Genomic DNA, 54,984 nt, shown 5'->3' with positions numbered 1-54,984 from the left:
TATAGCCCAGCTTCGCCGCCTGTCGACGGCCGCCGGAAAAAAATCAACATCCACCGGATCACCAGTGGCTTATGCCCCATCACCGTGCAAGGTGGCGAGGACTTTACGAGCACCGCCATGATCACGGTGCTCGCCCAGATAAACACCTTGCCAGGTCCCCATCGCCAAGCGGCCGGCCCTTACCGGCAAACTCAGCTGACAGCCCAGCAGACTGGCCTTGAAGTGCGCCGGGAGATCATCCGGACCTTCGTCGTTGTGTTCATATCCCGCCATGCCTTGCGGCACCAGCGCATTGAAAAAACGCTCGAAGTCACGGCGAACCGCCGGGTCGGCATTCTCGTTGACCGTCAACGAGGCCGAGGTGTGCTGCAGCCACAAATGCAACAGGCCCACCCGACAGGCCTTCAATTCAGGCAAGCCGGCGAGCAACTCGTCCGTCACCAGATGAAAGCCCCGGGGCTTGGCCCGCAGGGTTATCAGGGTCTGTTGCCACATACAGTTCTCCGCCTATCGGCGCGCATTCTAGCGCGCTCAGGGAAAAAACAAAGTGCCGAATACGCCTACATGCCTGTAAGACATTCGCACGCTGAAAAGTGCGGTGTGGATCCCATCACAAAGTCGCCAAAAAACCCATACACCTTTAGCCACAGACAAACCCCAGGCAAAAAAATGCCCGGCAAGCCGGGCATCTTTTTTTCGCGTACTTACAAGTTGTAGCCGCGCTCGTTGTGTTGCGCCAGGTCGAGGCCGACAGCCTCTTCTTCTTCGGTCACCCGCAGGCCCATCACAGCGTCCAGCACCTTGAGGATGATGAATGTCACGATGGCGGTGTAGATGACGGTGAAGCCGACGCCTTTGCACTGGATCCAGACTTGAGCCGCGATATCAGTGGTGGTGGCGTTGAAGCCGCCCATCGCTGGTGCCGCGAACACACCGGTCAGGATCGCGCCGAGGATACCGCCGATACCGTGTACGCCGAAGGCGTCCAGGGAGTCGTCGTAGCCCAGTTTGCGTTTCAGGGTAGTGGCGCAGAAGAAGCACACTACACCGGCCGCCAGGCCGATCACCAGGGCGCCCATCGGGCCCACGGTGCCCGCAGCTGGAGTGATTGCCACCAGGCCAGCAACCACACCCGAGGCAATGCCCAGCGCGCTTGGCTTACCGTGGGTGACCCACTCGGCGAACATCCAGCCCAGCGCCGCCGCAGCGGTAGCGATCTGGGTGACCAGCATCGCCATACCGGCAGTGCCGTTGGCCGCAGCAGCGGAGCCGGCGTTGAAGCCGAACCAGCCGACCCACAGCATGGCCGCGCCCACCAGGGTGTAACCGAGGTTGTGCGGTGCCATTGGGGTGGTTGGGAAGCCTTTGCGCTTGCCGAGTACCAGGCACGCTACCAGGCCGGCAACACCGGCGTTGATGTGCACCACGGTGCCGCCTGCGAAGTCCAGTACGCCCCAGTCGCCCAGCAACGAACCCGGACCGCCCCATACCATGTGGGCAATCGGTGCGTAGACCAGGGTGAACCAGACGCCCATGAAGATCAGCATCGCGGAGAACTTCATACGCTCGGCGAACGCACCGACGATCAGCGCCGGGGTGATGATCGCGAAGGTCATCTGGAAGGTCACAAACACGGCTTCAGGGAACAACGCCGCCGGGCCGGTGATACTGGCCGGGGTCACACCCGAAAGGAACAGTTTGGACAAGCCACCCACAAACGAGTTGAGGTTGACGACGCCTGCTTCCATACCGGTGGTATCGAACGCCATGCTGTAGCCGTAGACGAACCACAGGATGGTGATCAGGCCGGTGATGGCGAAGCACTGCATCATCACGGAAAGAATGTTTTTGGAGCGAACCATGCCGCCGTAGAACAGCGCGAGGCCTGGAATGGTCATGAACAGTACCAGCGCGGTGGACGTAAGCATCCACGCAGTGTCGCCGGAATTGAGGACTGGAGCTGGTACTGGGTCCGCCGCCATGGCCAGGGCCGGCATTACGAGGGACAACAGGGCTCCTAGCCCTGCGAATTTACGCAGAGTCATATTGTTTTCTCCTGGGGCGTTGGGGTTTGGCGGCTTAGATTGCGTCGGTATCGGTTTCGCCGGTACGGATGCGAATAGCCTGTTCCAGATTGACCACGAAGATCTTGCCGTCACCGATCTTGCCGGTGTTGGCGGCCTTGGTTATCGCCTCGATAACCCGGTCAAGATCCTTGTCGTCAATGGCGACATCAATCTTCACCTTTGGCAGGAAATCGACCACGTATTCCGCGCCGCGATACAGCTCGGTGTGACCCTTCTGCCGACCGAAGCCTTTGACCTCAGTAACGGTAATGCCCTGCACGCCGATCTCGGACAGTGACTCGCGTACATCGTCCAACTTGAACGGCTTGATGATGGCAGTGACTAGCTTCATGAAAACTCTCTCCCGAATTGGTGGACTTGCCCCAGGAAAACAAACCCGTCTCAAGTCTAAGCGCAGTGCCTGGCTTTGTAACGCTTCGTCGCCTTGGCATTTGCCATTGCGACGCTCGCTAACCACTGGTGACGAAACACCTACCCCGCTCCGTCGGCGCACTGCATCGTCACAGCGACTGCATCAGTGCATGGGTCATGATCGTCTAAGCAGAAAGCTTGCCAGCTCCGTAAAAATCACTGAAATCAGTCCTTTGTTCGCTCGCGCCCACCTACCGGGCGCCACGACGGCGAAGATACGCACGAAAACGGTGCGCGACCGCCCGTCCCCATGCGCGAAAAGCGTGCGCCACCGCTGCTGGAAATGACTATAGACGCTGCGTGATACACTGCCGGCCAACAGATTTTCCGGACGATTTCCCATGCTCGCGCCCAAAGACCTCCTCGACGCCCTGAGCGGCCACGCCTCCCGCCTGTTCAGCAGCGACACGCCGCTGCCACGCAATGAAATTGAAAGCCAGTTCAAGGCGCTGCTGCAAAGCGGTTTCAGCAAGCTGGATCTGGTAAGCCGGGAAGAGTTTGATAGCCAGATGGTGGTGTTGGCGCGCACTCGGGCGCGGTTGGAAAGCCTTGAGGCCAAGGTGGCGGAGCTGGAAGCGCGATTGACGCCGGCCGCCGAATAAACCGGCCCAACCGGGGCAGGTTTCGCCTGTCCCCGTTAAACCGCTGTAACCCTCAGCTCACCCGCTGATACCCCCCGACAACGCCCTTCTTCGACAATACCCACTGCCACAACTGGATATCCCGCGCGCGAAACGCCCCTGCACACGACAGCAGGTAATAGCGCCACATCCGGTAGAAACGCCGCCCGAAGGTTTCGGCGAAGTCCGGCCAAGCCAGTTCGAAGTTTTCGCACCAGGCCATCAGTGTCTTGTCGTAATCGGCGCCAAAGTTGTGCAAATCCTCGGCAACAAACAGCCCGTCCATGGCGTCGCCGATCTGCCCGATCGAGGGCAAATCACCGTTGGGAAAGATGTATTTGTCGATCCACGGGTCCGGCGTGCTGTTGCGTTGGTTCTTGCCGATGGTGTGCAACAGGAACAGGCCGTCGTCCTTCAGGCAGCGGTTGGCCACCTCCATATACGCCCGATGGTTCTTGCGCCCCACATGCTCAAACATGCCGACGCTGGCGATATGGTCGAATTGCTCGTCGATGTCCCGATAGTCCTGCAAACGAAACTCGATCGGCAGATGTGCATACTTGGCGCGGCCCCACTCCGCCTGCTCCTTGGAGATGGTCACACCCACGCACTCCACGCCATAGTGCTCGGCCGCATGGCTCATGAAACTGCCCCAGCCACAGCCGATATCCAGCACGCGCATGCCCGGCTTGAGACCGAGCTTTTTACAGATCAGGTCCAGCTTGGCGAACTGCGCCTGCTCCAGGGTGGTGGCATCTTTCCAGTAGCCACAGGTGTACGTCATGCGCGAGTCGAGCATGCGCGCGTAGAAGTCATTGCCAAGGTCGTAGTGCGCCTCGCCGACTTGCCAGGCGCGCTTCTTGTTTTGCAGATTCAGCCAGCGGGAGCTGAACGCGTGAAACAACAAGGTGGCCGGGTTGGCCTGGTCGATCACCCCAGAGCGCATGAGGCGGTAGAAAAACTCATCCAGCGCCTCGGCGTCCCAACCGCCATCCATGTAGTCCTCGCCAAGGCCAAGGTTGCCTTTGGCCAGGGCCAGGTCGAACGTAGCACTGTGGTGCAGTTGCATATCCGCAGCCGACGGCCCGTTTACCTCAATCTGCGCCTGCGCCAGCAACTCCTTAACGAAGCGCGCTCCCTGAGACATCTCATCAGAACCGGAAAAAGAATGACGCGTTTTGTTAAGCACAATTGCTCTCCAGAAATAGCGTTGCCTTTGATTCATACACTGCGAGAAATCTGGCCATGGAAGCGTCTGGCAAGGCCCTCAAGGCATCACCGGGAACGCTGGCTGGGAACAGATGTAACAAATCTTATCCAGCCATTTTTTAAAGATATAATGAATTAATCTTATGAAAACCATGCGAAATTGGAATGCAAAATGGACATCAGGGCGCTTCGTTATTTCGTAGAAGTCGTGGACCAGCAGAGCTTTACCAAAGCCGCTGTGAAGCTGCACCTGACCCAGCCAACGGTCAGCAAAATGGTGCAGCAACTTGAAACGAGCCTCGGCTTGAGGCTGCTGGACCGCATGGGAAAACGCTTCACCCTGACGGACGCCGGTGAAATTGTGCTCAAGCGCGCCAAGGAAATGATCGCACTGCACGATGAAATGACCGTGGAGCTGCAAGACTTGCAGCAAGTCGAACGCGGCGCCCTGCGCATGGGACTGTCGCCCTCTACCCACCTCGCACTGGCACCGATCTTTGCGGAATATCACGCCCGCTACCCGAAGATCGAACTGAAACTGTTCGAAAGCGGCGGCAACGTCACCATTCAGGACCTGCGCCAAGGCACCCTGGAGTTCGGCACCATCCTGGACTCGCCGCGCGTGGCGGATATCTGGTCCGAATTCGAATCCATGCCCTTGTTCGAATCGCCGCTGTGCCTGCTCGCGCCCCATGATTCGCCCTGGCAGGGACGCAGCTCGGTGGAGCTGAGCGAACTGCAAGCCTGCGAATTCATCTTTTACGATGACACCTTCACCCTGAACCAATTCGTACTCGACGCCTGCGCCCTGGCCGGTTTTGAGCCGCGTATCAGCGGGCGCAGTAGCCAATGGGACTTTATCGCCTCCCTGGTACGCCTGGGTGTGGGCATCACCCTGCTGCCCCGGGCGTTCTGCGACACCCTTGATGCCAACCAATTCAGCATCGCGGAAATACAGTCGCCGGCCCTGAACTGGAGATTGATGCTGGCGTGGCGTCGGCAGTGCAAGCTGTCGTTTGCGGCGCAGGCGTGGTTGACGTTGGCGAAGGAGTTTTTGTGTGTGCCACCGCCCAGCCAGTAGCCCGATACGTTCTGTAAAACCTCGCCGCTGCGTTGCGCCAGCGCTGGACTACCCTTGAAAAACCGCAGGAAGCGGCCACTCATTTCAAGGAACGAGCATGTCCCTCGCCATCGTCCACAGCCGCGCCCAGATTGGCGTTGAAGCCCCTGCCGTCACCGTCGAGGTGCACATGGCCAACGGCTTGCCGTCGCTGACGCTGGTGGGTCTGCCGGAGACCGCCGTCAAGGAAAGCAAAGACCGCGTGCGCAGCGCGATTCTCAACTCCGCGCTGCAATATCCATCCCGCCGCATCACCCTCAACCTCGCGCCCGCCGACCTGCCCAAGGACGGTGGGCGTTTTGATTTGGCGATTGCGTTGGGGATTCTCGCCGCCAGTGTGCAGGTGCCGACGTTGACCCTCGATAACGTGGAATGCCTCGGTGAGCTGGCGCTGTCCGGTGAGGTGCGTGGGGTGAAAGGTGTGTTGCCGGCAGCGCTGGCGGCGCGCAAGGCCGGGCGCACCTTGATCGTGCCTCGGGCCAATGCCGAAGAGGCGTGCCTGGCCTCGGGATTGAAGGTGATAGCGGTGGATCATCTGCTGCAAGTGGTGGCGCACCTGAACGGTCACGTCCCGATCGAGCCCTTCGTTTCCAGTGGCCTGATGTACTTGAACAAGCCCTACCCGGATTTGAGTGAAGTGCAGGGCCAGCTCGCAGCCAAACGCGCGTTGCTGATTGCCGCCGCGGGCGCCCATAACCTGTTGCTCAGCGGGCCACCGGGCACGGGCAAAACCTTGCTCGCCAGCCGTCTGCCGGGGCTGTTGCCGCCCTTGAGTGAACAGGAAGCGCTGGAGGTGGCGGCGATTCAATCAGTGGTCAGCCTGGCGCCGCTGAGCCATTGGCCGCACCGGCCGTTTCGCCAGCCGCACCATTCGGCATCAGGCCCGGCGCTGGTGGGCGGCGGCTCGAAACCGCAGCCGGGGGAAATCACCCTCGCCCATCATGGTGTGTTGTTTCTCGACGAACTGCCGGAGTTTGATCGCAAGGTCTTGGAAGTGCTGCGTGAGCCGCTGGAGTCCGGGCATATCGTGATTGCCCGCGCCCGCGACCGGGTGAGTTTCCCGGCGCGCTTTCAGTTGGTGGCGGCGATGAACCCCTGCCCTTGCGGCTATGTGGGCGAGCCCAGCGGGCGCTGTCGCTGCACGCCGGAGCAGATCCAGCGCTATCGCAACAAGCTCTCGGGTCCGCTGTTGGACCGGATTGACCTGCACGTAACCGTCGCCCGGGAAAGCACCGCGCTGAATCCCGGCAAACAGTCAGGCGACGATACCGCCAGCGCGTCCGTTCTTGTGGCCGAGGCCCGGGAGCGCCAACAACGGCGCCAAGGCTGCGCCAATGCCTTTCTCGACCTGCCGGGACTACGCCAGCACTGCAAGCTGGCGAAGGCCGATGAAGGCTGGCTGGAGAGCGCGTGTGAACGGCTGACGCTGTCGCTGCGGGCGGCGCATCGTTTGCTCAAGGTCGCGCGCACCCTGGCCGACCTGGAACAGGTGGAAGCCATCGCCCGCCATCATCTGGCGGAAGCTTTGCAGTACCGGCCCGCTAGCGCTTCTTAGGCAACGCCAGGAGCAGCCCCGCCACTTCCATCACCTCATCCATTACCGCCTCAGCGGATTCAACGGAGGGTTTGAGCATCAAGTCATCGGCATAGCCCATGGCGACGGCGAAGAGCTGCCGCGCGGCGCGTTTGGGCGACTCACAGTGGAAAACTTTGGCCGACACACCTTGCTCGATGATCTCGGCGAGCATCGCTTGCCATTGGGCGTTGATCACCAGGTAAGCCTGGGCCAAAGGCTCGTCATGCATGGCTTCATCCCAGGCATCCAGCCACAGCGCCCAACCGGCATCTGCCGTGGAGGGCAAGCAGTCACGCAGGAAACCTTCGAGCGCTCTCAGTGGAGACAGACCTTCCAGCGGCACCCGCACCTCGTCCAGTTGCTCGTTGGCAAACCGCACAAACGCTTCGCGGCGCAGATCTTTCCAGTCGCTGAAGTAATGATAGACGTGGCTGCGGGACAGCCCGGCGTGCTCCGCCAAGTCGCGGGTGGAGACATCGGCGAAGCCTTTGCTGCGAAACAGCTCCAGGGCGGCGGCGATGATCTGGTCTTTACGGTCGATACGCGACATGAGGCTTTTCCTTCAGGCACCGGCAGATCGACGGCGCTTGCTTTTTGAGCGGTCGCTCAAGGATACTTGAGCAGTCGCTCAATACTAGCGCTTATCTCATCCTTGGTGCACCCCATGTCATCCGTAACACCGCAAATCCTGATCGAAGAAAGCAAAAAGATCGGGCAACAATCCGCCAGCCAAACCCTCAAAGCGATCGCCAGGGCCTATCCCGGCAAGCTGTTCTGCACCTTGTCGCTGGTGGCCTTGGAAAACGCATTGCTGCTGGCCTACCCGCTGTTTGCCGGATTCGCGGTGGACTCAATTATCCGCGGCGATGCCGGCAGCGCGCTGTTCTACGCCGCCGTGGTACTGGCGTTCTGGGTAGTCGGGGCGGCGCGACGGGCGTTGGATACGCGCACCTTCACCCGTATCTACGCGGACCTGGCGGTGCCGGTGATTCTCAACCAGCGCCTGCAAAACCACAGCACCTCACGGGCGGCGGCGCGGGTGGTGTTGGCGCGGGACTTTGTGGATTTCTTCGAAAAACACGTGCCGATCATCGCGACGGCGCTGGTGTCGATCGTCGGTGCGGCCGTGATGTTGCTGGTGATCGAACCGTGGATCGGCCTGGCCTGCCTGACGGCGCTGGTGCTGTGCACAACCTTGTTGCCACGTTTCGCCCGGCGCAATCAGGAGCTGCACGAGCGCTTGAATGACCGCCTGGAAAAGGAAATCGGCCTGGTGGAAAAGGTCGGCGCGCAGACCTTGCAGCGCCACTACCAGGTGCTGTCACGCCTGCGGATCTGGCTGTCGGACCGCGAGGCTGCAGCGTTCCTGTTTATCGGTACGCTGGCCGCGCTGTTGTTTGTGGTCGCCATCAGCCAGTTGGCGCTGTCGCCGGCGGTCAAGGCCGGCCACGTGTATGCGGTGATGACTTACCTGTGGACCTTTGTCAGCAGCCTGGATGAAGCGCCAGGGATGGTTGATCAACTGGCGCGACTCAAGGACATTGGCAAGCGTGTGGACCCAGGGCTGGGCGACCGATCCGACGTTTGAGGCGTCGAATCGTCCGTCATCGCGGGCAAGCCCGTCTCCCACATTGAGCCGGTTTCTTCAATTGAACACGGTCAACTGTGGGAGCGGGCTTGCCCGCGATGAGGCCCGAACAGTCAATCAACGAAACCGGTCAACCTCATGCCGCAAGCCCGCCGCCAGGGTCTCCAGTTCCTTGGCGGTGATCGCAAGGTTGGACACCACTTCACGCTGCTCGCTGTTGGCCAGGGCGATGCTCTGCAAGTTGCTGCTTAGCAGGGTCGCCGTGCTGCTCTGCTCCTGGGTCGCCGTGGTAATCGCCGCAAACTGCTGGCCCGCCGAGCGGCTTTGCTCATCGATCCGCGCCAGCGCAGAAGCCACGTCAGCATTGCGCGCAAGGCCCTCCTGCATCAGCACGTTGCCTTGTTCCATGGTGCTGATGGCGTTGCCGGTTTCCTGCTGGATGCTCTGGATCATCCCGGAAATTTCGTCCGTGGCCTGACGAGTACGCGACGCGAGGTTGCGTACTTCATCCGCCACCACCGCAAACCCGCGCCCTTGCTCACCGGCCCGCGCCGCTTCGATGGCGGCGTTGAGCGCCAGCAGGTTGGTCTGTTCGGCAATCGCGGTGATCACACCGACGATCCCGCCGATTTCCTGGGAGCGCTGGCCCAAGGTATTGATCACCGTGGCCGTGCTGTTCAGCGCGGTGGCGATGTGTTCCAGGGACGACGACGCTTCTTGCATCGAGGTGCGGCCGATCTTGGTTTGCTGGGCGTTGTCCTGGGCCAGGCGCTCGGTGTTGCCCATGTTGTCGGCAATGTTCAGCGAGGTGGCGCTGAACTCTTCTACCGCGCCGGCCATGCTGGTGATTTCGCCGGACTGTTGCTCCATGCCTTCGTACGCACCGCCGGACAAACCCGACAGCGCCTGGGCACGGCTGTTAACGTCTTCAGCCGCCTTGCGAATGTGCGACACCATGGTCGACAGCGCTTCGCCCATCTGGTTGAAACTGCGGGCCAACTGGCCGATTTCGTCATGGCTGGAAACATTCAGGCGCGCGCTCAAATCACCGGCGCCCAGGGCTTCTGCCTGACGTACCAGGTCGCCCAAAGGCTGCAACTTGCTGCGCAGCAGCCAGACCGCCGCGCCCACCGCCAGCAGCATCGCGAGCAAACTGCCGATCGCCAGGCGAATCCCCACCGACCAGGTCACCGCGCGAATTTCGGCTTTCGGCATGCTCGCCACCACCGACCACGGGCCGCCTTCAAACGGCACCGCGACGCTGTAGAAATCTTCGTTCTTGTCGCTCCAGAAACGGCCTTTTCCAGGTTTGGCGGCCAGGTCGAGCATGACCGGAATCGACTGATCCAGCGCCTGCACCCCAGCTGGCGGGACCAACCAGTGTTTCTGTTCGTCCAGCAGCGCCAGGGAACCGGTCTGGCCGATGCGGAAGCGCTTGAGGTTGTCGAACTGGGCGTTCTGCGCGTCGGTGTAGTCGAAGCCGACAAACAGCACCGCAATCACTTTGCCGCTGGCATCGCGCACCGGGCTGTACTGGGTCATGTAGGAGCGATCAAACAACACCGCGCGGCCGACGTAGCCCTGCCCGCCGAGCAAGCGTTGATAGGCCGGGTGCTGATGATCCAGCGCCGTGCCAATGGCGCGGCTGCCGTCCTGCTTGGTCAGGGATGTGCTGACGCGGATAAAGTCCTCGCCGCTGCGTACGAATACGGTCGCCACGCCGCCGGACATCTGCTTGAACTCATCAACTTCAGCGAAATTGTTGTTGAGCACTTCCTCGCCCAGGTACAGGCCCGGCGTCTGCACGCCCGCCACCGCCACCGGTTGCTCAGGGCGCGTACTCAAACCGGCGCTGAAGCGCTTTTCAAACAGCCCGCTCAAACGCTGGGTACTTTCGCGCAAGGTGCTGTGGAAGGTATTGAGTTGGTCAGCCAGCAAGCGAGCCTCGCTGGCCAGATGCTCCTCGCGGGTGTCGAGGTTGGCGGAGTCCAGCGAACGCAAGGCGAACACTGTGCTGCCGCTGATGACGACAGCCAGTATCACGGCGAGGGCGAGCCCCAGTTGAGAGGCGATCCGGGCGCGAGGTTGAGACATGAAGGCTCCTGGCCGAGGCCAGGATCATCCTGATCTCATAGCGCTGCTCGGCAAAATTCTAATAGGGGAAACGTTGTAGAACGGTAGTTCCAACAACCCTACTTCGGCGGGCAGGCTCAATACTTGAGCGAATCACAGGGGTATCACGCAAACGATTGCTGCCCGGTGCGCAATCCGCTCAGGCGAGGCGCTCTACCTGGGGCAATTCCATGGCCTGCACCTCGCTCTGGAGAAAGTCACCCAGCCGTCGCAAACGCTCACCGCCGGGCCGGGTCTTTGGCCACACCAGATAGTAATTTTCCCCACTGGCCACCGCGGTGGGCCATGGCAGGCTCAGGCGGCCCTGGGCCACGTCTTCAGCCACCATCAGCAAGTCACCCATGGACACGCCGTACCCCCGCGCGGCGGCAATCATGCCCAGCTCCAATGTGTCGAACACCTGCCCGCCCTTGAGCGATACCTGGGATGACAGCCCCATGCGCTCCAGCCAATAGCGCCAGTCACGCCGGTCCGGCGTCGGGTGCAGCAATTCGGCAGAGGCCAGCCGCGTGACGTCCCAGGGCCCGTCGCTCAACAGGTTCGGCGCACCCACTGGAATCAGCAGTTCAGGAAACAGGTAGCAGGCTTCCCAGTCCGGCGGGAAGTGACCGTTACTCAGCAATACCGCGCAATCGAACGGCTCCTGGTTGAAGTCCACCTCATCGACACTCATCCAGGCGCTGGTCAGTTGCACTTCATTGCCCGGCTGCAAATGCCGGAAGCGACTGAGCCGTGCCAGCAGCCAACGCATGGTCAGGGTGGACGGCGCCTTCATGCGCAGGATGTCGTCCTCCGCATTCAATGTATGGCAGGCGCGCTCCAGGGCCGCAAAGCCTTCGCGCACGCCCGGCAGCAACAGGCGCGCCGCCTCGGTGAGTTGCAAGGTGCGGCCGCTGCGTTGGAACAGGCGGCAGGCGAAGTGCTCTTCCAGGGTGCGAATGTGCCGGCTTACCGCACTTTGGGTAATCGACAACTCTTCCGCCGCCCGGGTGAACGAGTTGTAACGGGAAGCCGCTTCAAACGCCCGCAAGGCGTAAAGAGGAGGAAGACGACGAGACATGGCGAAAGCTCCGACGGCGCAATCTCGAAACCCTACCAGAATCACTCAGGCATGAGTTTTAATCATGCGCGCCATCGGATTTATCCCTTTGTGCAATGCGCTGTGGGCGCCGAGAATCAACCCTTCCACCCTTCCCTGACTTTTTGAGCGTGATGATCATGCAGCATCCGGCACGTACCGAACTCTGGGCCATTCTGCGGCTGTCAGGGCCGTTGATTGCCTCACAGTTGGCCCACATGCTGATGGTGCTGACCGACACCCTGATGATGGCGCGGCTGAGCCCCGAGGCCCTGGCCGGCGGCGGCCTGGGTGCGGCGAGCTATTCGTTCGTGTCGATTTTCTGCATCGGCGTGATTGCCGCCGTGGGCACACTGGTCGCGATCCGCCAGGGCGCCGGCGATATTGAAGGCGCCACCCGCCTGACCCAGGCCGGGTTGTGGCTGGCCTGGTTGATGGCGCTGGTGGCCGGCTTGTTGCTGTGGAACCTCAAGCCGGTGTTGCTGATGTTCGGCCAGACCGAAACCAACGTCGCGTCCGCCGGCCAGTTCCTGACCATCCTGCCGTTCGCCCTGCCCGGCTACCTGACGTTCATGGCCTTGCGCGGCTTCACCAGTGCCATCGGCAAGGCCACACCGGTGATGGTTATCAGCCTTTGCGGCACAGTGATCAACTACCTGCTCAACCACGCGTTGATCGAAGGCATGTTCGGCCTGCCGAAACTCGGCCTGGTAGGCATTGGCCTGGTCACGGCCATCGTCGCCAACTGCATGGCACTGGCGCTGATCTGGTACATCAAATACAACCGTGCTTACGACGCCTACCCGCTGCGCAAGGGCCTGCTGCGGCCGAACCTGCATTACCTGCGGGAACTGTGGCGCCTGGGCCTGCCGATTGGGGGCACCTACGCGGTGGAAGTCGGGCTGTTTGCGTTCGCCGCTTTGTGCATGGGCACCATGGGCAGTACGCAATTGGCTGCGCACCAGATTGCCCTGCAGATTGTGTCAGTGGCGTTCATGGTCCCGGCGGGCATGTCCTACGCAATCACTATGCGCATCGGCCAGCATTACGGGGCCGGGAACCTGCTGGAAGCACGGCTGGCCGGGCGGGTGGGCATCGGCTTTGGCGCATTGGTGATGCTGGGCTTTGCAGCAGTGCTGTGGTTGTTCTCGCATCAGTTGATCAGCTTGTTCCTCGACCAGCATGACCCGGCGTTTCGCGACGTGATCAACCTCGCCGTGAGCTTGCTGGCGGTGGCCGCGTGGTTTGAGCTGTTCGACGGTGTGCAGACCATCGCCATGGGCTGCATTCGCGGGCTCAAGGACGCCAAGACCACCTTCCTGGTCGGGTTGGGATGCTACTGGCTGATCGGCGCACCGGCTGCGTGGTTGATGGCGTTCAACCTCGGCTGGGGGCCGACTGGCGTGTGGTGGGGCCTGGCGCTGGGCCTGGCGTGCGCGGCAATCAGCCTGACCTGGGCGTTTGAACGGAAGATGAAGCGGATGATTCGCCAGGAGCCTGAAACCCACCAAGGATTTCAAGCCGCGCAGCCGGAGTAACGACTCTACTCGGTCAGTGTAGGAGTTGGCTTATGTGGGAGCCGGGCTTGCCCGCGATGCAGGCACCTCGGTAGGTCAGACACATCGCAGTGATGCTATCGCAGGCAAGCCAGCTCCCACAAAAGCTGGCTCCCACATTTTGATCGGGTTTACACGGTCAGATCACGCCGCCCACCAGTTCCTGGCTGTCACCAAACGTCAGGTAGTCCACCAGCTCCGCCAGCGGCAACGGCTTGCTGATCAGGTAACCCTGAGCCTGATCGCAGCCGAACAACCGCAGCAACGCCAGTTGCTCTGCGGTTTCCACGCCCTCGGCTACTACTTCCAGGTTCAGGTTGTGGGCCAGGTTGATCATCGCGTGGACCAACTTGCGATTCTCTTCGCGCTCTTCCATGCCGCCGACGAAGCTTTTGTCGATCTTCAGCAAGGCAATCGGCAGGCTGTTGAGGTGCACGAACGACGAGAAGCCGGTGCCAAAGTCATCCAGGGAAAAGCGCACGCCCAGGCGGCCAAGGGCGTCCATGGTCTGCTTGACCAGGTCGCTGCGGCGCATCACGGCGGTTTCCGTCAGTTCAAATTCCAGCCACTGAGCTTCCACGCCACGCTCGGCAATCAGCCGGCTGAGGGTGCTGAGCAATTGGCTGTCCTGGAACTGGCGGAACGACAGGTTGACCGCCATGTGCAACGGCGCAATCCCGCGTTCGCGCAGGTCCTGCATGTCGCGCAGCGCCCGGGAAATCACCCAGTAGCCCAGCGGCACGATCAAGCCGCTCTGCTCGGCCAGGGGCACGAACTCGCTCGGTGGCAATAAACCGCGCTCGCCGTGGCGCCAGCGCACCAGCGCTTCGAGGCCGACGATATGCCCGTCGTCGAGGTCCAGGCGGGGTTGGTAATGCAGTTCCAGCTCGTCACGGCGCAACGCCCGGCGCAGTTCGCTTTCAAGGTCGGCGAGGCTGCGGGCATTGCGGTTGATGCGTTCGTTGAAGATATGAAAAGTACAGCCCTGGGTGCTCTTGGCTTGCTGCATGGCGATATGGGCGTGCCACATCAGCGGGTCGGCGCCGGCCCTGGCGCGGGCATGTGCCACGCCGAGACTGCAGCCGATCAGCAGGCTTTCGCCATCGACCCAATACGGTTCGGCCATAGCTTCGATGATGCGTTCGGCCATCCATTCGGCGCGCTGGGGCGCACGGCGGGTGTCGATCAGAAGGGCGAATTCATCGCTGCCCAGGCGTGCCAGTTGATCGCCGGCCTCCAATTGGCTCTTGAGCCGCGAGACCACTTGCAGGATCAGCCGGTCACCGGCCTGGTGACCGAGGGCATCGTTGGCGTGACGGAAGTTGTCCAGGTCGAGGTGACCGAGGGCGACGCCACGGCCTTCGTTTTCCGCCAGGCGGGCGGTCAACAGGGTCTGGAAGCCCTGGCGGTTGGCGATGCCGGTCAGCGGGTCCTGCTCGGCCAGGCGTTGCAGGGTGTTTTCCAGCACACCGCGCTCGCGCACATGCCGCAGGCACCGGCGCAATGTATCGACATCCAATGCATTCAGAATCAGCCAGTCGCTGACGCCAAGGGGCGAAACCAGAGGTTCCTCTTCCAACAGCAATACCGTTGGCAAGCTGCAACGACCGGGGCCGGGCTGAAGACTGGCCGTGGTCAACAACACCGCACTGTGATCGTCGTCGAACAGATTGCTCACAGACTCCCAGTTTGGCGCGCTGATCAGCACAGCTCCGTCGCCCATCGGCGCCAGGCACTCGCGCAATAACGCTGCCCACGCTGGCTCATCGGCCAGTAGCAGCAAACGCAAGGGTTCGACAGGCGTAGACAAGCTAGCTCCCTAGACTCTGCAAAATTTCGTTGGCGGCGGGCATTATGACGTGCGACCTGATAATGACCAATGATATGGGTTATCAAATACACACTGTGCGGCGCTAGACCGAACAATAGTCCTAAATGCCCTGCACATCCTGCGGCAAAGTAACAAAACCGGCAAATTTAGATCGAGTGGTACGTCACACTGTCGTTCAGAGGCAGCAGAATCTTGCCAGCCTGTTAAAATGCCCGCCCTTTTGATCAATGACTCCCTGAATTCTGTATGTCCCGACTCAATCCCCGGCAGCAAGAAGCCGTGAACTACGTCGGCGGCCCTCTATTGGTGCTCGCCGGTGCCGGTTCCGGCAAGACCAGCGTGATCACCCGCAAGATCGCGCACCTGATCCAGAGCTGCGGCATCCGCGCCCAGTACATCGTCGCCATGACCTTTACCAACAAGGCGGCGCGGGAAATGAAAGAGCGCGTCGGCACCCTGCTCAAGGGTGGCGAAGGCCGTGGCCTCACCGTGTGTACCTTCCACAACCTGGGGCTGAACATCATCCGCAAGGAGCATGTGCGGTTGGGCTACAAGCCGGGCTTCTCGATCTTTGACGAGACTGACGTCAAGGCGCTGATGACCGACATCATGCAAAAGGAATACGCGGGCGACGACGGCGTCGACGAGATCAAGAACATGATCGGCTCGTGGAAAAACGACCTGATCCTGCCCGCCGAAGCCCTGGAAAACGCGCGCAACCCCAAGGAACAGACCGCCGCCATCGTCTACACCCACTACCAGCGCACGCTCAAGGCGTTCAACGCGGTGGACTTCGACGACCTGATCCTGCTGCCGGTGAAGCTGTTCCAGGAACACGCCGACATCCTCGAAAAGTGGCAGAACAAAGTCCGCTACCTGCTGGTGGACGAATACCAGGACACCAACGCCAGCCAATACCTGCTGGTGAAGCTGCTGATCGGCAAGCGCAACCAGTTCACCGTGGTGGGCGACGACGACCAGTCGATCTACGCCTGGCGCGGCGCCCGCCCGGAAAACCTGATGCTGCTCAAGGACGACTACCCGTCCCTGAAAGTGGTGATGCTGGAGCAGAACTACCGCTCCACCAGCCGCATCCTGCGTTGCGCCAACGTACTGATCTCCAACAACCCCCACGAGTTTGAAAAACAACTCTGGAGCGAGATGGGCCACGGCGACGAGATCCGCGTGATCCGCTGCCGCAACGAAGACGCCGAAGCCGAGCGCGTGGCCGTCGAACTGCTCACCCTGCACCTGCGTACCGACCGGCCCTACAGCGACTTTGCGATCCTGTACCGCGGCAACTACCAGGCCAAGCTGATCGAGCTGAAGCTGCAGCACCACCAGATTCCTTATCGTCTGTCGGGCGGCAACAGCTTTTTCGGACGCCAGGAAGTGAAAGACCTGATGGCCTACTTCCGGCTGATCGTGAACCCGGACGACGACAACGCGTTCCTGCGGGTAATCAACGTCCCGCGCCGGGAAATCGGTTCGACCACCCTGGAAAAGCTCGGCAACTACGCCACCGAACGCAAGATCTCGATGTACGCCGCCACCGACGAAATCGGCCTGGGCGAGCACCTGGACACCCGCTTCACCGATCGCCTGGCGCGCTTCAAGCGCTTCATGGACAAAGTGCGCGAGCAGTGCGCCGGCGAAGACCCGATCAGCGCCCTGCGCAGCATGGTCATGGACATCGACTACGAGAACTGGCTGCGCACCAACAGCTCCAGCGACAAGGCCGCCGATTACCGCATGGGCAACGTGTGGTTCCTGATCGAGGCGTTGAAAAACACCCTCGAGAAGGACGAAGAAGGTGAGATGACCGTCGAGGACGCCATCGGCAAGCTGGTCCTGCGGGACATGCTTGAACGCCAGCAGGAAGAGGAAGACGGCGCCGAAGGCGTGCAGATGATGACCTTGCATGCGTCCAAGGGCCTGGAATTCCCCTACGTGTTCATCATGGGCATGGAAGAGGAAATCCTCCCGCACCGCTCCAGCATCGAAGCCGACACCATCGAAGAAGAACGGCGCCTGGCCTACGTGGGCATTACCCGCGCGCGTCAGACCCTGGCCTTCACCTTTGCCGCCAAGCGCAAGCAGTACGGCGAGATCATTGATTGTGCCCCCAGCCGGTTCCTTGACGAACTGCCGCCGGATGACCTGGCATGGGAAGGCAACGACGACACACCAACCGAAGTCAAAGCCGTTCGCGGCAATACCGCCCTGGCGGATATACGCGCGATGTTAAAGCGCTAGAATCGACTACTTTTTAATCTACTTTCGGCGCGTGTTGCGCCAACAGAGGAAGCTTTCGTGGAAGCACTGCACAAGAAAATTCGCGAAGAAGGCATCGTGCTTTCCGATCAGGTACTCAAGGTCGACGCCTTTCTGAACCACCAGATCGACCCGGCGCTGATGAAACTGATCGGTGACGAATTCGCTGCGTTGTTCAAGGATTCGGGCATCACCAAGATCGTCACCATCGAAGCCTCGGGCATTGCACCGGCGATCATGACCGGCCTGAACCTCGGCGTACCGGTGATTTTCGCGCGCAAGCAACAGTCCCTGACCCTGACTGAAAACCTGCTGTCGGCGACGGTGTATTCCTTCACCAAGAAAACCGAAAGCACCGTGGCGATTTCCCCGCGCCACCTGACCAGCAGCGACCGCGTGCTGATCATCGATGACTTTCTGGCCAACGGTAAGGCGTCCCAGGCGCTGATTTCGATCATCAAACAGGCCGGCGCGACCGTTGCAGGTTTGGGGATCGTGATCGAGAAGTCGTTCCAGGGTGGCCGTGCGGAGCTGGATGCACAGGGTTATCGGGTTGAGTCGCTGGCGCGGGTGCAGTCGTTGGCGGGTGGGGTTGTGACCTTTATCGAGTAATTTGCAGCACTGCAAATCCCGAGTGAACACAATTCAAAATGTGGGAGCTGGCTTGCCTGCGATAGCGGAGTGTCAGTCGACAGAGATGTCGACTGTCAGGCCCTCATCGCAGGCAAGCCAGCTCCCACATTTGATTTGTGGTGTTTGTTAGTGCGCGGTGGCTTGTAGGCCCGCTAGCAGCAGCCGCTGGTACAGGTCCTCTTTCAACCCCTCCGGCTTATCCAACCCCATCCGCACCAAATGCTCGGGAAACGCCTCCGGCTCCGGTGCATCCAGCGCCGCCTTGCCCAGTTCCAGAATTTCCGTCAGCTTGAATTTGCTCTTGAGCCAGTTCAACGCCCGCAGCAAATCCCGCTCTTCATCGGTGAAATCACAGCCCAACGGATACTCCGGGAACAACCTCGGATGCCGAGCTTGAATCGCCTGCAGACGCTCCGGCGTGTTGTCGGTAAACCGCGGATCCAGCTGGAAATCCTTCGGCAACTTCCCGGCCTTCTGCGCCTGTTCGATCAAGTCTTCCTGGAACCGCGAGTCGGTGATATTCAGCAGCGCCTCGATTACCTTGGCATCGGTCTGCCCACGTAAATCCGCGATCCCGTATTCGGTGATGACGATGTCCCGCAGGTGCCGGGGAATGGTGCAGTGGCCGTATTCCCAGACGATATTGGAACTGACCTCGCCTCCCGATTCGCGCCAGCTGCGCAGGATCAGGATCGAGCGCGCGCCTTCCAGCGCATGGCCCTGGGCGACAAAGTTGTATTGCCCGCCGACGCCGCTGAGCACCCGGCCGTCTTCCAACTGGTCGGCCACGCCCGCGCCCAGCAGGGTCACGGTAAACGCGCTGTTGATAAACCGCGCATCCAGGCGCTGCAAACGCTTGAGTTCTTCCTGCCCGTAAAGCTCGTTGATGTAGCTGATGCGGGTCATGTTGAATTCCAGGCGCTTGCTCTGGGGCAAATCCCGCAGGCGCTCGTAGAAACTTTGCGGGCCGAGGAAGAAGCCGCCGTGCACCGAAATGCCGTCGGTCTGCGCGGCTTCGTCCATGGTGCCGGCGTTAGCCCGCTCCTGAGTCGCCACGTCCGGGTACACCTTGCGCCGCACAATCCCGGCGTCGGCCAGCACCAGCAGGCCGTTGACGAACATTTCGCTGCAACCGTACAGGCCACGGGCGAAGGGTGCGACGCCACCTTCATGGCTGATCAGCGGCGCCCATTGGTACACATCCAGGTCGGTGAGCAACAGGCGATACGCCTCGTTGTCCGCCTGGCGTGCCAGCAAGGCGGCGGTCAGTGCGTCGCCCATGGAGCCGATGCCGATCTGCAGGGTGCCGCCGTCGCGCACCAGGGTGCTGGCGTGCAAACCGATAAAGTGGTCCTGGAAACCTACAGGCATGTTCGGCGTGGAGAACAGCGTGGTGCTGTCCTTCTCGTCGATCAGGAAGTCGAATTCGTCCATGCCCAGTTCGGCGTCGCCGGGCATGTAGGGCAAATCACTGTGAACCTGGCCCACCACCAGGATGGTTTCACCGGCTTCGCGGCGCTTGGCGATCATCGGCAACAGGTCGAGGGTGATGTCGGGGTTGCAGCTCAGGCTCAGGCGATCCGGGTGTTCGGCGCTGCTGGCCACCAGCTGCGCAACGAGGTTCAGGCCGGCGGCGTTGATATCACGGGCGGCGTGGCTGTAGTTGCTGCTGACGTAATCCTGCTGAGCCGAGGCGCTGTGCAACAAACTGCCGGGCTGCATGAAGAACTGCTGCACGTGAATGTTGGCCGGCAGATTGTCCTTGTGCAGGGCGGCGAGGAAATCCAGCTCGGGATAGCCGCCGAAAACCCGTTCGATAAAAGGTTCGAGGAAGCGCTTCTGCAAGCCATCGCCCAAGGTGGGGCGACCCAGGACCAGGGCGGTGTAAATGGTCAGCGCCCGATCCGGCAACTTGGCGATACGCCGGTACAGCGCGTTGACGAACAGGTTGGGTTTGCCCAGGCCCAGGGGCATGCCCATGTGAATATGCGCCGGCAGCCGTGCCAGTACGTCGTCGACCGCTTGCTCGATTGAACACAACTGCACCATCCGACTTCTCCCGAACATTCCATGAATTGGGGTTGGACCGAGCTTGCCGGGTCTTTGCTGCAAAGAACAGCCTAAAAAGGCAAATCGCGGACACAAAAAAGCCGCTGGTCAGCGGCTTTTTTGGCGAAGATCGGTTTATTTAAGACCCGACATCTTCTCGATCGCGCCTTTAAGCTCGGCATCCGAGCAGTCTGCGCAGGTGCCTTTGGGTGGCATGGCGTTCAGGCCGGTGATGGCCTTGGCCAGCAGGCCGTCGAGGCCACCCTGGTGGTCCGCGCGGTCTTTCCAGGCGGCGGTGTCACCAATTTTCGGTGCGCCCAACAGACCGGTACCGTGGCAAGCGTTGCAGTGCTTGGCGATCACGTCATCCGGCGATTTCGCACCGCCGCCGCCGCCCGCAGCCACTGCCACTTCCATCCCCTTGCACTCTTGCCCCTGGACACACACCTGGCCGACAGGCTCAAGGCGTTTGGCAATTTCATCATTGGTCGCAGCTTGAGCGCTGACAGCCCATAGGGCCAGTACGGTTGCTGGTGCAGCCAGCATTTTCATAATTAGGTTCACGCGTTCACCCTCAATGGTGGCTATTCACGCCTGCGGCCACGGTTTCGCAGGCGGCGAAAGTATAACGGTTAGCCCGCCCCGCCGAAACAACCCTATTAACCAAAGGGAGATTCAGCAGGCCGGAATGCTGCTACGGGCGTCTCTGCGACATAGGCAGGACGCCTCTTTTCTTAAAAGTTCGCGGGTGTGGCTGCGCTGATTAGTCGCGCCGGCACTTCGAACGGATTACGAAAACGGTGCGGCTTGGTGCTTTCAAAGTAGTAGCTATCGCCGGCTTCGAGCACAAAAGTTTCAAGACCGACTACCAGCTCCAGGCGGCCTTCCACCAGAATCCCGGTTTCCTCGCCCTCATGGGTGAGCATCTCTTCGCCGGTATCAGCACCTGGTGGGTAGATCTCGTTGAGGAACGCAATCGCCCGGCTCGGATGCGCGCGGCCCACCAGTTTCATGGTGACGGCGCCGTCGGAGATATCGATCAGCTCATTGGCTTTATAGACGATCTGGGTCGGTTTTTCCTGGAGGATCTCCTCGGAAAAGAACTCCACCATCGACATGGGAATGCCGCCCAGCACCTTGCGCAAGGAGCTGATGGAGGGGCTGACACTGTTTTTTTCGATCATCGAAATGGTGCTGTTGGTGACGCCCGCGCGCTTGGCTAGCTCACGCTGGGAAAGACCTTTCAGTTTACGGATGGATTGCAGTCGTTCGCCGACGTCCAATGCAGGAGCCTCCTAGGATTCAGGCGTTGTTGTAATTGAGCGTTATCATGGCGACAGCGTTCAGTATTTACAACACTTTGGCCTAAATCCCGGGATCTGCCATTCGTGGGTGCCGCTCAAGCGCCGGAATAGAGCCGTGGCACCCGGCGCAGGTTGCAGAAGATCTGGTACGGAATGGTGTCGGCGGCGGTGGCAACGTCACTGGCGAGGATGTTTTTGCCCCACAACTCGACGGTGGAGCCGAGCCCGGCCTGAGGTACGTCGGTCAGGTCGATACACAGCATGTCCATCGACACACGGCCCAGCAGTTGACTGCGCTGGCCGGCCACCAGCACTGGGGTGCCGGTGGGCGCGTGGCGCGGGTAGCCGTCGGCATAACCCATGGCAACCACGCCGACGCGCATCGGTTTCGGGGTGATGAACTTGGCGCCGTAGCCCACCGGCTCGCCGGCCGGCAGTTCACGTACGCAGATGACTTTCGACTCAAGGGTCATCACCGGCTGCAAGCGCGCGGCGATGGCCTGGTCCTCGCCAAACGGCGTGGCGCCGTAAAGCATGATGCCCGGGCGTACCCAGTCACTGGACACGTTCGGCCAGCCCAGCACCGACGGCGAATTGCGCAGGCTGACCTGGGCCGACAAGCCCTGGCGCGCCGCTTCAAACACCGCGACTTGCTCTTCGCTGCTGGTGCTGTCGAGCTCATCGGCACGGGCGAAGTGGCTCATCAGCACGATCTTCGCGACTTTGCCGCTGGCCAGCAGGCGCTGGTAAGCGTCGTGATAATCCTTGGGGTGCAAGCCGACACGGTGCATGCCCGAATCAAGCTTGAGCCAAACGGTCAGCGGCTTGCTGAGCTGCGCCTGTTCAATTGCATCCAGCTGCCACAGCGAATGCACCACGCACCAGAAATCATGCTCGATGATCAGCGGCAGCTCGTCGGCTTCGAAAAAACCTTCCAGCAACAGCACCGGCCCGTGAATGCCGGCGGCCCGCAGTTCCAGCGCTTCCTCGATGCAGGCCACGGCAAACCCGTCCGCCTCGGCTTCCAGCGCCTGAGCAACGCGCACGGCACCATGGCCGTAGGCATCGGCCTTGATCACGGCGAGGGCCTTGGCCCCACCCGTGACTTCACGGGCCAGTTGGTAGTTATGGCGCAGGGCTTGGAGGTCGATCAGGGCACGGGCAGGACGCATGGCGGCAGGCTTCTAGGCGGCAGTGAGAAGAAAAAACCGGCACCCACTGACTGCGCGGGAACCGGGAGAGGAGTTTTGCTTAAGGCAGAGCGGCCACAACCGACAGCTCTACCAGGATTTCCGGTTCGCAGAGTTTCGCTTCAACCGTGGCACGGGCCGGCGCGACGCCTTTTGGCAACCACTTGTCCCATACCGCGTTCATCCCGGCGAAATCGGCGTCGATGTCTTTCAGGTAGATGGTCACCGACAGCAGCTTGGTCTTGTCGGTACCGGCCAGGTCCAGCAAGCGCTCGATATTGACGAGGGTTTCGCGGGTCTGCTGTTCAATCCCGGCACTCATGTCGTCGCCGACCTGCCCTGCCAGATACACGGTACCGCTGTGAACAACGATCTGGCTCATGCGCTCATTGGTGAGCTGGCGCTGGATTGACATGTTTTGCGGACTCCTGGTGATTGCCATAACGGGAAATATCGAGGCCTTCGGCACTGATTTGCGGGGTTTTCTTCGCCATCAAATCGGCCAGCAAACGACCAGAGCCACAAGCCATGGTCCAACCGAGGGTGCCGTGGCCAGTGTTCAGGAACAGGTTTTTGAACGGGGTGGCACCGACAATCGGCGTGCCGTCTGGCGTGGTCGGGCGCAGGCCGGTCCAGAAACTGGCCTGGCTCAAATCGCCGCCCTGAGGATAAAGGTCGTTGACGATCATCTCCAGGGTTTCCCGCCGGCGCGGGTTCAGCGACAGGTCAAAACCGGCTATCTCGGCCATGCCACCGACGCGGATGCGGTTGTCAAAACGGGTGATCGCGACCTTGTAGGTCTCGTCGAGAATGGTCGAAGTCGGGGCCATCGCCGCGTTGGTGATCGGCACGGTCATCGAGTAACCCTTGAGCGGGTACACCGGCGCCTTGATCCCCAGTGGCTTGAGCAGCTTCGGCGAGTAGCTGCCGAGGGCCAGCACGTAGCGGTCGGCGGTTTCCAGCTTGCCGTCGATCCACACACCGTTGATCCGGTCACCGGCGTAGTCCAGCCGCTGGATATCTTGCTCGAAGCGGAATTCGACACCCAGTTGCTTGCACATGTCGGCAAGGCGGGTGGTAAACATCTGACAGTCGCCGGTCTGATCGTTCGGCAGGCGCAGGGCACCGGCAAGGATATCGGTGACGCTGGCCAGGGCTGGTTCAACCCGGGCAATGCCGGCGCGGTCCAGTAGCTCGTAAGGCACGCCAGACTCTTTCAACACGGCGATGTCCTTGGCGGCACCGTCCAGCTGGGCCTGGGTACGGAACAGCTGGGTAGTCCCCAAGGTGCGGCCTTCGTAGGCAATGCCCGTCTCGGCGCGCAGCTCATCGATGCAGTCGCGGCTGTACTCGGACAGGCGCACCATGCGCTCCTTGTTCACCGCATAACGGCTGGCGGTGCAGTTGCGCAACATCTGCGCCATCCACAGGTACTGATCGATATCGGCGGTGGCCTTGATCGCCAGGGGTGCGTGGCGCTCCAGCAGCCATTTGATGGCCTTGAGCGGCACACCTGGTGCAGCCCATGGCGAGGCGTAGCCCGGCGAGATCTGCCCGGCGTTGGCGAAACTGGTCTCCATGGCCACAGCCGGCTGACGGTCGACCACGACCACTTCAAAACCAGCTCGTGCCAAATAGTAGGCACTGGCCACGCCAATGACACCGCTACCCAAGACCAGAACGCGCATTTTTATTCCCTCATCACGGCTTGACCGCTGACGTTTGTTGTTCAGCACAAAGATGTGGGCAGTATAAAAAGCAATCACCAGTGCATTTCACTATATAACTGCCTATATTTGGCGACAATTCTCGGCAAAAACCCTTTTCACGGAGGAGCATCCCCTATGCGGACCAACACTCAAACCAAGCGGGAGCTGGACAAGATCGACCGCAACATCCTGCGCATCCTGCAGGCAGACGGGCGAATTTCGTTTACCGAGCTGGGGGAAAAGGTCGGCCTGTCGACCACGCCATGCACCGAGCGGGTCCGGCGCCTGGAGCGCGAAGGGATCATCATGGGTTACAACGCCCGGCTCAATCCGCAGCATTTGAAGGGCAGCCTGCTGGTGTTTGTCGAGATCAGCCTCGACTACAAGTCCGGCGACACCTTTGAAGAATTCCGACGCGCCGTGCTGAAACTACCCCACGTGCTGGAGTGCCACCTGGTGTCGGGGGATTTCGACTACCTGGTGAAGGCGCGAATCTCGGAGATGGCGTCGTACCGCAAATTGCTCGGCGATATCCTGCTCAAGCTGCCCCACGTAAGGGAGTCCAAGAGCTACATCGTGATGGAAGAGGTGAAAGAGAGCCTGAACCTGCCGATCCCGGATTAAGACAGCACCACAGGCCAATGTGGGAGCGGGCTTGCTCGCGAAGGCGGCATGCCAGCCAACCCTATATCCACTGATCCACCGCATTCGCGAGCAAGCCCGCTCCCACACTAGTTGATCGGGGACATCCGCTAGACCAATACCTGACGCGTCGACGCCATGTACGCGTGAATCTGCTTTTCCACCCGTGGGTGGATCAACTCCACCGGGCGGCGGTCGTTGGGGCATGGCAAGGTCGGCGTGGTGCCGAACAGGCGGCAAATCAGCGGGCGTTCGTCGTACACGGTGCAGCCATTGGGACCGAGGTGCACGCAGTTGAGTTCGTCCATCGCCACTTCCTGCTCGGCAGCGGTCTTGCGCGGCAGGCGCGACATTTCCTCGGTGGACGTGGTCACCGGCCCACAGCAGTCGTGGCAACCCGGGACGCACTCGAATGAGGGAATCTGCCGGCGCAGCGCGTTGACTTTCTGACTGTTGCAACTCATCGACACAGGGACCGAACGGCGAATAGGCGTGGATTCTGCCCTAAAAGCCCCCGGTGAGACAGCTTCGCCCGACCGCTGTATCCTGCGTCAAATTTTCCAAACAGGGATGCTCCCCATGACCGCCAGCGCCCGGCACACCAATTCCTACTACGCCGCCAGCAGTTTCCCGCAGCCTGATTATCCGGTGCTGACAGGTGAAATCGTGGCCGATGTGTGCGTGGTCGGCGGCGGCTTTTCGGGGCTCAACACCGCCCTGGAACTGGCAGAACGGGGTTTCAGCGTGGTCCTGCTGGAAGCCCGCAAGATCGCCTGGGGCGCCAGCGGGCGCAATGGCGGACAACTGATTCGTGGCGTCGGTCATGGCCTGGACCAGTTCACCAACGTCATCGGCAGCGAGGGTGTGCGCCAGATGAAACTGATGGGCCTGGAAGCCGTGGAAATCGTACGCCAACGGGTCGAACGTTCGCAGATTGCCTGCGACCTGACCTGGGGCTACTGCGACCTGGCCAACAAACCCCGCGACCTGGAACACCTGGCCGCCGACGCCGAAGAACTGCGAAGCCTCGGTTATCGCCATGAAGTACGCCTGCTGCAAGCCAGCGAGATGCCCGGCGTGATCGGCTCTAACCGCTATGTGGGCGGCATGATCGACATGGGCTCCGGCCACCTGCACCCTCTGAACCTGGCCCTCGGTGAAGCAGCGGCTGCACAACAGTTGGGCGTCCAGCTGTTCGAGCATTCCGAAGCGGTGCGCATCGATTACGGCCCGGAGGTCAATGTTCACACCGCCCAGGGCAATGTACGTGCCAAGACCCTGGTGCTGGGCTGCAACGCTTATTTGAACGGCCTCAACCCGCACCTGAGCGGCAAAGTGCTTCCCGCCGGCAGCTACATCATCGCCACCGAGCCGTTGAGCGAAGCCCAGGCAGCCGAGTTGCTGCCGCAAAACATGGCCGTATGTGACCAGCGAGTGACGGTGGACTACTTCCGGCTGTCCGCCGACCGACGCTTGTTGTTCGGGGGTGCCTGCCATTATTCCGGACGGGATCCGAAGGACATCGGCGCCTACATGCGTCCGAAAATGCTGCAGGTATTCCCACAACTGGCCAACGTGAAAATCGATTACCAGTGGGGCGGCATGATCGGCATCGGCGCCAACCGCCTGCCGCAGATTGGCCGGCTGGCCGACCAACCCAATGTGTATTTCGCCCAGGCGTATGCTGGCCACGGCCTCAATGCCACCCACCTGGCAGGCAGACTGCTGGGCGAAGCCATCAACGGCCAGCAAAGCGGGCGGTTCGATCTGTTTGCGAAGGTGCCACACATCACCTTCCCGGGCGGCAAGCATTTGCGCTCGCCGCTGCTGGCGCTGGGAATGCTCTGGCACCGGTTGAAAGAACTGGTCTGAATCAACCGCGCCAGAAGGGTTTTAATCCTTCCTGGCGCGCCTGTTCGACACTCAGGCCCACGTCACGCAGTTGTTCAGGGGTCAACTCCAGCAAGGTCTTGCGCGTGTGCATGCGGTGCCAGAACAACGCCCATGAGCTGAGTGCGGGGGCCGTGGTCCGCGCCGCCATGCGCCGCTCCTGCCCGGCTTCCAGTTCCTGACCGTGTAACGCCAACCGCACATCGCTCAACCCGCTCATTTTTCCTGCCCCTCATTTGCGTATTGCCATGAGTACGTAGGATGAGCCGGTGCGCGAAACCATGACAGATTCAACCACCCAGTATTAAATCCATACAGATACTGCCTATTGGCGGCTGAATCCTGTATTTTCAGCCTATCTGTACTGGTAGCCGGGAAGCATCGCCATGACCCTATACGTCAACCTCGCCGAACTGTTGGGCACGCGCATTGAGCAGGGCTTCTATCGCCCGGGCGATCGATTGCCGTCAGTGCGGGCCTTGAGTGTGGAGCACGGGGTAAGCCTGAGCACCGTACAGCAGGCCTATCGGATGCTGGAAGACAACGGCCTGGCGATGCCAAAACCCAAATCCGGCTACTTCGTACCCGTGGGCCGCGACTTGCCCGCACTGCCCGCCGTCGGCCGCCCGGCCCAGCGCCCGGTGGAGATTTCCCAGTGGGACCAGGTGCTGGATCTGATCCGCGCAGTGCCACGCAAAGACACCATACAGTTGGGTCGGGGCATGCCGGATGTATTGTCGCCGACCATGAAACCCCTGTTGCGCAGCCTGGCCCGGATCAGCCGCCGCCAGGACATGCCAGGGCTGTATTACGACACCATCCACGGCAACCTGGAGCTGCGCGAACAGATCGCACGCCTGATGCTCGATTCAGGCTGCCAACTGACGCCCCAGGATCTGGTGATCACCACCGGTTGCCACGAAGCGCTGTCCGCGAGCATCCACGCCATCTGCGAGCCGGGCGACATCGTTGCCGTCGACTCGCCGAGCTTCCATGGCGCCATGCAGACCCTGAAAGGCCTGGGCATGAAAGCCTTGGAAATCCCCACCGACCCACTCACGGGTATCAGCCTGGAAGCGCTTGAACTGGCGCTGGAGCAGTGGCCGATCAAAGTCATCCAGCTGACCCCCAACTGCAACAACCCACTGGGCTACATCATGCCGGAGTCGCGTAAACGCGCGCTGCTGACCCTGGCCCAGCGCTTCGACGTGGCAATCATCGAAGACGATGTGTATGGCGAACTGGCCTACAGCTACCCGCGTCCACGCACTATCAAGTCCTTCGACGAAGATGGCCGCGTCGTACTGTGCAGTTCCTTCTCGAAAACCCTGGCGCCCGGCCTGCGGATTGGCTGGGTAGCACCCGGTCGTTACCTCGAGCGCGTCCTGCACATGAAATACATCAGCACCGGCGCCACCGCGACCCAGCCGCAGATCGCGATTGCCGAGTTTCTGAAAAATGGCCATTTCGAACCGCATTTGCGGCGGATGCGTACGCAATACCAGCGTAATCGCGACCTGATGCTCGATTGGGTCAGCCGCTATTTCCCGGCCGGCACCCGCGCCAGTCGTCCACAGGGCAGTTTCATGCTGTGGGTGGAGCTGCCGGAAGGCTTCGACACCCTGAAGCTCAACCGGCTGCTAGTGGATGAAGGTGTACAGATTGCCGTGGGAAGTATCTTTTCCGCCTCCGGCAAGTACCGGAATTGTTTGCGCATGAACTACGCTGCCAAACCGACGCCGCAGATTGAAGAGGCCGTGCGCAAGGTCGGCGCAACCGCCATCAGGTTGCTGGCCGAAGCGGTGGACTGACCTTTTGCGGGAAATAGCCGTCATATGCCGACAATCGCCCTGACTCGGAACCCATGTCATTGATGACCCAACGGCTATTACCGTTTTTCCTGCTGGGCATCCTGGCCCTGGGCGGCTGCGCAACCATCGACCAGCCGCGCACGCCCAGCGAGGCGCTGCCGGCCAGCGAGTCGTCCTTCGGCCGCTCGATCCAGGCCCAGGCCGCGCCGTACAGAGGCCGCTCCGGTTTCCGCCTGCTGCCCAACAGCAGCGAGGCCTTCATGGCTCGCGCCGAACTGATCCGCAACGCCCAGACCAGCCTCGACTTGCAGTACTACATCGTCCACGACGGCATCAGCACCCGCATGCTCGTGGATGAACTGCTCAAGGCCGCCGACCGTGGCGTGCGCGTGCGTATCCTGCTGGACGACACCACCAGCGACGGCCTGGACCAGATCATCGCCACCCTCGCCGCCCACCCGCAGATCCAGATTCGCCTGTTCAACCCGCTGCACCTGGGCCGCAGCACCGGCGTGACCCGGGCCATGGCGCGGCTGTTCGACCTGTCGCTGCAACACCGTCGCATGCATAACAAGCTGTGGCTGGCGGACAACAGCGTGGCCATCGTCGGCGGCCGCAACCTGGGGGATGAATATTTCGACGCCGAGCCCAACCTCAACTTCACCGATATCGACATGCTCAGCGTAGGCCCGGTGGCCGAACAACTGGGCCACAGTTTCGATCAGTACTGGAACAGTGCGTTGAGCAAGCCCATTGGCGATTTCGTCAGCAGCGCCTCCAAAGGCGACCTGGCCAGCGCCCGCGTACGCCTGGAAGAATCCCTTGCCGAGTCTCGCCAGCAAAACCATGCCCTGTACAACCGCCTGCGCACTTACAAGACCCAACCGCGCATGGACATCTGGCGCCGCGAACTCATCTGGGCCTGGAACCAGGCACTGTGGGATGCGCCGAGCAAGGTGCTGGCCAAGGCCGATCCGGATCCACGGCTGCTGCTGACCACCCAGCTGGCACCGGAGCTGGAAGGGGTGAGCCACGAGTTGATGATGATCTCGGCTTACTTCGTGCCGGGCCAGCCTGGCCTGGTGTACCTGACCGGTCGTGCGGACGCCGGCGTCTCGGTGAGCCTGCTGACCAATTCCCTGGAAGCTACCGACGTGCCCGCCGTCCACGGTGGCTATGCGCCCTACCGCAAGGCATTGCTGGAGCACGGAGTGAAACTGTACGAGTTGCGCCGCCAGCCGGGAGACAGCGGCGGCAGCGGCCCTCATCTGTTCCGCAAAGGCACTTTCCACGGTTCGGATTCCAGCCTGCACAGCAAGGCGATCATCTTTGACCGGGAGAAATCCTTTATCGGCTCATTCAACTTCGACCCGCGCTCGGTGCTGTGGAACACCGAAGTCGGGGTGCTGGTGGACAGTCCCGAACTGGCGGAACACGTGCGCAACCTGGCACTGGAGGGCATGGCGCCCCCGTTGAGCTATCAGGCGAAACTACAGGATGGCCAGGTGGTGTGGGTGACTGAAGACAACGGCCAACTGCACACCCTGACCCGCGAACCGGGCAGTTGGTGGCGCCGGTTCAATGCCTGGTTTGCCACCTCCGTCGGGCTGGAACGCATGCTTTAAGAACAGCGCAGAGCCCTGTGGGAGCCGGGCTTGCCCGCGATTGCGGAGTATCAGGCACAGGATGCGCAAGCTGACACTCCGCTATCGCAGGCAAGCCAGCTCCCACAGTTGTTCGCATTTCAAGTTCAGGCCGGCTGGGTGGCGCCGAATGCACCTTGGCGAAGCAGCAGAATCACCAATCCCAGCGCCCCCGCTGCCATCAACAGCGGCAACGCATGCCCGCTGATCCACTGGCTGCCGGCACCAGCCACCAGTGGGCCGATCAGGCAGCCAATGCCCCACAGCTGCGCGATATGCGCATTGGCGCGCACCAGTGCGTCGTCGCGGTAGCGCTCGCCAATCAGGATCAGCGACAAGGTGAACAACCCACCGGCGCTGGCCCCGAACAGCACCCACACCGGCCAGATCAGCAGCGTATCGAGCAACAGCGGAATTGCCAGGCTCGTCGCCAGCAGCATCAGCGCGCAGCCGAGAAACAGCGTGCGTCGAGGCAGGTAGTCCGCCAGCGCGCCAATCGGCAGTTGCAGCAACGCATCACCGACCACCACCGTACTCACCATCGCCAGGGCAATCTCGGCGGTGAAGCCCTGTTGCAGGCAATACACCGGCAACAGCGTCAGAATCATCGCCTCGAACGCGGCGAATAACGCCACCGCCCAGGCAATCGCCGGCAAACCCTGGCAGAAGCGCAGCAAGTCGCCGAAGGTCACGCTGAAGGACTCGGCAGTGGGCGCCCCGGAGCGGCCCAGCAGCAGGATCGGTGAGAACGTCAGCAGACCAACGCCCACCCAGAACCCAATGTCGTTGTCCGTACCCAGCGCGCCCAGCAGCAACGGGCCCGACAGTTGGCTCAAGGCATAGCTGCAGCCATACAGCGCCACCAGACGGCCGCGCCAGCGCTCGATCACCAGTTGGTTGATCCAGCTTTCGCCGAGGATAAACACGATGGTCAGGATCACCCCGATCATCAGCCGCAGCACCAGCCATACCGGGTAGCTGGGCAATACCGCCAGCAAGCCGATGGAAATCGCCCCGGCCCACAGGCACAGGCGCATCAGGTTCGCCGTGCCCAGGCGCGAGGCCAGGCCGCTGGAGACCTTGGCACCCAACAGCACACCAAAGGCCGGCATCGCCGCCATCACGCCGATGGCGAAGCTGCCGTAGCCCCAGCTTTCCAGGCGCAGGGACACCAGCGGCATGCTCACGCCCAAGGCCAGGCCCACGCTCAAGACCGACGCCAACACGGCGAAATAGGTCGCCCAACGCATTTCCACGCTCCTGTGGATGATTTGGAGATCACACAAAACAGTGTGGGAGCGAGCTTGCTCGCGAATGCGGTGTACCAGTCAATACATCAGCGACTGTGCTACCTCATTCGCGAGCAAGCCCGCTCCCACATTTTTTACGGCGGTGTTTCTGGAAGCTTACAACTTGATCCAGGTCGCCTTCAGCTCGGTGTACTTGTCGAACGCGTGCAGCGACTTGTCGCGGCCGTTACCCGACTGCTTGAAACCACCGAACGGTGCAGTCATGTCGCCGCCATCGTACTGGTTGACCCACACGCTACCGGCACGCAGTGCCTTGGCGGTCAGGTGCGCCTTGGAGATGTTCGACGTCCATACCGCAGCGGCCAGGCCGTATTGGGTGTCGTTGGCGATCGCGATGGCTTCTTCCACGCTGTCGAAGGCAATCACCGACAGCACTGGGCCGAAGATTTCTTCCTGGGCGATCTTCATGGCGTTGGTCACGCCGTCGAAAATCGTTGGCTCGACATAGGTGCCACCGCTTTCCTGCAGCGTGCGCTTGCCGCCGGCCACCAGCTTGGCGCCATCGGCATGCCCGGCTTCGATGTACGACAGCACGGTGTTCATCTGCTGGGTATCCACCAGCGCGCCAACCGTGGTGGCCGGGTCCAGCGGGTTGCCCGGCTTCCAGGCCTTGAGGGCCTCGATCACCAGCGGCAGGAATTTATCCTTGATCGAACGCTCCACCAGCAGGCGCGAACCGGCAGTGCACACTTCGCCCTGGTTAAAGGCGATGGCGCCGGCCGCGGATTCGGCGGCGGCTTGCAGGTCCGGGGCATCGGCAAACACGATGTTCGGGCTCTTGCCGCCGGCTTCCAGCCAGACGCGCTTCATGTTCGACTCGCCGGAGCGAATCAGCAGTTGCTTGGCGATCTTGGTGGAACCGGTGAACACCAGGGTGTCTACGTCCATGTGCAGCGCCAGGGCGTTACCCACGGTGTGGCCATAACCCGGCAGCACGTTGAACACGCCTTTCGGGATACCGGCTTCAACCGCCAGCTCGGCGATGCGGATCGCGGTCAGCGGCGACTTTTCAGACGGTTTGAGGATCACCGAGTTACCGGTGGACAGCGCCGGCCCGAGTTTCCAGCAGGCCATCATCAGCGGGAAGTTCCACGGCACGATGGCCGCGACAACGCCGACGGGCTCACGGGTCACCAGGCCAAGCTGGTCGTGGGGAGTGGCTGCGACTTCATCGTAGATCTTGTCGATGGCCTCGCCGCTCCAGCTCAGGGCTTGCGCCGCGCCCGGGACGTCGATGTTCAGGGAGTCGCTGATCGGCTTGCCCATGTCCAGGGTTTCAAGGAGTGCCAGCTCTTCGGCGTTGGCCTTGAGCAAGCCGGCGAAACGGATCATGGTGGCTTTGCGCTTGGCTGGCGCCAGGCGCGACCAGGCACCGGAATTGAAGGTGGCGCGGGCGTTTTCAACCGCGCGCTGGGCGTCGGCGACGTCACAGCTGGCAACCGTTGCCAGCAGACGGCCATCGACCGGGCTGAGGCATTCGAACGTGTCGCCGGAAACGGCGGCGGTGTATTCGCCATTGATGTAGGCGCGGCCTTCGATCTTCAGATCCTTGGCGCGTTGTTCCCAGTCGGCACGGGTCAGGGTGGTCATGCGAGTGTCCTCCTCTTATTGAATACAAGGGCCGGGCGATGTACCCAGGCGCCTTCGAAGAATGCTTGCCCGGCCAGCCAGCTGTTCGGCTCAAGGCAGCTGCCACCCTAAACCAGCGACGATGGATGTTTCAATATATTTGACATAACGGCAGCAAACGCCCTTGCGATGTTCATTTTAATAAACATAGACTTTGAGCTCTCCAACCGCAGGCCAGACGGGACACGCCCATGAACATCCAGAATATCGTCGACTTCAGCCAGGCCAGGACTGAGCCTGACCGCTACCGTCCGGCCGCGGAGAAAATCCTCAAGGGCGACCCTGAGCAAACCGTCTACAACCACTACAACAGTCCGTGCGGCCAGATGAGCGCCGGGGTCTGGGAAGGTGAAGTCGGGCAGTGGAAGGTCAATTACACAGAGCATGAGTACTGCGAGATCGTACAGGGCGTCTCTGTATTGCGCGACGCCGACGGCAACGCCAAGACCTTGCGGGCCGGTGATCGCTTCGTCATTCCGGCCGGCTTCAGCGGCACCTGGGAAGTGCTGGAACCCTGCCGCAAGATCTACGTGGTGTTCGAAGAAAAGGCCTGATCAATTCTTCAGGCACAAAAAAAAGCCCGCATCGTGAGATACGGGCTTTTTTTCACAAGAAAGAAAACCAATTACTTGATTTTGCCTTCTTTGTAGATCACGTGCTTGCGAACGCGCGGGTCGAACATTTTCTTTTCGAGCTTGTCCGGGGTAGTACGCTTGTTCTTGTCGGTAGTGTAGAAGTGACCAGTACCGGCGCTAGAGATCATTCGAATCAATTCACGCATGATTTAGCTCCTTAGATTTTGCCGTCGCGGCGCAGTTCGGCCAGCACGACAGTGATGCCGCGCTTGTCGATAACACGCATGCCTTTGGCAGATACGCGCAGACGGACAAAACGTTTCTCTTCTTCAACCCAAAAGCGGTGATGCTGCAGGTTTGGCAGGAAACGACGACGGGTTTTGTTGTTTGCGTGGGAAATGTTATTCCCAGTCACCGGACCCTTACCGGTAACTTGACAGACTCTCGACATGCCTCAGCCCTCTAAAACCACATGCCCAACCCGGCATGGGTTGGCCGCTTAATCTCTCAGTCATTTGGCGCCAGGCGCCGCGTTTCTTTAGGGTCTTACCGGCTACACCTACTAGCGAAGGAACCGGGCCCCTAGAAAAGAGCGCTGCTTTATACCAGAAAGACCCCAGTGCAACAACAGGCCGTGTACTTTTATACGCGTAAATCCAGGCCATGGACGCCTGAACCGTTGCCAGGGTGGGCTGCTATAGAAGCTAACCGCTCGTCGCACAGAATGATTTACAGCGCCCGCGCGCACTGCAAAGTGCTCGGCAAAACGACCTGAGGCGCCATCAAAACAGTATTTGAGGCAAAAGCACAGGCAAAAATGGGCTAGTCATTTGTCAATCCGCCCACTACGGTAGGACTTTTCCAGACTGCACTCGCAGATGGGCCTTCGATCTGCAAAGGAAACCGAATATGCGCCTCGCTGCCCTACCGCTACTGCTAGCCCCTCTTTTTATTGCTGCACACGCCCAGGCGGCCACTACCTTGAGCGTCTGTACCGAAGCCAGCCCCGAAGGCTTCGACGTGGTCCAATACAACTCGCTGACCACCACCAATGCCTCGGCAGACGTATTGATGAACCGTCTGGTGGACTTCGACGCCACCAGCGGCAAGCTGGTCCCGAGCCTGGCGGACAGCTGGGACGTCTCGCCGGACGGCCTGACCTACACCTTCAAGCTGCATCCAGATGTGAAATTCCATCGCACCGAATACTTCACCCCAAGCCGCACCCTGACCGCCGAAGACGTGCGCTTCAGCTTCGAGCGCATGCTCGACCCTGCCAACCCGTGGCACAAGATTGCCCAGAGCGGCTTCCCCCACGCCCAGTCGCTGCAACTGCCCACATTGATCAAGAAGATCGACGCCCTCGATCCGCTGACGGTGCGCTTTACCCTGGACCACGCCGATTCAACCTTCCTCGCCGCGTTGAGCATGGGCTTTGCCTCGATCTACCCGGCAGAATACGCCGACAAACTGCTCAAAGCGGGCACACCTGAAAAACTCAACAGCCAGCCTATCGGCACCGGCCCGTTTATTTTCGGGCGTTTCCAGAAGGACGCGACGATTCGCTACAAGGCCAACCCGGACTACTTCGCCGGCAAGCCTGCGGTGGATAACCTGATCTTTGCGATCACCCCGGACGCCAACGTGCGCCTGCAAAGGTTGCGTCGCGATGAGTGCCAGATCGCCTTGTCGCCCAAGCCCCTGGATATCGATGCCGCACAGAAAGACGCCAACCTGAAGATCGAAAAAACAGCGGCCTTCATGACCGCGTTTGTCGCCATCAACAGCCAGCATCCGCCGCTGGACAAACCGGAAGTTCGCCAGGCAATCAACCTGGCCTTCGACAAGGCCAGCTACCTCAAGGCGGTATTCGAAGGCACCGCTGAAGCCGCCAACGGCCCGTACCCGCCCAATACCTGGAGCTACGCCAAGGACTTGCCAGGCTATCCGCAGGACATCGCCAAGGCCAAGCAGCTACTGGATCGCGCCGGGCTCAAGGATGGCTTCAAGACCACCATCTGGACCCGCCCTTCGGGCAGCCTGCTGAACCCCAACCCAAGCCTCGGCGCACAACTGCTGCAAGCGGATCTGGCCAAGGTCGGCATCCAGGCTGAAATCCGCGTGATCGAATGGGGCGAACTGATCCGCCGCGCCAAGGCCGGCGAGCACGACCTGCTGTTCATGGGCTGGGCCGGCGATAACGGTGACCCGGATAACTTCCTGACGCCGCAGTTCTCCTGCGCGGCCGTAAAGTCCGGCACCAACTTCGCCCGCTACTGCGACCCGGCGCTGGACAAGCTGATCAGCGCCGGCAAGACCACCAGCGAACAGGGCGTGCGCAGCAAGCTGTACCAGCAGGCCCAGGCGCAGATCCAGCAACAGGCGTTGTGGCTGCCACTGGCGCACCCGACGGCGTTTGCGCTGACGCGCAAAAATGTCGAGGGGTATCAGGTGAGCCCGTTCGGGCGCCAGGATTACTCCAAGGTCAGCGTCAAACCCTGAACCCTGTCAGGGGCTGGCGTGCCAGCCCCTACATCCACCCATATTCCGCCATCGACAGCGGATCACCCTCCCCCACAATGATGTGGTCCAGCACACGCACGTCCACCATCTCCAACGCCTTTTGCAGCACTCTGGTCAGTTTTCGATCAGCAATGCTGGGCTCGGCGCTGCCGGAAGGATGGTTATGGCACAGGATCAGCGCAGCAGCGTTGTAGTCCAACGCGCGCTTCACCACTTGCCGGGGGTAGACGATGGCGTTGTCGATGGTGCCTTGAAACAGCTTCTCGAAGCCCAGCACCCGGTGTTTGGAGTCGAGAAACAGGCAGCCGAATATCTCGTGAGGCTCATGGCGCAGTAGCGCCTTGAGGTAGTCGCGCACGGCCTCCGGACTTTCCAGCACCGAGTCGCTGCGTAGGCGCTCGGCCAAATGACGGCGGGCCATTTCCAGTACGGCTTGAAGCTGGGCGAACTTCGCCGGCCCCAGGCCCAGATGCTGGCTGAACACCGTCTGCCTGGCCTCCATCAGCCCGCGCAAGCTGCCAAATTGCGCCAGCAGATGCCGCGCCAGGTCCACGGCACTTTTACCGGATACCCCGGTGCGCAGGAAAATCGCCAGCAATTCAGCGTCGGAAAGATTCTCTGCGCCCAGCTCCAACAACTTCTCCCGCGGACGCTCTGCCGCAGGCCAATCGCGAATACTCATGGCACCTCCGTGTGCATGTGCGCCGCTGTTGCATGGCGGACGCTGTGGTATCTTAGGCCATCTTTTTGCGTGCGATTTCACCTGGGGAGGGGGCATCGCAACGCCATCACTGAACTGGAAAGGCAAGCCAATGCAGCGTCTGTATCGGAAACGCATCGTTCTCGGCGTCGGCGGCGGCATTGCCGCCTACAAGAGCGCAGAGCTGGTTCGCAGGCTCCTCGACCAGGGCGCCGAAGTGCGCGTGGTCATGACCCGGGGCGGCAGTGAATTCATTACCCCGCTGACCATGCAGGCCCTGTCCGGTCACCCGGTTCATCTCGACCTGCTGGACCCCGCAGCCGAAGCTGCCATGGGCCACATCGAGCTGGCCAAATGGGCCGACCTGGTGCTGATCGCTCCGGCCACCGCCGACTTGATCGCCCGTCTGGCCCAAGGCATTGCCGACGACCTGCTGACCACCCTGGTGCTGGCCACCGACGCCACCGTCGCCATCGCCCCGGCCATGAACCAGGCCATGTGGCGCGACCCGGCCACCCAGGCCAACACCCAACTCCTGCAAAGCCGTGGCCTCAAGGTCTTCGGGCCGGCCTCCGGCAGCCAGGCCTGCGGCGACGTGGGCCTGGGCCGCATGCTCGAAGCCACCGACCTCGCCCAATGCGCCGCCGACTGCTTCCAGCACCTGGCCCTGACCGGCAAGCACGTGCTGATTACCGCCGGCCCGACCCAGGAAAACATCGACCCGGTGCGCTACATCACCAACCATAGCTCAGGAAAAATGGGCTTTGCCCTGGCTGAAGCGGCGGTCGAGGCAGGCGCCCGGGTAACCTTGATCACCGGCCCGGTGCATCTGCCGACTCCGGATCGTGTCACCCGAATCGACGTAGTCAGCGCCCGCGACATGCTGGCGGCCTGTGAAGCGGCGATTCCCTGCGACCTGTTTATCGCCTCGGCTGCGGTAGCGGACTACCGCCCGGAAGTGGTTGCACCGCAGAAACTCAAGAAAGACCCTACAAGCGGCGACGGCCTGCTCCTGCAAATGGTCCGTAACCCGGACATTCTGGCGACCATCGCCACCCGTGAAGACCGCCCGTTCAGCGTCGGCTTCGCTGCCGAAACCGAGCATTTGCTGGACTATGCCGCACGCAAATTGAAAGACAAGAATCTCGACCTGATTGTCGCCAACGATGTCGCCAACCCGAGCATCGGCTTCAACAGCGAGGAAAATGCCATCAGCGTGATCGACCGCGAGTTGCACGCTACTGTTTTCGCCCAGACCAGCAAGGGCAAGATTGCCCGCCAACTGATCTCTTTTATCGCCCTACGGCTGAACCAGGTTTAATTTCCATGCACGCTTTGCAAGCCAAGATCCTCGACCCACGCATCGGCAACGAATTCCCGCTGCCGGCCTACGCCACTCCAGGCTCCGCCGGCCTCGACCTGCGCGCCATGCTCAAGCAGGACACCGTGCTTGAGCCGGGCCAGACCATTCTGATTCCGACCGGCCTGTCGATCTACGTGGGCGACCCTGGCCTGGCGGCGCTGATCCTGCCGCGCTCCGGCCTGGGCCACAAACACGGGATCGTCCTCGGCAACCTGGTGGGCCTGATCGACTCGGACTACCAGGGCGAGTTGATGGTGTCCTGCTGGAACCGTGGCCAGACCGCGTTCAACATTGCCGTCGGCGAGCGCATTGCCCAGCTCGTGCTTGTGCCGGTAGTGCAGGCGCACTTCGAGCTGGTCGAAGAGTTCGACGAAACCCAGCGCGGTGCAGGTGGCTTCGGACATTCCGGCAGCCACTGACTAAGCTGAAATGACTTAGCCGGACAAGCCGGGTGCCTCACCCGGCCTGACGCCAACGCATGGCCTTTCAGGATGAAGAATGCGCGGAACTTATCAGCAAGATTTCCCCAGTGAAATCAGGGCATTAAGCGGGCGAAAGGGCGGTGCTTCGGCGCCGATGGCACTTTTGCACCACGAACTCTATGCCAAAAACGCCGTCTTACCCTTCAGTTTGAGCCTGCCGGTCAGTACCCCTGAGGCCAGCCCCGCCCCTTTCAGATGGAGTTCCCCCCCGCAATGAGCAACGCAGCCCGAGTCGCCCCGACGTTTCCCGACAGCATTTTCCGCGCCTATGACATCCGTGGCGTGGTCCCCAAGACCCTGACCGCCGAAACCGCCTACTGGATCGGCCGTGCCATTGGCTCCCAGAGCCTGGCCCAGGGCGAGCCCAACGTCTCCGTTGGCCGTGATGGCCGCCTGTCCGGCCCCGAGCTGGTGGAGCAACTGATCCAGGGCCTGGCCGACAGCGGCTGCCATGTCAGCGACGTGGGCCTGGTGCCGACGCCTGCGCTGTACTACGCGGCCAACGTACTGGCCGGCAAGTCGGGCGTGATGCTCACCGGCAGCCACAACCCGTCGGACTACAACGGCTTCAAGATCGTCATCGCCGGCGACACCCTGGCCAACGAACAGATCCAGGCCCTGCACACCCGCCTGAAGACCAACGACCTGACCAGCGGCACCGGCAGCATCACCAAGGTGCAAATCCTTGAGCGCTACTCGGACGAAATCACCCGCGACGTCAAACTCGCCCGCCGCCTGAAAGTGGTGGTGGACTGCGGCAACGGCGCGGCCGGCGTGATCGCCCCGCAACTGATCGAAGCCCTGAACTGCGAAGTGATCCCGCTGTTCTGCGAGGTCGACGGCAACTTCCCTAACCACCACCCGGACCCGGGCAAGCCTGAGAACCTGGTGGACCTGATTGCCAAGGTCAAGGAAACCGGCGCCGACCTGGGCCTGGCTTTCGACGGCGACGGCGACCGCGTCGGCGTGGTGACCAACACCGGCAATATCGTGTTCCCGGACCGCCTGTTGATGCTGTTTGCCCGTGACGTCGTGGCGCGCAATCCGGGCGCCGAGATCATCTTCGACGTCAAATGCACCCGTCGCCTGACGCCGCTGATCAAGGAATACGGCGGTCGTCCGCTAATGTGGAAGACCGGTCACTCGTTGATCAAAAAGAAAATGAAAGAAACCGGCGCCCTGTTGGCCGGCGAAATGAGCGGTCACGTATTCTTCAAGGAACGCTGGTTCGGTTTTGACGACGGTATTTACAGCGCTGCTCGTCTGCTGGAGATCCTCAGCAAGGAAAAATCCACCGCCGAAGACCTGTTTGCAACCTTCCCGGATGATATTTCTACGCCAGAGATCAATATCCATGTGACCGAAGAGAGCAAATTCAGCATCATTGACGCACTGCACGATGCGCAATGGGGCGAAGGCGCCAACCTGACCACCATTGACGGCGTGCGGGTCGATTACGCCAAAGGCTGGGGCCTGGTTCGCGCATCCAACACCACACCGGTGCTGGTGCTGCGTTTCGAGGCGGATTCCGAGGCTGAGTTGCAGCGCATCAAGGACGTGTTCCACGCCCAGTTGAAACGTGTTGCCCCTGATCTCCAATTACCGTTCTGATTTTTGTACCGGAGCCCTGAATGACCCTCGAACGCGAAGCCGCCGCCAATACCGCCAAGGTCCTTTCCGAAGCGTTGCCTTACATTCGACGCTACGTCGGCAAGACGCTGGTGATCAAGTACGGCGGCAATGCCATGGAAAGCGACGAGCTGAAAACCGGCTTTGCCCGCGACATCGTGTTGATGAAAGCCGTCGGGATCAACCCGGTGGTGGTACACGGTGGCGGCCCGCAAATCGGTGACCTGCTCAAGCGCCTGTCCATCGAGAGTCACTTCATCGACGGCATGCGTGTCACCGACGCCCAGACCATGGACGTGGTGGAGATGGTCCTGGGTGGCCAGGTGAACAAAGACATCGTCAACCTGATCAACCGCCATGGCGGCAGCGCCATCGGCCTGACCGGCAAGGACGCCGAGCTGATCCGGGCGAAGAAGCTCACCGTGACCCGCAAGACCCCGGAGATGACCCAGCCGGAAATCATCGACATCGGACAGGTGGGCGAAGTGATCGGCATCAACACCGACCTGCTGAACCTGCTGGTGAAAGGCGATTTCATCCCGGTGATCGCGCCAATCGGCGTGGGTGCCAACGGTGAGTCCTACAACATCAACGCTGACCTGGTGGCCGGCAAGGTGGCTGAGGCGCTGAAGGCCGAGAAGCTGATGCTGCTCACCAACATCGCCGGCTTGATGGACAAGGAAGGCAAGGTCTTGACCGGCCTGACCACCCAGCAAGTGGACGACCTGATCGCCGACGGCACCATCTACGGCGGCATGCTGCCGAAGATCCGCTGCGCGCTGGAAGCGGTGCAAGGCGGCGTTGGCAGCTCGTTGATCCTGGATGGCCGGGTTCCGAATGCGATCCTGCTGGAAATCTTCACCGACACCGGTGTGGGTACGCTGATCAGCAATCGCAAGCGCCCTTAAGCACTGGCAAACAAAAAGGCCCCGTTCAATTCGATTGAACGGGGCCTTTTTATTGGTCGGCGATTATTGAACGCCGAACTGCTCGCGGTAGGCCTTGACCGCTGGCAAGTGCTGCTTGAGCTGCGGGTCATCTTCCAGGAACTGCAACACCTGGTTCAGCGACACGATGCTCACCACCGGAATCCCGAAATCACGTTCCACTTCCTGGATCGCCGACAATTCACCGTTGCCACGCTCCTGGCGGTTCAGCGCGATCAGCACGCCGGCTGCCTTGGCGCCGTCCTGGGAAGCGATGATCTGCATCACTTCGCGAATCGCCGTACCGGCAGTGATCACGTCGTCGATGATCAGCACGTTGCCCTTGAGCGGCGCGCCCACCAGGCTACCGCCTTCGCCATGGGCCTTGGCTTCCTTGCGGTTGAAGCACCAAGGCAAATCCAGCCCGTGATGTTCGGCCAACGCCACGGCAGTCGCGGCGGCCAGGGGAATGCCCTTGTAGGCCGGGCCGAACAGCACGTCGAAGGAAATACCGCTTTCAACGATGGCGGCCGCATAGAAACGACCCAACTGCGCCAGGGCAGAACCCGAGTTGAAAAGGCCGGCATTGAAGAAGTAAGGGCTGGTGCGCCCGGACTTCAGGGTGAACTCACCGAAGCGCAATACGCCGCGATCGATGGCAAAACGAATGAAATCGCGTTGATACGCCTGCATGAAAAAAGCCTCAGATACCACGGATTTAGCTAATTAGGTAGACGGCGTGTATCATACACGCACGCGATTTTTGGGGCCATTTATGCGGATCATCAGTGTGAACGTCAATGGTATTCAGGCTGCAGTCGAGCGTGGTTTGCTCAGTTGGCTGCAAGCCCAGAATGCCGACGTCATCTGCCTGCAGGACACCCGCGCCTCCGCCTTTGAACTGGACGACCCAGCCTTCCAACTGGATGGCTACTTCCTTTATGCCTGTGATGCCGAAGTTCCCGCCCAAGGCGGCGTGGCTTTGTATTCGCGGTTGCAACCCAAGGCGGTCATCAGCGGCCTCGGCTTCGAGACAGCCGACCGCTACGGGCGCTACCTGCAAGCCGATTTCGACAAGGTCAGCATCGCGACCTTGCTGCTTCCATCAGGGCAGAATGGCGATGAAGACTTGAACCAGAAGTTCAAGCTAATGGACGACTTCGCCCGTTATCTGGATAAACAGCGGCGCAAACGTCGCGAGTACATTTACTGTGGCTCGCTGTACGTGGCGCAACAGAAGCTGGATATCAAGAACTGGCGCGACAGCCAGCAATCACCGGGCTTTCTCGCGCCGGAACGGGCCTGGATGGACGAGATTGTCGGCAACATGGGCTATGTCGATGCCCTGCGTGAAGTCAGCCGCGAAGGCGACCAGTACAGCTGGTGGCCGGATAACGAACAGGCCGAGATGCTCAACCTCGGCTGGCGTTTTGACTACCAGCTGCTGACGCCTGGCTTGCGCCGCTTTGTGCGCAGCGCACGCCTGCCACGCCAGCCGCGCTTCTCGCAGCACGCGCCGCTGATCGTGGACTACGACTGGACCTTGACCATCTAAGGTCTTTTTCCAGGCACAAAAAAACCGACATCGCTGTCGGTTTTTTTGTGGGCGGTGGTTATTTGATCAACCGCAACGTCCACGGATAACGATAAGCCACGCCCTTGTTGGCCTTGATGCCCGCAATGATCGTCATCACCACCGCGCCGATGACCAGGACGGTCATCAACACGAAGCCGATCACGATAAAGCCCAGCAGGAAGCAGACCGCCCAGGCAATGCCCACGGTGATCTGGAAATTCAGCGCCTCCTTGCCCTGATCATCAATGAACGGGTCCGTGTCCTTCTTCACCTGCCAGAGAATCAAAGGCCCCAGCAGGCTGCCGAACGGGAACATCAAGCCGAAAAACGCCGCGAAGTGACAGAGCATCGCCCACTGGCGAACTTCCTTGGACGGTGTCGGCAGCGGAAGTTGACTGTCACTCATGGCGTAGCTCCTTGGGTTTGAATCAGTCGGCCAGTGCGGCGTTCTGCAATTCGAAGATCTCGGTCATGCCTTTCTGGGCCAATGCCAGCATGGCATTCAGGTCCGCCGGCTGGAATGGCGCGCCTTCGGCGGTGCCCTGCACTTCGATGAAACCACCGGTGCTGGTCATCACCACGTTCAGGTCGGTCTCGGCAGCCGAATCTTCAAGATAGTCCAGATCCAGCACTGGCTCGCCCTGATACATGCCTACCGATACAGCCGCGATCATCTGCTTGAGCGGATCGCCGCCTTTCAGGCCGCCACGCTTCTTGATGACTTTGAGCGCATCGACCAGGGCAACCATAGCGCCGGTGATGGACGCCGTGCGAGTGCCACCGTCAGCCTGGATCACGTCGCAGTCGACGTACAGGGTCACGTCGCCCAGCTTGGACATGTCCAGCGCAGCACGCAGGGAACGACCGATCAGGCGCTGGATTTCCAGGGTGCGCCCGCCTTGCTTGCCACGGCTGGCTTCACGCTGGTTACGCTCGCCGGTGGCGCGCGGCAGCATGCCGTATTCGGCAGTCAACCAACCCTGGCCCTGACCCTTGAGGAAACGCGGCACGCCGTTTTCGACGCTGACGGTGCAGATAACCTTGGTATCGCCAAACTCGACCAGTACAGATCCCTCGGCGTGTTTGGTGTAGTTGCGGGTGATGCGGATCGAGCGGAGCTGATCGGCAGCGCGACCACTTGGACGTTTCATAGGGGATACCTGTACGGAGGACGAAAAACTGCCGAGCATTATAGAGCCGCCAGCCCTGATCGGCACTTCTAAAAAATCCTGTTACAAACCGGGTCACCGAAGCCACTGTTTGGGGCCACCCGTCCCGTTGAGCTACAATCCTGCGCCTTCGCAGCCTGTCGGCTTCAATCTACCCATCAGCCCGCCTGTTTGCGGGACTGCATCGCGAGGTACCTCCATGGTGCACAGCATGACCGCCTTCGCCCGCGTCGAAAAAGCCGGCGTCCAAGGCACCCTGAGCTGGGAGTTGCGCTCGGTCAACAGCCGCTACCTGGAGCCGCACCTGCGCCTGCCGGAATCGTTTCGCGACCTCGAAGGCGCCGTCCGTGAAGCGCTGCGCCAGGGCATCTCCCGCGGGAAGCTGGAATGCACCCTGCGCTTTACCGAGGAAACCACCGGCAAGCCATTGCAGGTGGATCGCGAGCGCGCCGCCCAATTGGTCGCCGCCGCCGAAACCATCGCCAGCCTGATCAAGCAACCTGCCGCCATCAACCCGCTGGAAGTCCTGGCCTGGCCCGGCGTGCTGGTGGCCGACGCCACTGACCCGCAGGCGCTGAACGCCGAGGCCATGGCCCTGTTCAACCAAGGCTTGAAAGAACTCAAGGCCGGCCGCGAGCGCGAAGGCGCCGAGTTGGCCCGCCTGATCAGCGACCGCCTGACCTCCATCGAAGAAGACGTGGTCACCCTGCGTGAACTGGTGCCGCAGATGCTTGCCACCCAGCGCCAGAAGGTCCTCGACCGCTTCGCCGACATGCAGGCCGAACTGGACCCGGTGCGCCTGGAGCAGGAGATGGTACTGCTGGCGCAAAAGAGCGACGTCGCCGAAGAACTCGACCGCCTGAGCACCCACATCCTGGAAGTGCGCCGCGTGCTCAAGTCTGCCGGTGCCGCCGGTCGGCGCCTGGACTTCCTGATGCAGGAACTCAACCGCGAAGCCAATACACTGGGCTCCAAAGCCTTTGATCCGCGCAGCACACAGGCTGCGGTCAACCTCAAAGTGCTGATCGAGCAAATGCGCGAACAAGTACAGAATATCGAGTAAGGCACCCTGACATGACCCACAGCACCGGCACCCTTTACATCATTTCCGCCCCATCGGGTGCGGGCAAAAGCAGCCTGGTCAAAGCCCTGACCGACGCTGACGAGCAGATCCGTATCTCGGTGTCCCACACCACCCGCGCCATGCGCCCGGGTGAAGTGAACGGCGTGCACTACCACTTCGTCGAGCGCACCGAGTTCGTCAAGATGATCGAGCACGGTGATTTCCTGGAGCGCGCCGAAGTCTTCGGCAACCTTTACGGCACCTCCCAAAGCCACCTGCAGCAGACCCTGGACGAAGGCCACGACCTGATCCTGGAAATCGACTGGCAGGGCGCCGAGCAAGTGCGTCAACTGATGCCCAAAGCCCGCTCGATCTTCATCCTGCCGCCGTCGCTGGAAGCGTTGCACCAGCGCCTGACCAACCGCGGCCAGGACAGCGACGAGATCATCGAAGGTCGCATGCGCGAAGCCGTCAGTGAAATGAGCCACTACGTCGACTACGACTACCTGATCATCAACGACGATTTCGCCCACGCGCTGGACGATCTGAAGGCGATTTTCCGCGCCAATCAGCTCCAGCAAAAGCGTCAGCAGCAGCGTTTCGGCAAATTATTGGCCGAACTGCTCGGCTGATTGGCTCTTCCCAAAACCGCTGCAAGGGCTTTACATTGGCACTTGTAGCGCGTTTGCGATGGCCTGCGAAAAATCAGCGCTTCCCTAAACGCTGGTGATTTTTTAAACTGTTCAGTCCGCTCGCCCAACCGGGCAGCGCGCATATTGCATTCGCTCCGAGGAATACCATGGCCCGCGTAACCGTTGAAGACTGCCTAGAACACGTGGATAACCGCTTTGAGCTGGTCATGCTCTCTACCAAGCGTGCCCGTCAACTGGCCACTGGCGGCAAAGAGCCTCTGGTCCAGTGGGAAAACGACAAGCCTACCGTTGTAGCCCTGCGTGAAATCGCTGAAGGCCTGATGAGCTACGAGTTCATCGCCAACGCCGAAATCGTTGAAGACGAACCGCTGTTTGCAGCGTTCGAGGACGAGTCCAACGAGGCCGTCTAAGCCTATGCCTGGTCGACGTAGCACGGCGCGGGGTCACAGCCAACGGCAGGAGTTAATACTTTGCCGAGCATAGACGCCCTCGCCGATCGCTTATCGACCTACCTCGGCCCAGACCAGGTCAACCTGGTCCGCCGAGCGTATTTCTACGCCGAACAAGCCCACGACGGCCAACGCCGCCGCAGTGGCGAGGCGTATGTCACGCATCCTCTTGCCGTGGCAAACATTCTTGCCGACATGCACATGGACCATCAGAGTTTGATGGCCGCAATGCTGCATGACGTGATCGAAGACACCGGCATTGCCAAGGAAGCGCTCAGCGCGCAATTTGGCGAAACCGTGGCCGAACTGGTCGATGGGGTCAGCAAACTGACCCAGATGAATTTCGAAACCAAGGCCGAAGCTCAGGCAGAAAACTTCCAGAAGATGGCCATGGCCATGGCCCGGGATATCCGGGTGATCCTGGTCAAGCTGGCCGACCGGCTGCACAACATGCGCACGCTGGAAGTGCTGTCCGGCGAAAAACGCCGGCGCATCGCCAAGGAAACCCTGGAAATCTACGCGCCCATCGCCAACCGGCTGGGCATGCACGCCATTCGTATCGAATTCGAAGACCTCGGCTTCAAGGCCATGCACCCGATGCGTTCCGCGCGCATTTATCAGGCGGTCAAACGCGCCCGGGGCAATCGCAAGGAAATCGTCAACAAGATCGAAGAGTCTCTGAGCCATTGCCTGGCGATCGATGAGATCGAGGGCGAGGTCAGCGGCCGGCAGAAACACATCTACGGCATCTACAAGAAGATGCGCGGCAAGCGTCGGGCCTTCAACGAGATCATGGACGTGTACGCGTTCCGGATCATCGTCGACAAGGTCGATACGTGCTACCGCGTGCTGGGCGCTGTACATAATTTGTACAAACCCCTGCCGGGTCGTTTCAAGGACTACATCGCGATTCCCAAGGCCAACGGCTATCAGTCGCTGCACACCACGCTGTTCGGTATGCACGGGGTGCCGATCGAGATCCAGATCCGCACCCGCGAAATGGAAGAGATGGCCAACAACGGCATCGCCGCCCATTGGCTGTACAAATCCACCGGCGACGAGCAGCCAAAAGGCACCCATGCCCGCGCCCGCCAGTGGGTCAAGGGCGTGCTGGAAATGCAGCAACGTGCCGGCAACTCCCTGGAATTTATCGAAAGCGTGAAGATCGACCTGTTCCCGGACGAGGTCTACGTGTTCACGCCAAAAGGCCGGATCATGGAGCTGCCAAAAGGCTCCACGGCGGTCGACTTTGCCTACGCGGTGCACACCGACGTGGGTAACAGCTGCATAGCCTGTCGGATCAATCGTCGACTGGCCCCGCTGTCGGAACCGCTGCAAAGCGGCTCCACGGTGGAGATCGTCAGCGCACCGGGCGCACGCCCGAACCCGGCCTGGCTCAACTTTGTGGTCACCGGCAAGGCCCGCACCCATATCCGTCACGCCCTGAAACTGCAACGCCGTTCCGAGTCCATCAGCCTGGGCGAACGCCTGCTGAACAAGGTACTCAACGGCTTCGACAGCTCCCTGGACAAGATCCCGGCCGAGCGCGTGCAGGCGATGCTCCACGAGTACCGTCAGGAACTGATCGAAGACTTGCTGGAAGACATCGGCCTGGGCAATCGCATGGCCTATGTAGTCGCCCGCCGCCTGCTGGGCGAAGGCGAACAGCTGCCAAGCCCCGAAGGCCCGCTGGCGATTCGCGGTACCGAAGGCTTGGTGCTCAGCTACGCCAAGTGCTGCACGCCGATCCCGGGGGACCCGATTGTCGGCCACTTGTCCGCCGGCAAAGGCATGGTGGTGCACCTGGACAACTGCCGCAATATCAGTGAAATCCGCCACAACCCCGAGAAATGCATCCAGCTTTCGTGGGCCAAGGATGTCACCGGCGAATTCAACGTCGAGCTGCGGGTCGAGCTGGAACACCAGCGCGGCCTGATCGCCTTGCTGGCCAGCAGCGTCAATGCGGCCGACGGCAATATCGAGAAAATCAGCATGGACGAACGCGATGGCCGCATCAGCGTGGTCCAACTGGTGGTCAGCGTGCACGACCGCGTGCACCTGGCCCGCGTGATCAAGAAACTGCGCGCCCTGACCGGGGTCATCCGCATCACCCGCATGCGCGCCTAGCCCATCCATTACAAGGAGTCATTCATGACCAAGACTGTTATCACCAGCGACAAGGCACCAGCAGCAATCGGTACTTATTCCCAGGCGATCAAGGCGGGCAATACCGTCTACATGTCCGGCCAGATTCCACTGGACCCAAAAACCATGGAGCTGGTTGAAGGCTTTGAAGCCCAAACCATCCAGGTCTTCGAAAACCTGAAGTCGGTTGCCGAAGCTGCGGGCGGTTCGTTCAAGGACATCGTCAAACTGAACATCTTCCTCACCGACCTGAGCCACTTCGCCAAGGTTAACGAGATCATGGGCAAGTACTTCGAACAGCCGTACCCGGCCCGCGCCGCCATCGGCGTTGCCGCCCTGCCAAAGGGCGCGCAGGTTGAGATGGACGCCATTCTGGTCATCGAGTAAAACATCCGGCGCAGCGCTTCCACGGGAAGGCTGCGCCGAATTGGTTCTTGGAAGGATTTCGTAATGCGCAAAGCGCTCGTTGCCTCTTCGTTGCTCGCCCTGCTGCTCGGCGGCTGCGCCAGCAATCCCGCCGACCTGGATGTGAGCGGCACCTGGATCAACCAGGCCGCCATCGACGCGGCAGCCAAGGGTGGCCCTTTGCGTGAAGCCCTGCAGAGCTACGGTCCGAACCTCGAATGGGAGGTGAACACCAAAGCATCCCAGGCCCGCTACTACAACGGTTTTGAAGTAGCTGAAGGCAAGTTGCTGGGTGAAAAATCCGGCGCCTGGAGCGTCGATTTCTACGGCGGCTCCGCCACCGAACTCAAGCGTAAAGGCAAACTATTGCTGCAAGGGGCCAATGATAACGAGCCCGAGCAACTGTTCGCCCGTGCCAAGGACCCGGCCCCTGAAGGCGCGCCACTGGGCGCCAACTTCGAACGCACCCTGTATGCCGCCTATATGGGCGGCACCTGGAAAATCAGCAGCGGTAATGGCGAAGGCGCGACGGTGCAGTTCCAGGCCAATGGCCAGGTGACCGGCTTGCCGGGTGCTGATCAGTACTCGCTGTGCCTGGCGGGCGATTGCGCTTCCATGAGCGGCGGCTACGACAGTATCTGGTTGCAGTTGAACGGCCAGGGCAACCCGTGGATCTTTGCGCGCAAGGGCAAGCAACTGGAGATCTTCCAGGCGATCAACACCGCCCAGGCCGACGAGGTGCCCTCGTTTACCCCCGGGCCACGACAGTGGTTGCTGGAAAAACAGTGACGCAAAAAAGGAGCCCTTAGGCTCCTTTTTCTTCACGCCGCGATCAACCCTCCAGGATCGCCGCATACCCTTCGCGATAACTCGGATAACGCGGCACCCAGCCCAGCGCCTTGGCCCGGGCATTGCTGCATTGTTTGCTGCCAGCACGGCGGACGCTGGCGTTCTCGGCCCATTCGGTCACACCCAGGTATTCGCGCAACCAGGCAACCACCTCGGCCAGCGGGGCCGGAGCATCGTCGACGCCGATGTAGCAATTATCCAGCACACCGCCCTGCTCCACGCGCTGCAGCAAAAACGCCAGCAAACCCGCTGCGTCATCCGCGTGAATCCGGTTGCCATATAAAGGCGGATCAATCGCCACGCGATAACCCTGGCGCACTTGGCTCAACAACCACTCCCGACCTGGACCATAAATCCCGGTAAGGCGCACGACACTGGCGGGAATCCCACTATTCAATGCCACTTGCTCGGCTTCCAGCATCACTTGTCCGGAATAACCGCCTGCCTTGGTCTCGGAGCTTTCGTCGACCCACTCACCGTTCTGCTGCCCATACACACTGCTGCTGGACACAAACAGCAAGTGTTTAGGTTCCTGGCCGTAGTCGTTCAACCATTCCAGCACATGCCGCAACCCTTGCACGTACGCAGCACGATAGCCCGCCTCGTCGTGATCGGTGGCCGCCGCGCAATACACCAGGTAATCCACCCCGCCCACCGGCCAGGTGTCGGGACAGTCTTCATTGAACAGGTCGCCGGCAATCCCGATAACGCCCTTGGGAAGGCGCGAGATATCCCGCCGCAGGCCATGAACCTCCCAGCCCTGGGCCAGCAATTGGGTGGCCAGACGGCTACCGACATCGCCGCAACCGGCAATCACCACAGAAGGCGCAGACATCACAAAACTCCATTCTTAAAGGTCAAGATTAGCCCCCGCAGATGACCAGCGGCCAGCAAAACGACAAATAAAGTAACTGTATTACTTCTGTTAACAAGAATTACTTGCAATAATAACCGCCCATTTGTCCTCGACCCGTTACGGTCTGGAAGGACGCTCACTCATTTTTTTATCTCAGGTCCGGCCAGCATGACACGCAATACATCCCCCGCTTCGCCAACCAAGCCTCACAGCCCATCCCGCGCCTGGCGTGCGATTGCTGCAGTGCTGTTCAGCGTTCTGCTGGCACCGACCGCCGCCTTCGCCGACAACACCGCGCCGGCCGCCCCGCCTGCAGCGACCGCGCCAGCCCACGAGCAAAACGCTGCTGCGCCAGCCGCCGCACCGGCAGCTACCGACCCGGCCCTGGCCGCCGAAGGCGCACCGGCTGACGATTCCGGCGTCGTGCTGGAAGAAGACAACAGCCTGGGCATGGCCCACGACCTGTCGCCTTGGGGCATGTACCAGAACGCTGACATCATCGTGAAGATCGTGATGATCGGCCTGGCCATCGCCTCGATCATCACCTGGACCATCTGGATCGCCAAAGGCTTCGAGCTGCTGGGCGCCAAACGTCGCCTGCGCACTGAAATCGTCCACCTGAAAAAAGCCACCACCCTTAAAGAAGCCAGCGAAAGCGCGGCGAAAAAAGGCACTCTGGCGCACCTGCTGGTTCACGACGCACTCGAAGAAATGCGCCTGTCGGCCAACAGCCGTGAAAAAGAAGGCATCAAGGAACGTGTCAGCTTCCGTCTTGAGCGCCTGGTTGCCGCCTGCGGTCGCAACATGAGCAACGGCACCGGCGTGCTGGCCACCATCGGTTCCACCGCGCCCTTCGTCGGCCTGTTCGGTACCGTGTGGGGCATCATGAACAGCTTCATCGGCATCGCCAAAACCCAGACCACCAACCTCGCCGTCGTGGCTCCCGGCATCGCCGAAGCCCTGCTGGCAACGGCACTGGGCCTGGTTGCCGCGATTCCTGCGGTAGTCATCTACAACGTCTTCGCCCGTTCGATCGCCGGCTACAAGGCCCAGGTGTCGGACGCTTCGGCAGAAGTCCTGTTGCTGGTCAGCCGTGACCTCGATCACCTGCCTACCGAGCGCAGCTCGCAACCGCATATGGTGAAAGTGGGGTAATCGGCCATGGGCCTGCATTTGAATCAAGGCGACGACGAGCTCGTCGAGAACCACGAAATCAACGTCACACCGTTTATTGACGTGATGCTGGTGCTGCTGATCATCTTCATGGTGGCCGCACCACTGGCCACTGTGGACATCAAGGTCGACCTGCCCGCTTCCAGCGCGAAACCTGCGCCGCGGCCGGAGAAACCGATATTCCTCAGCGTCAAGGCGGACCAGCGTCTGTTCCTGGGCGAAGAAGAAGTCAAATCCGAAACCCTGGGCGCGGTGCTCGACGCCAAGACCCAGGGCAAGAAAGACACGACCATCTTCTTCCAGGCCGACAAGGGCGTGGACTACGGCGACCTGATGAGCGTGATGGATGCCCTGCGGGCAGCCGGCTACCTCAAGGTAGGCCTGGTCGGACTTGAGACGGCAGCCAAGAAATGATCACGACGCGCCACAAACTGACGCGTTATGGCACCAGCCTCGCCGTCGTGCTGGGCGTCCACGCCGTCGCGATCATCATCGCGCTCCAGTGGTCGGCGCCACACATGGTCCAGCTGCCTCCGGCTGCCATGGTCATCGACCTGGCACCGATGCCGGCGCCACCACCTCCGGCCCCGCCGAAGGTGATCACGCCGCCACAACCGCCTGCTCCGGTGGAAGAGCTGCCATTGCCGAAGCTGGCCGAGGCACCGAAGCCGACGATCCAGGTGCCAAAGCCGGTCAAGCCCAAGCCAAAACCACAGCCGCCCAAGCCTGTGGAGAAGAAGCCCGATCCGCCCAAGGAAAAACCTTCCGAAGAGCCGCCGAGCGAAACTCCGCAGAACAACGCGCCTACGGAGAAGTCCGCTCAGCCACAACCGGGCCCTTCACCGCAGCAGATCGCGGCCAAGGCCACCTGGGAAAGTACCCTGCTGGGCCACCTGCAGAAGTACAAGAAGTACCCGCCGGGCGCCCAGGCCCGTGGCAAGGAAGGCCTGAACCGCTTGCGTTTCGTGGTGGATGCCGATGGCAACGTGCTGTCCTATGAACTGGTGGGCCGCTCTGGCAACGCCGATCTGGACCGCGCCACATTGGACATGATCCGTCGCGCCCAGCCGCTGCCCAAGCCGCCGGCCGACATGTTGAAAGGCGGCAGCATCGAGATCGTTGCGCCGTTCGTTTACAACATCGAAAAACGTCGCCGGTAATCCTCACCGTAGGCACCCTCGGGTGCCTACGGTTGCTGCTCACTCCCCCGCACATCCCGCAACCTGAACCAGGCTTGAACAAGCTGGCACCTAACACGATCTTCACTTGTAACACTTAAATACAAAGCCAATCATTCGCGAATAGTTCTTATTAGCGGACATTCGGCATGCCCAACCTTGCCCGGCTGGCTCTCCTCCTACTGGTTTTTCCCGTCGCAGTGCAGGCGGATCAGCTGGTCACCCTGGTCATTCAAAACCACACCTTCAGCCCCTCGACGTTCGAGGTGCCGGCCGGTGAGCGTTTCCGCATTCAACTCACCAGCCACGACGAAAGCGTCGATGAGTTCGAAAGCTACGACATGAAATTCGAAAAAATCATCGTCCCCGGCAACACCGTCACGGTGTTTGCCGGCCCGTTGCATCCCGGCACCTACACCTTCTTCGATGACTACCACCCGGACCAGGCCAAAGGCACGGTCACTGCTGTCGCGGCCAAGGAGTAAGCCATGCTGGCCTGTCTGTTGATCGTATTTCGAGAAGTGCTGGAAGCCGGGATTGTGGTGGGCATCGTGATGGCCGCCACCCAGGGCCTGGCACGGCGTGGCCTGTTTATCGGCGGAGGGATTGCAGCCGGCGTACTCGGTGCCGGCATCTTGGCGCTGTTTACCGGCGCAATCACCCAGGCACTGCAAGGCTTCGGCCAGGAAATTTTTAACGCGGCCATCCTGGTGGTCGCCGTGGTGATGCTGGGCTGGCACAACCTGTGGATGGCCAGCCACGGTCGCGAGCTGGCAACCCAACTGCGCAGCGCCGGCAATGCGGTACTCACTGGCGAAAAATCACTCTGGGCCCTGGCCGTGGTCATCACCGTGGCCGTGCTGCGCGAAGGCTCGGAAATCGTGCTGTTCCTTTACGGCATCGCCGCGTCGAGCCAGGCAGACCCGCTCTCGATGCTGGCAGGCGGCGTGCTCGGCATCGCCGCCGGGGCCGCGTTGTCCTGGCTGATGTACCGCGGCCTGGTCGCCATCAGCCTCAAGCGTCTGTTCTCGATTACCGGCTGGATGATCGCCTTGCTCGCCGCCGGCATGGCCGGCCGGGCCGCTGCGATCCTTGCCGGTATCGACCTGATTCCCGCCTGGGGCTACCAGCTCTGGGACACCTCCTGGCTGGTCTCCGACGCCAGCCTTACCGGCCGGGCACTGACCGCGCTGGTGGGCTACACCGACCGGCCGCTGGGGGTCCAGTTGGTCGCCTGGTCCGTCACCCTCGCGCTCCTGGTGCTCGGTAACCGCTTGATGCATTCACGCCCGACGCAATCACGTTAACGTCCCCGAGGAGCCCCACCATGAAACACCTGCGCAACCCCTTGGCCACCGCACTGGTACTTGCAAGTGCCCTGGCCGCTTCCGCCCTGGTCCAAGCCCGCGAATACCCGATTGGCGGGCCCGTCCAAGTCAACGACATGGAAATCGCCTCCTCGTATCTGGTGGGCATCGAAATGGCCCCGATGCCACCGGGCATGGTGATGAGCAAGGACTCGGTGCACCTTGAAACGGACGTGCACGCCACCGCCGACAACAAGTACGGCCTATCCAACGGTGAGTGGGTGCCCTACCTGACCATCACCTACTCACTGGTCAAGCAAGGCTCGCCCGACTACAAGGAAATCGGCACGCTGCTGCCGATGGTGGCCAAAGACGGCGCTCACTACGCCAACAACGTGAAAATGGACGGCCCCGGCACCTACACCGTGGTGCTGCGCTATGAAAGCCCGCAAATCAAAGGCTTCTTCCACCATGTGGACAAGGAAACCGGCGTACCGGAATGGTGGGGGCCCTTCACCAAAACCTTCACCTTCAAATACCCGCAAAGCTGAAAGCATGAATGCGATACCTGATTACCAGGTGTCGTAAACCCCATGCTGTCTGATAACGTGCGTCTATCGATTGCAGCCGGTATGCTTGGCCCGCAACCTCATGGACGCCCGCTATGACT

55 protein-coding genes and 1 pseudogene (1 of these 56 running past the window's edge) are annotated in these 54,984 nt (G+C 61.1%); 31 read left to right on the top strand and 25 right to left on the bottom strand.

What is annotated here, in order from left to right; translation table 11 throughout:
- Positions 1-69 precede the first annotated feature (69 nt).
- From K0H47_RS23060 to glnK, 3 genes are all read right to left on the bottom strand, one after another.
- Entirely contained in the window at positions 70-495 is a 426-nt protein-coding gene (locus K0H47_RS23060; protein ID WP_017476675.1) for a secondary thiamine-phosphate synthase enzyme YjbQ, read from the bottom strand.
- Positions 496-704: 209 nt separating this feature from the next.
- Positions 705-2,045, bottom strand: a complete 1,341-nt coding sequence (locus tag K0H47_RS23055; protein WP_026077859.1) for an ammonium transporter — start codon at positions 2,043-2,045, stop codon at positions 705-707.
- 34 nt (positions 2,046-2,079) lie between these two features.
- Positions 2,080-2,418 (bottom strand): P-II family nitrogen regulator, encoded by a 339-nt coding sequence (gene glnK / locus K0H47_RS23050; protein WP_002555808.1) that lies wholly within the window; start codon positions 2,416-2,418, stop codon positions 2,080-2,082.
- 472 nt (positions 2,419-2,890) lie between these two features.
- Here glnK and K0H47_RS23045 point away from each other — a divergent pair, with 472 nt between their 5' ends.
- On the top strand, positions 2,891-3,100 hold the full coding sequence (locus K0H47_RS23045) for an accessory factor UbiK family protein (RefSeq protein WP_371103568.1): 210 nt from the start codon (positions 2,891-2,893) through the stop codon (positions 3,098-3,100).
- A 52-nt stretch (positions 3,101-3,152) separates the two neighbouring features.
- On the opposite strand, the gene cfa is transcribed toward K0H47_RS23045, so the two are convergent.
- Positions 3,153-4,265 carry a cyclopropane fatty acyl phospholipid synthase gene (gene cfa, locus K0H47_RS23040; protein WP_093203756.1) on the bottom strand — a complete coding sequence of 371 codons (1,113 nt, stop codon included), beginning with the start codon at positions 4,263-4,265 and terminating at the stop codon, positions 3,153-3,155.
- Positions 4,266-4,499: 234 nt separating this feature from the next.
- On the opposite strand from cfa, the gene K0H47_RS23035 reads away from it, so the two are divergent.
- Together K0H47_RS23035 and K0H47_RS23030 are read left to right on the top strand one after the other, a co-directional pair.
- Positions 4,500-5,408, top strand: a complete 909-nt coding sequence (locus K0H47_RS23035) for a LysR family transcriptional regulator (protein ID WP_093203752.1) — start codon at positions 4,500-4,502, stop codon at positions 5,406-5,408.
- Between the two features lie 97 nt (positions 5,409-5,505).
- Positions 5,506-7,002, top strand: coding sequence for a YifB family Mg chelatase-like AAA ATPase (locus K0H47_RS23030; protein ID WP_218263077.1), 1,497 nt, complete (start codon positions 5,506-5,508; stop codon positions 7,000-7,002).
- Here the strand turns inward: K0H47_RS23030 and K0H47_RS23025 are convergent.
- A complete protein-coding gene (locus K0H47_RS23025; protein WP_093203743.1) occupies positions 6,989-7,573 on the bottom strand; it encodes a TetR/AcrR family transcriptional regulator in 585 nt (194 codons plus the stop codon). The genes K0H47_RS23030 and K0H47_RS23025 overlap by 14 nt on opposite strands.
- Before the next feature lie 114 nt (positions 7,574-7,687).
- Between K0H47_RS23025 and K0H47_RS23020 the strand changes: the two genes are divergently transcribed.
- Positions 7,688-8,611, top strand: a complete 924-nt coding sequence (locus tag K0H47_RS23020; protein WP_093203739.1) for an ABC transporter six-transmembrane domain-containing protein — start codon at positions 7,688-7,690, stop codon at positions 8,609-8,611.
- Positions 8,612-8,728: 117 nt separating this feature from the next.
- On the opposite strand, the gene K0H47_RS23015 is transcribed toward K0H47_RS23020, so the two are convergent.
- Positions 8,729-10,705, bottom strand: coding sequence for a methyl-accepting chemotaxis protein (locus K0H47_RS23015; protein WP_093203734.1), 1,977 nt, complete (start codon positions 10,703-10,705; stop codon positions 8,729-8,731).
- Positions 10,706-10,883: 178 nt separating this feature from the next.
- Positions 10,884-11,804: a LysR substrate-binding domain-containing protein gene (locus K0H47_RS23010; protein WP_026077860.1), complete on the bottom strand. Its 921-nt coding sequence runs from the start codon at positions 11,802-11,804 to the stop codon at positions 10,884-10,886.
- Positions 11,805-11,956: 152 nt separating this feature from the next.
- Here K0H47_RS23010 and K0H47_RS23005 point away from each other — a divergent pair, with 152 nt between their 5' ends.
- A complete protein-coding gene (locus tag K0H47_RS23005; protein WP_219273708.1) occupies positions 11,957-13,360 on the top strand; it encodes a NorM family multidrug efflux MATE transporter in 1,404 nt (467 codons plus the stop codon).
- 157 nt (positions 13,361-13,517) lie between these two features.
- Here the strand turns inward: K0H47_RS23005 and K0H47_RS23000 are convergent, their stop codons facing one another.
- Positions 13,518-15,188 (bottom strand): bifunctional diguanylate cyclase/phosphodiesterase, encoded by a 1,671-nt coding sequence (locus K0H47_RS23000; RefSeq protein WP_063033860.1) that lies wholly within the window; start codon positions 15,186-15,188, stop codon positions 13,518-13,520.
- Between the two features lie 267 nt (positions 15,189-15,455).
- Here K0H47_RS23000 and rep point away from each other — a divergent pair, with 267 nt between their 5' ends.
- Positions 15,456-17,465, top strand: a complete 2,010-nt coding sequence (rep, locus tag K0H47_RS22995; protein WP_017476688.1) for a DNA helicase Rep — start codon at positions 15,456-15,458, stop codon at positions 17,463-17,465.
- A gap of 57 nt (positions 17,466-17,522) precedes the next feature.
- Positions 17,523-18,095, top strand: coding sequence for a xanthine phosphoribosyltransferase (locus K0H47_RS22990; RefSeq protein WP_008439415.1), 573 nt, complete (start codon positions 17,523-17,525; stop codon positions 18,093-18,095).
- Positions 18,096-18,242: 147 nt separating this feature from the next.
- Here K0H47_RS22990 and K0H47_RS22985 read toward each other — a convergent pair whose 3' ends face one another.
- From K0H47_RS22985 to dadA, 6 genes are all read right to left on the bottom strand, one after another.
- On the bottom strand, positions 18,243-20,165 hold the full coding sequence (locus K0H47_RS22985) for an acetyl-CoA hydrolase/transferase C-terminal domain-containing protein (protein ID WP_063033859.1): 1,923 nt from the start codon (positions 20,163-20,165) through the stop codon (positions 18,243-18,245).
- Positions 20,166-20,300: 135 nt separating this feature from the next.
- Positions 20,301-20,717, bottom strand: a complete 417-nt coding sequence (locus tag K0H47_RS22980) for a cytochrome c5 family protein (RefSeq protein ID WP_003208757.1) — start codon at positions 20,715-20,717, stop codon at positions 20,301-20,303.
- A gap of 182 nt (positions 20,718-20,899) precedes the next feature.
- On the bottom strand, positions 20,900-21,448 hold the full coding sequence (locus K0H47_RS22975; protein WP_003208755.1) for a cupin domain-containing protein: 549 nt from the start codon (positions 21,446-21,448) through the stop codon (positions 20,900-20,902).
- Positions 21,449-21,564: 116 nt separating this feature from the next.
- A complete protein-coding gene (alr, locus tag K0H47_RS22970; RefSeq protein WP_093203721.1) occupies positions 21,565-22,641 on the bottom strand; it encodes an alanine racemase in 1,077 nt (358 codons plus the stop codon).
- A 79-nt stretch (positions 22,642-22,720) separates the two neighbouring features.
- The gene (locus K0H47_RS22965) at positions 22,721-23,074 is read right to left on the bottom strand and encodes a RidA family protein (RefSeq protein ID WP_003208752.1); all 354 of its coding nucleotides are present in this window, start codon (positions 23,072-23,074) and stop codon (positions 22,721-22,723) included.
- Positions 23,046-24,347: a D-amino acid dehydrogenase gene (gene dadA, locus K0H47_RS22960; RefSeq protein WP_063033857.1), complete on the bottom strand. Its 1,302-nt coding sequence runs from the start codon at positions 24,345-24,347 to the stop codon at positions 23,046-23,048. Before dadA ends, K0H47_RS22965 begins: the two co-directional genes overlap by 29 nt.
- Before the next feature lie 156 nt (positions 24,348-24,503).
- Between dadA and K0H47_RS22955 the strand changes: the two genes are divergently transcribed.
- Positions 24,504-24,992 (top strand): Lrp/AsnC ligand binding domain-containing protein, encoded by a 489-nt coding sequence (locus K0H47_RS22955; RefSeq protein WP_003206849.1) that lies wholly within the window; start codon positions 24,504-24,506, stop codon positions 24,990-24,992.
- 128 nt (positions 24,993-25,120) lie between these two features.
- Here K0H47_RS22955 and K0H47_RS22950 read toward each other — a convergent pair whose 3' ends face one another.
- Positions 25,121-25,474 (bottom strand): YkgJ family cysteine cluster protein, encoded by a 354-nt coding sequence (locus K0H47_RS22950; protein WP_177025214.1) that lies wholly within the window; start codon positions 25,472-25,474, stop codon positions 25,121-25,123.
- Between the two features lie 115 nt (positions 25,475-25,589).
- On the opposite strand from K0H47_RS22950, the gene K0H47_RS22945 reads away from it, so the two are divergent.
- Positions 25,590-26,882: an FAD-binding oxidoreductase gene (locus K0H47_RS22945; protein WP_177025215.1), complete on the top strand. Its 1,293-nt coding sequence runs from the start codon at positions 25,590-25,592 to the stop codon at positions 26,880-26,882.
- A 1-nt stretch (position 26,883) separates the two neighbouring features.
- On the opposite strand, the gene K0H47_RS22940 is transcribed toward K0H47_RS22945, so the two are convergent.
- Positions 26,884-27,120 carry a DUF1127 domain-containing protein gene (locus K0H47_RS22940; RefSeq protein ID WP_093203711.1) on the bottom strand — a complete coding sequence of 79 codons (237 nt, stop codon included), beginning with the start codon at positions 27,118-27,120 and terminating at the stop codon, positions 26,884-26,886.
- Between the two features lie 166 nt (positions 27,121-27,286).
- Here K0H47_RS22940 and K0H47_RS22935 point away from each other — a divergent pair, with 166 nt between their 5' ends.
- Together K0H47_RS22935 and K0H47_RS22930 are read left to right on the top strand one after the other, a co-directional pair.
- Positions 27,287-28,711, top strand: coding sequence for a PLP-dependent aminotransferase family protein (locus K0H47_RS22935; RefSeq protein ID WP_093203706.1), 1,425 nt, complete (start codon positions 27,287-27,289; stop codon positions 28,709-28,711).
- A gap of 62 nt (positions 28,712-28,773) precedes the next feature.
- The gene (locus K0H47_RS22930; protein ID WP_177025298.1) at positions 28,774-30,336 is read left to right on the top strand and encodes a phospholipase D family protein; all 1,563 of its coding nucleotides are present in this window, start codon (positions 28,774-28,776) and stop codon (positions 30,334-30,336) included.
- Between the two features lie 125 nt (positions 30,337-30,461).
- Here the strand turns inward: K0H47_RS22930 and K0H47_RS22925 are convergent, their stop codons facing one another.
- Together K0H47_RS22925 and K0H47_RS22920 are read right to left on the bottom strand one after the other, a co-directional pair.
- Positions 30,462-31,604 carry an MFS transporter gene (locus K0H47_RS22925; protein ID WP_219273707.1) on the bottom strand — a complete coding sequence of 381 codons (1,143 nt, stop codon included), beginning with the start codon at positions 31,602-31,604 and terminating at the stop codon, positions 30,462-30,464.
- A gap of 156 nt (positions 31,605-31,760) precedes the next feature.
- Positions 31,761-33,254 carry an aldehyde dehydrogenase gene (locus K0H47_RS22920; protein WP_017476698.1) on the bottom strand — a complete coding sequence of 498 codons (1,494 nt, stop codon included), beginning with the start codon at positions 33,252-33,254 and terminating at the stop codon, positions 31,761-31,763.
- 230 nt (positions 33,255-33,484) lie between these two features.
- Here K0H47_RS22920 and K0H47_RS22915 point away from each other — a divergent pair, with 230 nt between their 5' ends.
- On the top strand, positions 33,485-33,847 hold the full coding sequence (locus tag K0H47_RS22915; RefSeq protein WP_003213261.1) for a cupin domain-containing protein: 363 nt from the start codon (positions 33,485-33,487) through the stop codon (positions 33,845-33,847).
- A 71-nt stretch (positions 33,848-33,918) separates the two neighbouring features.
- On the opposite strand, the gene rpmG is transcribed toward K0H47_RS22915, so the two are convergent.
- Together rpmG and rpmB are read right to left on the bottom strand one after the other, a co-directional pair.
- Positions 33,919-34,074 carry a 50S ribosomal protein L33 gene (rpmG, locus tag K0H47_RS22910; RefSeq protein WP_003176906.1) on the bottom strand — a complete coding sequence of 52 codons (156 nt, stop codon included), beginning with the start codon at positions 34,072-34,074 and terminating at the stop codon, positions 33,919-33,921.
- 11 nt (positions 34,075-34,085) lie between these two features.
- The gene (gene rpmB, locus K0H47_RS22905) at positions 34,086-34,319 is read right to left on the bottom strand and encodes a 50S ribosomal protein L28 (protein ID WP_003213263.1); all 234 of its coding nucleotides are present in this window, start codon (positions 34,317-34,319) and stop codon (positions 34,086-34,088) included.
- A gap of 458 nt (positions 34,320-34,777) precedes the next feature.
- Between rpmB and K0H47_RS22900 the strand changes: the two genes are divergently transcribed.
- On the top strand, positions 34,778-36,370 hold the full coding sequence (locus tag K0H47_RS22900; RefSeq protein ID WP_177025217.1) for an ABC transporter substrate-binding protein: 1,593 nt from the start codon (positions 34,778-34,780) through the stop codon (positions 36,368-36,370).
- 28 nt (positions 36,371-36,398) lie between these two features.
- Here K0H47_RS22900 and radC read toward each other — a convergent pair whose 3' ends face one another.
- On the bottom strand, positions 36,399-37,073 hold the full coding sequence (radC, locus tag K0H47_RS22895; RefSeq protein ID WP_177025218.1) for a DNA repair protein RadC: 675 nt from the start codon (positions 37,071-37,073) through the stop codon (positions 36,399-36,401).
- Between the two features lie 130 nt (positions 37,074-37,203).
- Here radC and coaBC point away from each other — a divergent pair, with 130 nt between their 5' ends.
- The 4 genes and pseudogenes from coaBC (at position 37,204) to argB (ending at position 41,473) form a co-directional block, all read left to right on the top strand.
- The gene (gene coaBC / locus K0H47_RS22890) at positions 37,204-38,412 is read left to right on the top strand and encodes a bifunctional phosphopantothenoylcysteine decarboxylase/phosphopantothenate--cysteine ligase CoaBC (protein ID WP_017476702.1); all 1,209 of its coding nucleotides are present in this window, start codon (positions 37,204-37,206) and stop codon (positions 38,410-38,412) included.
- A 5-nt stretch (positions 38,413-38,417) separates the two neighbouring features.
- Positions 38,418-38,873 carry a dUTP diphosphatase gene (gene dut, locus K0H47_RS22885; protein WP_003213270.1) on the top strand — a complete coding sequence of 152 codons (456 nt, stop codon included), beginning with the start codon at positions 38,418-38,420 and terminating at the stop codon, positions 38,871-38,873.
- 258 nt (positions 38,874-39,131) lie between these two features.
- A pseudogene (locus K0H47_RS22880) lies at positions 39,132-40,547 on the top strand (phosphomannomutase/phosphoglucomutase); the annotation flags it as partial.
- A 20-nt stretch (positions 40,548-40,567) separates the two neighbouring features.
- Positions 40,568-41,473: an acetylglutamate kinase gene (gene argB, locus K0H47_RS22875; protein ID WP_003213275.1), complete on the top strand. Its 906-nt coding sequence runs from the start codon at positions 40,568-40,570 to the stop codon at positions 41,471-41,473.
- 63 nt (positions 41,474-41,536) lie between these two features.
- Here the strand turns inward: argB and pyrE are convergent, their stop codons facing one another.
- The gene (gene pyrE, locus K0H47_RS22870) at positions 41,537-42,184 is read right to left on the bottom strand and encodes an orotate phosphoribosyltransferase (protein WP_177025219.1); all 648 of its coding nucleotides are present in this window, start codon (positions 42,182-42,184) and stop codon (positions 41,537-41,539) included.
- A gap of 82 nt (positions 42,185-42,266) precedes the next feature.
- On the opposite strand from pyrE, the gene K0H47_RS22865 reads away from it, so the two are divergent.
- On the top strand, positions 42,267-43,046 hold the full coding sequence (locus tag K0H47_RS22865) for an exodeoxyribonuclease III (protein ID WP_003176915.1): 780 nt from the start codon (positions 42,267-42,269) through the stop codon (positions 43,044-43,046).
- A gap of 58 nt (positions 43,047-43,104) precedes the next feature.
- Here K0H47_RS22865 and K0H47_RS22860 read toward each other — a convergent pair whose 3' ends face one another.
- Together K0H47_RS22860 and rph are read right to left on the bottom strand one after the other, a co-directional pair.
- Positions 43,105-43,473, bottom strand: a complete 369-nt coding sequence (locus K0H47_RS22860) for a DUF4870 domain-containing protein (protein ID WP_088422066.1) — start codon at positions 43,471-43,473, stop codon at positions 43,105-43,107.
- A gap of 22 nt (positions 43,474-43,495) precedes the next feature.
- Positions 43,496-44,218 (bottom strand): ribonuclease PH, encoded by a 723-nt coding sequence (gene rph, locus K0H47_RS22855; protein WP_003213280.1) that lies wholly within the window; start codon positions 44,216-44,218, stop codon positions 43,496-43,498.
- Between the two features lie 217 nt (positions 44,219-44,435).
- Here rph and K0H47_RS22850 point away from each other — a divergent pair, with 217 nt between their 5' ends.
- The 6 genes from K0H47_RS22850 (at position 44,436) to K0H47_RS22825 (ending at position 49,740) form a co-directional block, all read left to right on the top strand.
- Positions 44,436-45,299: a YicC/YloC family endoribonuclease gene (locus K0H47_RS22850; protein ID WP_063033846.1), complete on the top strand. Its 864-nt coding sequence runs from the start codon at positions 44,436-44,438 to the stop codon at positions 45,297-45,299.
- Between the two features lie 11 nt (positions 45,300-45,310).
- Entirely contained in the window at positions 45,311-45,931 is a 621-nt protein-coding gene (gene gmk, locus K0H47_RS22845; protein WP_003213284.1) for a guanylate kinase, read from the top strand.
- A 167-nt stretch (positions 45,932-46,098) separates the two neighbouring features.
- A complete protein-coding gene (rpoZ, locus tag K0H47_RS22840; RefSeq protein WP_003176920.1) occupies positions 46,099-46,362 on the top strand; it encodes a DNA-directed RNA polymerase subunit omega in 264 nt (87 codons plus the stop codon).
- A gap of 60 nt (positions 46,363-46,422) precedes the next feature.
- Positions 46,423-48,528, top strand: a complete 2,106-nt coding sequence (spoT, locus tag K0H47_RS22835) for a bifunctional GTP diphosphokinase/guanosine-3',5'-bis pyrophosphate 3'-pyrophosphohydrolase (RefSeq protein WP_008439435.1) — start codon at positions 46,423-46,425, stop codon at positions 48,526-48,528.
- A 24-nt stretch (positions 48,529-48,552) separates the two neighbouring features.
- The gene (locus K0H47_RS22830; RefSeq protein WP_003213288.1) at positions 48,553-48,933 is read left to right on the top strand and encodes a RidA family protein; all 381 of its coding nucleotides are present in this window, start codon (positions 48,553-48,555) and stop codon (positions 48,931-48,933) included.
- Between the two features lie 63 nt (positions 48,934-48,996).
- Positions 48,997-49,740 (top strand): hypothetical protein, encoded by a 744-nt coding sequence (locus tag K0H47_RS22825; RefSeq protein ID WP_017476707.1) that lies wholly within the window; start codon positions 48,997-48,999, stop codon positions 49,738-49,740.
- A gap of 43 nt (positions 49,741-49,783) precedes the next feature.
- On the opposite strand, the gene K0H47_RS22820 is transcribed toward K0H47_RS22825, so the two are convergent.
- Complete coding sequence (locus K0H47_RS22820) at positions 49,784-50,635, bottom strand: SDR family oxidoreductase (protein ID WP_219273706.1); 852 nt, start codon at positions 50,633-50,635, stop codon at positions 49,784-49,786.
- Between the two features lie 189 nt (positions 50,636-50,824).
- Between K0H47_RS22820 and exbB the strand changes: the two genes are divergently transcribed.
- The 7 genes from exbB to K0H47_RS22785 all read left to right on the top strand — a co-directional run.
- Positions 50,825-51,811 carry a tonB-system energizer ExbB gene (exbB, locus tag K0H47_RS22815; RefSeq protein WP_177025220.1) on the top strand — a complete coding sequence of 329 codons (987 nt, stop codon included), beginning with the start codon at positions 50,825-50,827 and terminating at the stop codon, positions 51,809-51,811.
- 6 nt (positions 51,812-51,817) lie between these two features.
- Entirely contained in the window at positions 51,818-52,243 is a 426-nt protein-coding gene (exbD, locus tag K0H47_RS22810) for a TonB system transport protein ExbD (protein ID WP_017476711.1), read from the top strand.
- Positions 52,240-52,989, top strand: a complete 750-nt coding sequence (locus K0H47_RS22805; RefSeq protein WP_003213297.1) for an energy transducer TonB — start codon at positions 52,240-52,242, stop codon at positions 52,987-52,989. The genes exbD and K0H47_RS22805 overlap by 4 nt, the downstream gene beginning before the upstream one ends.
- A gap of 167 nt (positions 52,990-53,156) precedes the next feature.
- Positions 53,157-53,492 (top strand): cupredoxin domain-containing protein, encoded by a 336-nt coding sequence (locus K0H47_RS22800; RefSeq protein WP_219273705.1) that lies wholly within the window; start codon positions 53,157-53,159, stop codon positions 53,490-53,492.
- A 3-nt stretch (positions 53,493-53,495) separates the two neighbouring features.
- A complete protein-coding gene (locus K0H47_RS22795; RefSeq protein WP_063033842.1) occupies positions 53,496-54,314 on the top strand; it encodes an FTR1 family protein in 819 nt (272 codons plus the stop codon).
- A gap of 20 nt (positions 54,315-54,334) precedes the next feature.
- The gene (locus tag K0H47_RS22790; protein WP_063033841.1) at positions 54,335-54,865 is read left to right on the top strand and encodes an iron transporter; all 531 of its coding nucleotides are present in this window, start codon (positions 54,335-54,337) and stop codon (positions 54,863-54,865) included.
- A gap of 113 nt (positions 54,866-54,978) precedes the next feature.
- On the top strand, positions 54,979-54,984 hold the start of the coding sequence (locus tag K0H47_RS22785; RefSeq protein WP_017476716.1) for a hydrogen peroxide-inducible genes activator. 915 nt of this gene lie beyond the right edge of the window; the window shows 6 of its 921 coding nt (coding positions 1-6); it begins with the start codon at positions 54,979-54,981; its stop codon lies beyond the right edge, outside the window.

Origin of the sequence: Pseudomonas sp. Xaverov 83, from assembly GCF_019352905.1 — a bacterium.
Lineage (GTDB): Bacteria > Pseudomonadota > Gammaproteobacteria > Pseudomonadales > Pseudomonadaceae > Aquipseudomonas > Aquipseudomonas yamanorum.
This window is presented reverse-complemented; position numbering and strand designations above follow the sequence as displayed.

What these genes read in the sequence shown, in the direction of transcription:
- K0H47_RS23060 (WP_017476675.1), bottom strand. Translation starts at nt 495, where the DNA reads ATGTGGCAACAGACCCTGATAACCCTGCGGGCCAAGCCCCGGGGCTTT.
- K0H47_RS23055 (WP_026077859.1), bottom strand. Translation starts at nt 2,045, where the DNA reads ATGACTCTGCGTAAATTCGCAGGGCTAGGAGCCCTGTTGTCCCTCGTA.
- glnK (WP_002555808.1), bottom strand. Translation starts at nt 2,418, where the DNA reads ATGAAGCTAGTCACTGCCATCATCAAGCCGTTCAAGTTGGACGATGTA.
- cfa (WP_093203756.1), bottom strand. Translation starts at nt 4,265, where the DNA reads ATGTCTCAGGGAGCGCGCTTCGTTAAGGAGTTGCTGGCGCAGGCGCAG.
- K0H47_RS23035 (WP_093203752.1), top strand. Translation starts at nt 4,500, where the DNA reads ATGGACATCAGGGCGCTTCGTTATTTCGTAGAAGTCGTGGACCAGCAG.
- K0H47_RS23030 (WP_218263077.1), top strand. Translation starts at nt 5,506, where the DNA reads ATGTCCCTCGCCATCGTCCACAGCCGCGCCCAGATTGGCGTTGAAGCC.
- K0H47_RS23025 (WP_093203743.1), bottom strand. Translation starts at nt 7,573, where the DNA reads ATGTCGCGTATCGACCGTAAAGACCAGATCATCGCCGCCGCCCTGGAG.
- K0H47_RS23020 (WP_093203739.1), top strand. Translation starts at nt 7,688, where the DNA reads ATGTCATCCGTAACACCGCAAATCCTGATCGAAGAAAGCAAAAAGATC.
- K0H47_RS23015 (WP_093203734.1), bottom strand. Translation starts at nt 10,705, where the DNA reads ATGTCTCAACCTCGCGCCCGGATCGCCTCTCAACTGGGGCTCGCCCTC.
- K0H47_RS23010 (WP_026077860.1), bottom strand. Translation starts at nt 11,804, where the DNA reads ATGTCTCGTCGTCTTCCTCCTCTTTACGCCTTGCGGGCGTTTGAAGCG.
- K0H47_RS23005 (WP_219273708.1), top strand. Translation starts at nt 11,957, where the DNA reads ATGATCATGCAGCATCCGGCACGTACCGAACTCTGGGCCATTCTGCGG.
- rep (WP_017476688.1), top strand. Translation starts at nt 15,456, where the DNA reads ATGTCCCGACTCAATCCCCGGCAGCAAGAAGCCGTGAACTACGTCGGC.
- K0H47_RS22985 (WP_063033859.1), bottom strand. Translation starts at nt 20,165, where the DNA reads ATGGTGCAGTTGTGTTCAATCGAGCAAGCGGTCGACGACGTACTGGCA.
- K0H47_RS22980 (WP_003208757.1), bottom strand. Translation starts at nt 20,717, where the DNA reads ATGAAAATGCTGGCTGCACCAGCAACCGTACTGGCCCTATGGGCTGTC.
- alr (WP_093203721.1), bottom strand. Translation starts at nt 22,641, where the DNA reads ATGCGTCCTGCCCGTGCCCTGATCGACCTCCAAGCCCTGCGCCATAAC.
- K0H47_RS22965 (WP_003208752.1), bottom strand. Translation starts at nt 23,074, where the DNA reads ATGTCAATCCAGCGCCAGCTCACCAATGAGCGCATGAGCCAGATCGTT.
- dadA (WP_063033857.1), bottom strand. Translation starts at nt 24,347, where the DNA reads ATGCGCGTTCTGGTCTTGGGTAGCGGTGTCATTGGCGTGGCCAGTGCC.
- K0H47_RS22955 (WP_003206849.1), top strand. Translation starts at nt 24,504, where the DNA reads ATGCGGACCAACACTCAAACCAAGCGGGAGCTGGACAAGATCGACCGC.
- K0H47_RS22950 (WP_177025214.1), bottom strand. Translation starts at nt 25,474, where the DNA reads ATGAGTTGCAACAGTCAGAAAGTCAACGCGCTGCGCCGGCAGATTCCC.
- K0H47_RS22945 (WP_177025215.1), top strand. Translation starts at nt 25,590, where the DNA reads ATGACCGCCAGCGCCCGGCACACCAATTCCTACTACGCCGCCAGCAGT.
- K0H47_RS22940 (WP_093203711.1), bottom strand. Translation starts at nt 27,120, where the DNA reads ATGAGCGGGTTGAGCGATGTGCGGTTGGCGTTACACGGTCAGGAACTG.
- K0H47_RS22935 (WP_093203706.1), top strand. Translation starts at nt 27,287, where the DNA reads ATGACCCTATACGTCAACCTCGCCGAACTGTTGGGCACGCGCATTGAG.
- K0H47_RS22930 (WP_177025298.1), top strand. Translation starts at nt 28,774, where the DNA reads ATGACCCAACGGCTATTACCGTTTTTCCTGCTGGGCATCCTGGCCCTG.
- K0H47_RS22925 (WP_219273707.1), bottom strand. Translation starts at nt 31,604, where the DNA reads ATGCGTTGGGCGACCTATTTCGCCGTGTTGGCGTCGGTCTTGAGCGTG.
- K0H47_RS22920 (WP_017476698.1), bottom strand. Translation starts at nt 33,254, where the DNA reads ATGACCACCCTGACCCGTGCCGACTGGGAACAACGCGCCAAGGATCTG.
- K0H47_RS22915 (WP_003213261.1), top strand. Translation starts at nt 33,485, where the DNA reads ATGAACATCCAGAATATCGTCGACTTCAGCCAGGCCAGGACTGAGCCT.
- rpmG (WP_003176906.1), bottom strand. Translation starts at nt 34,074, where the DNA reads ATGCGTGAATTGATTCGAATGATCTCTAGCGCCGGTACTGGTCACTTC.
- rpmB (WP_003213263.1), bottom strand. Translation starts at nt 34,319, where the DNA reads ATGTCGAGAGTCTGTCAAGTTACCGGTAAGGGTCCGGTGACTGGGAAT.
- K0H47_RS22900 (WP_177025217.1), top strand. Translation starts at nt 34,778, where the DNA reads ATGCGCCTCGCTGCCCTACCGCTACTGCTAGCCCCTCTTTTTATTGCT.
- radC (WP_177025218.1), bottom strand. Translation starts at nt 37,073, where the DNA reads ATGAGTATTCGCGATTGGCCTGCGGCAGAGCGTCCGCGGGAGAAGTTG.
- coaBC (WP_017476702.1), top strand. Translation starts at nt 37,204, where the DNA reads ATGCAGCGTCTGTATCGGAAACGCATCGTTCTCGGCGTCGGCGGCGGC.
- dut (WP_003213270.1), top strand. Translation starts at nt 38,418, where the DNA reads ATGCACGCTTTGCAAGCCAAGATCCTCGACCCACGCATCGGCAACGAA.
- argB (WP_003213275.1), top strand. Translation starts at nt 40,568, where the DNA reads ATGACCCTCGAACGCGAAGCCGCCGCCAATACCGCCAAGGTCCTTTCC.
- pyrE (WP_177025219.1), bottom strand. Translation starts at nt 42,184, where the DNA reads ATGCAGGCGTATCAACGCGATTTCATTCGTTTTGCCATCGATCGCGGC.
- K0H47_RS22865 (WP_003176915.1), top strand. Translation starts at nt 42,267, where the DNA reads ATGCGGATCATCAGTGTGAACGTCAATGGTATTCAGGCTGCAGTCGAG.
- K0H47_RS22860 (WP_088422066.1), bottom strand. Translation starts at nt 43,473, where the DNA reads ATGAGTGACAGTCAACTTCCGCTGCCGACACCGTCCAAGGAAGTTCGC.
- rph (WP_003213280.1), bottom strand. Translation starts at nt 44,218, where the DNA reads ATGAAACGTCCAAGTGGTCGCGCTGCCGATCAGCTCCGCTCGATCCGC.
- K0H47_RS22850 (WP_063033846.1), top strand. Translation starts at nt 44,436, where the DNA reads ATGGTGCACAGCATGACCGCCTTCGCCCGCGTCGAAAAAGCCGGCGTC.
- gmk (WP_003213284.1), top strand. Translation starts at nt 45,311, where the DNA reads ATGACCCACAGCACCGGCACCCTTTACATCATTTCCGCCCCATCGGGT.
- rpoZ (WP_003176920.1), top strand. Translation starts at nt 46,099, where the DNA reads ATGGCCCGCGTAACCGTTGAAGACTGCCTAGAACACGTGGATAACCGC.
- K0H47_RS22830 (WP_003213288.1), top strand. Translation starts at nt 48,553, where the DNA reads ATGACCAAGACTGTTATCACCAGCGACAAGGCACCAGCAGCAATCGGT.
- K0H47_RS22825 (WP_017476707.1), top strand. Translation starts at nt 48,997, where the DNA reads ATGCGCAAAGCGCTCGTTGCCTCTTCGTTGCTCGCCCTGCTGCTCGGC.
- K0H47_RS22820 (WP_219273706.1), bottom strand. Translation starts at nt 50,635, where the DNA reads ATGTCTGCGCCTTCTGTGGTGATTGCCGGTTGCGGCGATGTCGGTAGC.
- exbB (WP_177025220.1), top strand. Translation starts at nt 50,825, where the DNA reads ATGACACGCAATACATCCCCCGCTTCGCCAACCAAGCCTCACAGCCCA.
- exbD (WP_017476711.1), top strand. Translation starts at nt 51,818, where the DNA reads ATGGGCCTGCATTTGAATCAAGGCGACGACGAGCTCGTCGAGAACCAC.
- K0H47_RS22805 (WP_003213297.1), top strand. Translation starts at nt 52,240, where the DNA reads ATGATCACGACGCGCCACAAACTGACGCGTTATGGCACCAGCCTCGCC.
- K0H47_RS22800 (WP_219273705.1), top strand. Translation starts at nt 53,157, where the DNA reads ATGCCCAACCTTGCCCGGCTGGCTCTCCTCCTACTGGTTTTTCCCGTC.
- K0H47_RS22795 (WP_063033842.1), top strand. Translation starts at nt 53,496, where the DNA reads ATGCTGGCCTGTCTGTTGATCGTATTTCGAGAAGTGCTGGAAGCCGGG.
- K0H47_RS22790 (WP_063033841.1), top strand. Translation starts at nt 54,335, where the DNA reads ATGAAACACCTGCGCAACCCCTTGGCCACCGCACTGGTACTTGCAAGT.